This is a genomic window from Kytococcus sedentarius DSM 20547 (assembly GCF_000023925.1).
GTDB lineage: Bacteria > Actinomycetota > Actinomycetes > Actinomycetales > Dermatophilaceae > Kytococcus > Kytococcus sedentarius.
This window is the reverse complement of sequence record NC_013169.1, coordinates 280,435-335,441: the sequence shown is the minus strand read 5'-3', so window position 1 is coordinate 335,441 and position 55,007 is coordinate 280,435. Positions and strand designations below refer to the sequence as shown.

Below are 55,007 nucleotides of genomic sequence, written 5' to 3'. Positions count from 1 at the left end.
CGACCCGTCCTCGAACACCTCGCGGATGGCACGGCTCAGCAACGGCGCGATCGGGAGCACCGTGAGCGTCTCGAACTGGCGGTCCTCCGCGATCGGCAGGGTGTCAGTGAGGATCACCTCGCGCGCCACGGAGTCCCGCAGCCGCTCCGAGGCGGGCCCGGACAGGATGCCGTGGGTGGCCGCGATAATGACGCCCTTCGCGCCCTGGGCCATGATCGCCTCGGCCGCCTTGCAGATGGTCCCGCCGGAGTCGATCATGTCGTCGACCAGGACGCACATGCGCCCCTCGACCTCGCCGATGACGCGGTTGGCCACCGACTCGTTCGGGCGTGTGATGTCCCGGGTCTTGTGGATGAAGGCCAGCGGCCGGTTGCCCAAGCGCTCCGCCCACTGCTCGGCCACCTTGATGCGGCCGGCATCCGGGGAGACCACCACGAGGTCCTCGTCGCCGTACTTGTCCCGCACGTAGTCCGCGAGGATCGGCATCGCCATCAGGTGATCAACCGGGCCGTCGAAGAAGCCCTGGATCTGCGCGGTGTGGAGGTCCACCGCCATCAGACGGTCGGCGCCGGCGGTCTTGAACAGGTCGGCCATCAGCCGGGCCGAGATCGGCTCGCGGCCGCGGTGCTTCTTGTCCTGCCGCGCGTAGCCGTAGAAGGGCAGCACCACGGTGATCCGCTTGGCCGAGGCGCGCTTCAGGGCGTCCACCATGATCAGGTGCTCCATCAACCACGTGTTGATGGGGGCCGTGTGGGCCTGGATCACGAACGCGTCGCACCCGCGGACCGACTCGCTGTAGCGCACGTAGAGCTCGCCGTTGGCGAACTCGTACGCCTCGGTCGGCACCACCTGCGAGCCGAGTCCGTCGGCGATGGCCGTGGCCAGCGACGGGTGCGCCCGGCCGGAGAAAACCATCAGGTTCTTCTCGGTGGTCCGCTGGATGGCCAGCGGCACGTCCTGCTCGTGGTCACTCATGCACGCATCTCCCTCGGCTCGGTCACGCGGATCAGTCTCTCAGCCCTCGGAGGAACGCTCGCTGGCGACCTCGTCGGCAGCCTGCGCGGCGGCGGTGCCGGGACGCTTCTCCTGCACCCACCCCTCGATGTTCTTCTGCGGCGCCACGGTGATGGCCAGGGCACCGGGCGGCACGTCCTTGCGGACCACCGTCCCGGCACCGGTGTAGGCCCCGTCGCCGACGGTGACCGGCGCGATGAACATCGTGTCCGAGCCCGTCCGACAGTGGCTGCCGATGCGGGTGCGGGACTTGGTGACGCCGTCGTAGTTCACGAACACGCTGGAGGCGCCGATGTTGCTGTGGTCGCCGATCTCCGCATCACCCACGTAGGTCAGGTGGGGCACCTTGGTGCCGGTGCCGATGGAGGAGTTCTTCGTCTCCACGAAGGTGCCGATCTTGGCGTCCCGCCCCAGCTCGGTGTTCGGCCGCAGGTAGGCGAAGGGGCCGACGCTCGCGCCCTCGCCGATGACGGACAGCTCGCCGTGGGTGCGCACGACCGAGGCCCCCCGGCCGACCTCCACGTCGGTGAGCGTGGTGTCCGGGCCCAGCACGACGTCGTCGCCGATGGTGCAGGCGCCCAGCAGCTGGGTGTTCGGGCGGATGACGACGTCGCGGCCCAGCGTCACGTCGACGTCGATCCAGGTGGTGGCGGGGTCCACCACGGTGACGCCCTCCATCTGCCAGCGGCGCACCAGGCGGCGGTTGAGCTCGGCCCCCAGCTCGGAGAGCTGCGCCCGGTTGTTCACGCCCTCGATCTGCAGGGTGTCGGTGATCTTGTGCGCCGCCACCGAGCCACCGGCCCCGCGCGAGAGGCCGAGCACGTCGGTGAGGTACTTCTCGCCCTGGGTGTTGTTCGTGCCCAGCTGCGGCAGGAACTCACGCAGCACCGCCGCGTCGAAGGCCCAGATGCCGGAGTTGATCTCGCGGATGTCGACCACGTGGGCGTCCTCGCCGCCGGCCTCCCGGGCCGCCAGCGCGTCCTTGTGCTCCATGACCTTGAGCACCGAGCCGTCCGCGTCGCGCACGATGCGCCCGTACCCCGTCGGGTCGTCGAGCTCGGCGGTGATGACGGTGACCGCTGCCCCCGCGGCCTCGTGGGCGGCGGTGAGGTCGGTCAGGGTCTGCGCGGTGAGCAACGGGACGTCCCCCATCGTGATGATGACGGTGCCCGTGAGGTCGGCCGGCAGGACCGAGAGGCCCGCCTCCGCGGCGCGGCCGGTGCCCTTGACCTCGTCCTGGTCGACGATGAGCGCGCCGGGGTCCACCTCGGCCACGTGAGCGGCCACCCGCTCGCGCTCGTGGCGCACCACGACGGACAGGTGCTGCGGCCCGGCTTGGCGAGCGGCGTGCAGCGCGTGCCCCAGCAGGGTCCGTCCACCGATCGGGTGGAGCACCTTGGGGAGCGTGGACTTCATGCGCGTTCCCTCACCGGCGGCGAGGACGATGACGGCGGCGGGCTGTGCAGTGCTCAACGGGGCTCCAGCGATCGGTGAGGGGGTGCGGGCCACGGCACCGGCAGCGCCGGTGCTGTGCATCGGCTCCGACTCTACTGCGTAGCCGTCGGGTGCCCGACGCGCACGAGGCTCCCCGGGTAGGAATCGAACCTACGTCCCTAGTCCTGATTCAAAGTCAGGCGGCCCCTACCAGCAGAGCAACCGGGGAACGCCCCCATCGGGGCCGGGACAGCCTAGCGGCCGGCCGGGTCAGCGCGGTGAGGGCTGGTCTTCCCCGTGGTCCAGCCCCAGGTCGTGGCGCTCGGCGCGGGCGCGCTCGTTCTCAGCCGCGCGGCGGGAGCTGCGGAACATCAGGCTCACGAGCACGGTCACGGCCACCAGGAGCAGCAGGAAGGAACCGCCGGCCATGATCACAGCGGTGGGGTTGTCGAACAGGCGGTTCATCGTCACTCCCTCAAACGGCCGGGGCGTGGAAGAAGGTGGTGCGGCGGGCGAAGAGCCCCGCCTCGTCCAGGACGTAGAAGTCCGCGAAGCGCACGGCGGCGGCGCTGCCGTCCTTGAGCGTCCCCTCGAAACGACCGTGCACGGCCACCTGCTCGCCCGTGGCGTCGACCACCACGGCGTCGAGGGTGTGCTTGCCGGAGGCGATCACGCGGTCACCGGTGTAGAAGGCGCGCAGGGCCTCGTGCCCCACGAAGGGCTCGTACCCCGGGCGCTCGTAGGTGGCGTCGGCGGCGAAGAGCCCGATGAGGGTCTCGACGTCGTCGGCGTCGACGGCGTCGTAGTAGGCGCGGACAACGGCCTCGGCAGAAGATCGATCGGTCATGGGCCCAGTCTCCCACCCGGGGCCCCTCGAGGCGACGCTCCCCGCATCGAACATGTTGACGTCAAGATGTTTGGCGGCCCTTATTCTTGACGGCATGGACACCTCCGGCAGACCCCAGCAGGACGAGGTCGACCTGGTCATGGCCGCATGGCACCGGGAGCGGCCCGACCTGGACCTGCAACCGCTGGCCGTCCTCAGCCGCATCTCCCGCATGGCCCGGCTGCTCGACCTCGCGCGCCGGGAGGCCTTCGGCGCCGGGTCGCTCGACCCCTGGGAGTTCGACGTGCTCTCGGCCCTGCGCCGCGCCGGCGCTCCCCACGAGCTCTCCCCGGGTGCACTGGTGGCGCAGACGCTGGTCACCAGCGGGACCATGACCAACCGCATCGACCGGCTGGTCGACCGCGGGCACGTAGAGCGGCTCCCCTCTCGCACGGACCGTCGCGGCGTCATCGTGCGCCTCACCGAGTCCGGGCGCGATGCGGTGGACGCCGCCATGGAGCAGCTGCTCACGCACGAGCGCGAGCTGCTCGCCGGGGTGGGCGAGGCCGAGCAGGCGGAGGTCGCCGACGCCCTGCGCCGGGTGCTCAGCCGCCTGGAGCACTGAGCCGGCCGGTGGTGGCCGGCCGGAGCACTGCGGGGCCAGACGCCGACGCGCCCCGCCCGGCACGGACGGGGCGCGTCGAGGCGCCGGTGGCTCACCCCATCGAGGGGGGTGTCCGGTGGGCTCAGCGGACCTTCGGGAAGTCGCGCGAGGGGGAACTCTCCCCATCGTCCACGGCGTCCTTGGCGGACAGGACGATGTTCGGGTCCGGGGTGCCGACGACCGACTCGTCCTTCATGGGGTAGTCCACCTGCGAGAGGACCACGCGCATGGCCTCTAGGCGGGCGCGCTTCTTGTCGTTGCTGCGGATGACCGTCCACGGGGCGTCACCGGTGTTGGTGTAGAAGAACATCGCCTCCTTGGCCTCGGTGTAGGCATCCCACTTGTCCAGCGAGGCGACGTCGGTGGGGCTCAGCTTCCAGTGGCGCACCGGGTCGGTGTGGCGCTTGGTGAAGCGGGCGGCCTGCTCGGCGCGGCCCACGGAGAACCAGAACTTGAACAGCGTGGTGCCGGAGTTGACCAGCATGCGCTCGAACTCCGGGGCGGAGCGCATGAACTCCTGGTACTGGGCGGGGGTGCAGTAGCCCATCACGCGCTCGACACCGGCGCGGTTGTACCAGGACCGGTCGAAGAAGACGATCTCGCCACCGCTGGGCAGGTGCGGGACGTAGCGCTGGAAGTACCACTGGGTGGCCTCGCGCTCGGTGGGCTTCTCCAGTGCCACCACGCGCGCGCCACGGGGGTTGAGGTGCTCGGTGAAGCGATTGATGGAGCCACCCTTGCCGGCGGCGTCGCGGCCCTCGAAGAGAATGGCGATCTTGTCACCGTTGCGCTTGATGTGGTGCTGCATCTTCAGCAGCTCGATCTGGAGGTCGTGCTTGGTGGCCTCGTACTCGCCGCGCTTCATCTTGGTGTCGTACGGGTAGCCGTGCCTCCAGGCGTTGCCGTCCACCGGGGTCCCGCGCTCGGCGAGCCGGGCGTGCAGTGCCTCGAGCTCCTTGGCGATCTCCGGGTCCGGCTGGTACGGGGTCATGCCGGGGGTCTGCTCGGTCGGGTTGCTCGTGGCCATGGGGCTCCTGGTGGGTGGTGCACAGTGCTTGGGGCCGTCCCGTGACGGGTTCACCTGCGCGGGGCGCCATTCTACGATGTGCCGTCGTACTGCGGCCAGATCGGGAAGGCACACCTGACCACGGGTCAGCGGGGCCCTGCGTGCGGGCCCCTCCACCGCGGCACAGCACGGTGGAATGAGTCCCCGGCGAAGGCGGGCGGTGGAGGTGCGGAGGGGCGGGCCAGGTGGGCCTCAGGCCGAGGCGCGGAACTCCTCGGCGGCCTCGCGCCCGGCGGCGATCATGTCCTCACGGCTCACGACCTTGATGCGCTCCCGCTCGCTGGCCGCACCCAGCGCCATCTCGTGGGCGTCCAGGCGCTCCCACTCGTCGAAGAGCGTGAAGTCCACGCCGCGCTCACGCAGCTGGTCCAGCATCGCGTCCGGCGACCCGACCGGGGCCGGCAGGGACTCGAGGTCCGCCAGCAGGGACTCGATGGTCTCCTTGGCGTCGGACTTCGTGTGCCCGATGAGACCCACCGGCCCGCGCTTGATCCACCCGGTGACGTAGGCAGCCTCCTTGGGGGCGCCCCCCTCCAGCACGCGGCCGGCCTCGTGCGGGACCGTGCCGGACCCGTGGTCGAAGGGCAGGCCCTGCAGCGGGGTGCTCCGGTAGCCCACGGCGCGGTACACGGCCTGCACGTCCCAGTCGCGGAACTCGCCGGTGCCGGAGACGGAGCCGTCGCCGTTGTACTGCATCACCTCGGTGCGCAGGCCGGTCACGGAACCGTCACCCAGCACCTCCACCGGCGCCTGCATGAGGTGCAGGTGGATGCGGTGCGGCGCCCCCGTGGGCTCCTTCTCCAGGTACTTCAGCAGGGTGTCCACGACGAGCTTGGTGGACTTGGCGGCCTGGATGGCCTCCTGCCCGGCGTCGTCGATCTCGAAGCCCTCCTCGGTCATCACCACGTCCACGCTCGGGCTGTGGGAGAGCTCGCGGAACTCCATCGGCGAGAACTTCAGGTGCGCCGGGCCGCGGCGGGCGAAGACGTGCACGTCCTTGGCCCGGTTGGCCTTGAGCCCCTGGTAGACGTTGTCCGGGATCTCGGTGGTGAGCTGCTCGTCGGCCGGCTTGGCCAGCATCCGCGCCACGTCCAGCGCCACGTTCCCGGCGCCGATCACGGCCACGGACTCGGCCTCCAGCGGCCACTCGCGCGGCACGTCGGGGTGGCCGTCGTACCAGCTCACGAAGTCGGCGGCGCCGAACGACCCCTCCTTCTCGATGCCGGGGATGTCCAGCGGGCGGTCGCCCATCGCCCCGGTGGCGAAGATGACGGCGTCGTAGTTCTCGCGCAGCTGCTCGAAGGTCACGTCCGTGCCGAAGTCGACGTTCCCGATGAACCGGATCTGGTCGCCCGCCAGGACCCGGCGCAGGGCCTTGACGATCTCCTTGATGCGCGGGTGATCCGGGGCCACCCCGTAACGCACCAGGCCGTACGGCGCGGGCAGGCGGTCGTAGACGTCGACGCTGGCCTGCTCGAGCTCCTTGGTGAGGATGTCCGCGGCGTAGATTCCCGCCGGGCCGGCGCCGATGACAGCAACACGCACAGGACGCATGGTGACCTTTCACTGGGGTGCACGCGGGATCGCGCAAGGGGCGCGAACCCGAGATGGGCAAGGACAACCTTACCAATGTCCGATGGGGTGGAGCCGGCCACCGCGGGTCTGTTCCGCCACACTCCCCCGCCCCCTCCAGTGCGGCCCCGGGAGGGGGCGCACGCGCACCCCGCCCCGGGCCCGCGGGGGCTCACTCCAGCTGCTCGGCCGCCTCCAACCACTCGGCCTCGGCGGCGTCGTGCTGCGCCCGCAGGTCCCGCTCCTGCGCCGTGAGCTCGGCCAGCCGGTCGGGATCCGTGGCGGCCTCGGCCATCTGGGCGTGCACCCGCTCGGCCTGCTGCGTCAGCTTCTCGATCTGCTTCTCGGCGCGGGCCATGGCCTTGGTCAGCTGCCGCTCCTGCGCAGGGCTCAGCCCCGATGCGGGAGCGCCCGTCCCGCCGCCCGCGTCGCCCGAGCCCCCGGCAGCGCCGGCGCCCGCACCGGCCAGGTCCCGACCCCCGCGGCCGGTGCCCACCCCGGCCGCCCGCCGCTCCCGCCGCAGCTCGAGGTACTGCTCCACCCCGCCCGGCAGGTCGCGGATGCGGCCATCGCCCAACAACGCGACCTGTCGGTTGGCCATGCGCTCCAGCAGGTAGCGGTCGTGGCTCACCACCAGCAGCGTGCCGGCCCAGCCGTCGAGCACGTCCTCCATGGAGGTGAGGGTCTCGATGTCGAGGTCGTTGGTGGGCTCGTCCAGCATCAGCACGTTCGGCTCGTCCAGCAGCAGGCGCACGAACTGCAGCCGACGCCGCTCACCGCCGGAAAGGTCGGAGACCCGGCTCTGCTGCCGCGGGCCGGAGAAGCCCAGCCGCTTGGCCAGCGAGCTCGCGGAGACCTCCTTGCCGTCCAACACGGTGAACGACCGCACGTTCGTGATGGCGTCGATGACGGTCATGCCCGCCACCTCGTCGAGCTCCCGCAGGTCCTGGCTCAGGATCGCCGGCTGCACCGTGCGCCCGACCTTCAGCTTGCCGCCGGCCAGCGGCACCTGCTCCAGCAGCACGCGCAGCAGGGTGGACTTGCCCGCGCCGTTCACCCCGACGATGCCGTAGCGGTCGCCCGGGCCGAGGCGCCAGGTCACCCCATCGAGGAGGGTGGTGCGCTCCTCGCCCTCCCCCACGGCGACGGTGGCGTTCACGAGGTCGTAGACGTCCTTGCCCAGCCGGGTGGTCGCGAAGCGCGCCAGCTGCACGTCGTCGCGGGGCTCGGGCTCCCCGGCAATGAGGGCGTCGGCGGCCTCGATGCGGAACTTCGGCTTGCTGGTGCGGGCCGGGGCGCCGCGCCGCAGCCACGCGAGCTCCTTGCGCAGGATGTTCTGGCGGCGCTCCTCGGTGGCCCGCTCCACCCGCGCCCGCTCCGCCCGGGCCTGCACGAACGCGGCGTAACCCCCCTCGTACTGGTGGACCTGCCCCTCGACGACCTCCCAGGTCTGCTCCACCACCGCATCGAGGAACCAACGGTCGTGGGTGACGACGACCAGCGCGGAGCCGGGCCGACGGCGCCCCTGCAGGTGCTCGGCCAGCCACGCCACGCCCTCGACGTCGAGGTGGTTGGTGGGCTCGTCCAGCAGGAGCACGTCCGGGTCGGCCACCAGGAGCGCGGCCAGCGCCATGCGCCGGCGTTCCCCGCCGGACATGCCGGCCACCGGGGCGCCCAGACCGCCCAGGCCCTCGGCATCGAGCCCGCCGAGCAGGCCGTTGAGGATGCCGCGGATGCGGGCGTCGGCCGCCCACTCGTGCTCCTCCAGACCCGGCAGCACGACGTCACGGACCGTGGCCCCCGCGGCGAAGTCGTCCTGCTGGCGGAGGCGGCCGATGGTGGCCCCCCGCGAGCGCACGACCCGGCCGGAGTCGACCGCGAGCTCCCCCGAGAGGGCACGCAGCAGGCTGGACTTGCCCCCGCCGTTGCGGCCGACCACGCCGATGCGGTCGCCGTCGTTCAGGCCGAGCGACACGTCATCGAGGAGCACCTGGGTGCCCACCACCAGGTGGAGGGACTCTGCGTTGACGAGGTTGGCGCGCGGGGAGGGGGGATTCACGGGACGCACCCTACGTGGGGGCGCGCTCAGGAGCGGGTGGAGACCACGCGCGCGCCGGGCGCCGGACCCGAGGCGACGAAGACCTCGACCTCCGGGCGCAGGGCGGCCATGCCCACCGAGATGTCCAGCGCGTGGTCGTGGCTGGAGGCCAACAGCGCGATGGTGGGCCCGGAGCCCGAGACGATGCCGGTCAGGGCCCCCACATCGGCACCGGCCGCCAGGGTCTCGCGCAGGCCGGGCTGCAGCTCGACGGCGGCCTCCTGCAGGTCGTTCTCCAGGTGCTGCCCCACCTCGACGGCGTCCCCGGAGCGCAGGGCCTGGAGCAGGTCCTCCGGCGGCTCGGGCGGGGTCTCCCACGCCTCGATCGTGTCCATCGTCGGTCCCTGGTCCCACCCGGCGAGGCGGTCGAACGCGCGGTAGACCTCCGGCGTGCTCAGGCCCTCGGGGCTCACGCAGAACACCCAGTGGAGCTGGCCCCGCGCGAGCACCGTGGACAGCTCGTCGCCGCGCCCCAGGCCCAGGGCGTTGCCGCCCAGCAGGGCGAAGGGGACGTCGGCGCCCAGCTCGGCAGCGATGTCGCGCAGGTCCTCGATGGTCAGCTCGTTGCCCCACACCTCGTTCGCAGCCAAGAGGGCCCCCGCGGCGTCCGCGGAACCCCCGGCCATGCCCCCGGCCACCGGGATGTTCTTCTCGAGGGTGATCGCCACCGGCAGCGGGGTCCGCACCCCACAGGTCTGGCGGTAGTGGTGGCGCAGGAGCACCACGGCCTGCCAGGCGAGGTTCGTCTCGTCGGCCGGCACCCCCTCGGTGAACCGGCCGGTCACCTCCAGGGAGAAGCGGCGCGCGCGCCGGACGGTCACCTCATCGGTCAGGTCGACGGCGTGGAAGACGGTGGCCAGCGGGTGGTAGCCGCTCCCCGGGTCCGGGGCGCCCACCCGCAGCGCGAGGTTCACCTTCGCGGGAACGCGGACGGTGGCGATGCGGGGGGCCGGCTGAGCGGTCATGACCTCACCCTATGCGGCGCCGCGTCACTCCCTCAGCCGGTTGCGGGCGGCGGCGAGCGCGATGAAGCCGTGCACGTCCAGCACCTCGCCGCGGGTGCGCGGGTCGATCCCGGCGGCCACCAGGGCCTCCTCGGCCTGCTGGGCCGAGCCCGCCCACTCGGCGAGCGCGGCGCGCAGCGTCTTGCGCCGTTGGGCGAATGCGGCGTCGATGCAGGCGAAGACCTCCTGGCGCGAGACACCCGCGTCCTCGCGCGGCTGCACGTCGATGCGGACCAGCCCCGAGTCCACGTTGGGCGCCGGCCAGAACACGTTGCGGCCGATGCGACCGGCCAACCGGGTGGGGCCGTACCAGGCGCACTTGGGGCTCGGGGCCCCGTAGATCTTGGAGCCCGGCGCCGCGGACATGCGCTCGGCCACCTCGAGCTGCACCATCACCAGCACGGTGCGCAGGGAGGGAAAGCGCTCCAGGAAGGTCAGCACCACCGGCACGGCGATGTTGTACGGCAGGTTGGCCACCAGCGCGGTGGGCGCCGGGCCGGGCAGCTCGGTCACACGCAGCGCGTCGGCGTGCACCACGCGCAGGTCGGTGGCGCGCTCCGGGGCGAGGGCCGCGACGGTGTCGGGCAGCGCCTCGGCCAGCCGCGGGTCCACCTCCACGGCGGTGAGCGAGTCCACCACGGGCAGCAGCGCCAGCGTCAGCGAGCCCAGACCCGGGCCCACCTCGACCACGTGGTCGCCGGGCCCGACCCCGGAGGCCCGCACGATGCGGCGCACGGTCCCCTTGTCGATGACGAAGTTCTGCCCCCACTGCTTGGTGGGGCTGACCCCCAGGCGGTCGGCGAGCTCCCGGACTCGGGCGGGGCCGAGCAAGCCCGCATCGGGTGCCTCGGTCGCGCGGGGAGCGGGGTCCTGGTCGGGGGTCACGGGCGCCATTGTGCCCCCATGGGGGACGCTGGTGGCCATGACGTCGACCGACCGCCCTGACCGCCCCACCCGGCCCGCACCCCCGGAGGACCCCGCGGTGGGCTGGACCCTCGCTGCCGAGGACGGCACGGTGCTGGACGACCACCACGGCACCCGGGAGTTCTACGCCGCCTCCACCCTCAAGGTGGGCGTGCTGCTGACCGCCCTGCGCGCCGTCGAGGCCGGGACCGTCGACCTGGCGGACCCGCTGGTGTCCACGCGGACCTTCACGGGGGCCGACGGGGAGCCGTTCACCCTGTCCGGCGACCACGTGGACCCGAGCTCCCCACCCCGGGCAGCCCGCTCACCCTCCACGAGGCCCTGGCCGCGATGATGTCGCGCTCCTCCAACGAGGCCACCAACCTGGTGCTCGGCCACGTGGGGTTGGCCGCCGTGGCGCGCACCTTGGCCGACGCCGGCACCGCCCGCACCCGGGTGGAGCGCCTCATCGGGGACCCCGTGGGCGTGGCCCGCGGGCTGGCCCTGCGCACGAGCCCCGCCGACCTCGTCCGGCTCCTGCACCTCACCACCGCCCCCGGACTGCTCACCGCGCAGCACCGCCTGGCCGCCGAGCTGATGACGCGCCCGACCGTCGCCCCCATCGGGTCGGCCGTGGCGCCGGGCGTGCCGTGGCTGTCGAAGTCCGGCGAGGTGGAGGGCTACCGGCACGACGTCGCCCGCATCGGCGCGCCGGGCACGGACGGACCGGAGGGAGTCCGCTACCTGGCCGTGTGCACCCAGGGGCTCAGCCAGGCAGCGGGTGATGCGGTGATCATCGCCCTCACCCGGGCGCTGGTGCCCCAGCACTGCGCTCGCTGAGGTAGCGCCGGGCCCCGGAGAACTCGCGGTTCGCGTCCCAAGCCCGCCAGTCCACGACGCACACGGCGCTGCGCGGGTTCGGCGCGTGGATCATCCGCCCCTGACCGTGGTACATGCCCACGTGGTGCACGAAACCCACCCCGCCGGGCTCGGCGAAGAAGAGCAGGTCCCCGGGCCGCAGGTCCTCGGCCTCCACGGCCTCGCCCGCCTCGGCCTGCGCATCCGCATCGCGGGGGATCTCGATGCCGTGGATGCGGTGGGCCAGCAGCGCGAAGCCGGAACAGTCCAGCCCCCACGGGGACACCCCGGCCCACAGGTAGCGCAGCCCGAGGAAGCGCTCGGCGGTGGCCACCAGCTGCTCGCCGGTGGGCGCCGGGTCCGCAGCGGGCGCCGGCGCGTGGCTGGGGCGCGGCACCCGGGCGACGTCCCCCGCATCGGCCCAGGCGGCGGAGCCGTCCGGCAGGGCGAGCTCGACCGCGCCCGCCCTCGCGGAGAGCACCGGGAGGGTCGTGGTGACGCCCACGGCGAGGCGCGGACGCCCCCCCGAGGAGGTGGCCGACAGCAGGGTGCTGTCGGCGGTGACCACCGCGAGCTCCCGTTCCGCGAGCTGGCGGTCGAAGGTCGGGTTCGTGCGAACCTGCGCGACCGGCACCCACCCCGGGTAGCCGCGGGGGTCACGCGGGGTCGGCTGGTCGTGCACCACCACGTGGGCCCAGTCGCCCCGCCGCTCGGTGACCGTCACCCGGGCGCCGAGCTGGGCCTGGGTCTCCACCTGGCCCACCATCCACTCGCGGGCGTCGTCGTCGAGCACCCGGTTCCAGGCCTCGGGGTCCACCGGCGCGCCCACGGCCGGGGCGTCCAGCGGCCGGTCGGTGCCCGGCTCCACCCAGAGGGTCGCCACGGTCACGTCCACGAAGGCGACGTCGCCGGCGCGCAGCTCCTCCCGGGGCTCCTTGGCCCACAGGTAGCGCCCGCCGGTCAGCCGGTTCACCCACCGGTGACCCGGGGGCTGACGGCGCCACCCGAGGCGGCAGGTGCGCAGTGCCCGCCGCACCCGTGTCACGAGGTGGCGGGGGCTGTCGAAGATCCGTGCCTCGGCCGTCACGCGCAGGTCGCGCACCCGCCGCACGCGGGCCAGGGGGCCCAGCGCGAAGGAGAGGTCCAGGTCGTCGTGCACCAGCGGGTCGTCCGGGTGCACGGCATCGCGGCAGCGCTGCCAGGCCGTGGCCCGCAGGGCGAGGTTCGAGCCCCACAGGGGTGGGCGGGCCAGGGCCAGGTGCATGCCCAGTCCCATGCCGGTGCGGTAGAAGAGCGTGCCCAGGGTGCCGGACCACCCGGACAGGTCGTGGAAGGCGATGTGGCCAGTCACCGCATCGAGGCCCCGGTCGGCGGCGAAGGCGGCCGCGAGGGCGCCCACCCACCCGTCGTCGGGTCGGCAGTCGGCGTCACAGCGGGCCAGCAGGTCCCCGTGGGCCGCGTCGAAGCCGGCTGCGGTGGCCGATGCGGTGCCCCGCCGGGGCTCGTGGACGACGCGCACCGGGAAGGGCAGGTCGGACCGGCGGACGAGGCCGGCGGTGGGCTGCTCGCCGTTGTCGACCACGACCACCTCGTCGGGGAGCACCCGCTGGCGCATGAGGTGGCCCAGGCAGACGTCGAGGGCCGGGGCGTCGTCGAGCACGGGGATGATCACGCTGACGGTGCTCATCGGGCCTCCTGGGGCGAGGGGGTGGAGGGGGCAGAGGGGAGCGGGGCCGGGTTCGGCGCACGCGATGAGGCGGGGTCCGGCCGCAGCGCCACGATTCCCCCGCCCAGCAGACCGGCGAGCAGGTCGGTGACCGTGTCGTCGTAACCCACGCGGATGGTCTGGTCCACCAGGTGGTGCCCGAGCCACTCCCCGACCTCCCACAGGACGCTGAGCACCGCGGCCAGACCCACCAGCAGCACGGCCTGCACCCACGGGTTCGGCGAGCCGGCCGCCGGGTCGAGCCGGCGCAGCGCCTGCCAGACTGCGGCCGTGGCCACGGCGGTGCCGGCCACGTGAGCCAGCAGGTCCAGACCGGGAACCACCTCGTACAGGCCGGTCACCGCGGCCCAGGCCACGGTGAGCAGCACCAGGCACGCCGCGGCGTCGGCGTCAGTCCGGTAGCCCAGCCACCGGATGCCCATCACGGCGCCGCAGACCAGGAAGAGGCATGCGCCGGAGGCGAACCCGGCGTGCGCCCAGGCGGCCGGCACGCTGAGGAAGGCCACCGCCCGCAGGAGGTCCCCGGGCCTCACCGGGGCAGGTCCTCACCGGCGGCCAGGCGGATCGGCCCCAGGCCCTCGTCGGTGGGGGCCTCCCACCACGGGTCGCCCCGCTCCCCCAGCGCGACCTTCGCGTCGTGCACAGCGGGCCGGGCGGAATCGCCCCGGGAGCGCACCTCGCGGCGCGCCCGCATCAGCTCCTGGACGAGCTCGGCACGGAAGGCCTCCGGGATCGCGGGGTCCGATGCCCGCCAGCGACGTCCGTCCACGACGATCCAGCGGCCATCGGGGGTGCGGTCGGGCATGCACGGACGGTACCCGTCTCCTGCGTCATCCGCTCCCGGTCCCTCACCAGGGCCCGTAGACCCGCTCGGAGTTCTCGGAGATCGCCGCGCACAGCTCCGGCACCGAGACGTTCAGCGTGGTCGCCATCACCCGCACCGTGAGAGGCACCAAGTAGGGCGCGTTCGGTGCCCCGCGGTGCGGGTGGGGAGTCAGGTAGGGGGCGTCGGTCTCCACCAGCACCTGGTCCAGCGGCACCACCGAGAGCGCGTCGCGCAGGTCGCGCGCGTTCTTGAAGGTCACCGTGCCGGCGAAGCTGAGCAGGTATCCGCGCTCCACGCACTCCCGGGCCATGCCGATGTCGCCGCTGAAGCAGTGCATCACCGTCTTCTCCGGTGCCCCCTCCTCGGCGAGGACCCGCAGCACGTCCTCGTGGGCGTCCCGGTCGTGGATCTGCAGCGCCCTGCCCAGCTCCTTGGCCTTCGCGATGTGCCAGCGGAAGGCCTCGACCTGCGCACCCCGCCCCTCCGGCGGGGTGCGGAAGTAGTCGAGCCCCGTCTCCCCCACCACGCGGATGCGCTCACCGCGAGCCAGCCGGTCGATCTCCTCCAACGCCGCGTCGAGCTCACCGGCCGCCGCCAGGACCGGCACCTCGTTCGGGTGCAGGGCCACCCCGCCCAGCACCTCGGGGTGCCGGTCCACGACCGATGCAGTGTGCCGCGCCGACTCGAGATCGCACCCGATCTGCACCAACCGGTCGACCCCCACGACGCGGGCCTGGGCGATGACCCCGTGCACGCCGTCGTCGGCACCCATCGCCACCCCGTCGCGCTCGATGTCGATGTGGGTGTGGTTGTCCACCACGGGCACCGGCAGCGGCTCGGGGGCCGGCGGGCGCTCGGCGCGGCGCGGGCTGGAGTGCGGGCTCACCGGCGGCTCACTCGCCGGAGGCGGTGGTGAGCTCGCGCTCCCGGGCCACCGCCTCGTCATCGAGCTTGCGGAAGATGGGGGTCGGCTTGGCGACCGGCGCGCCCACGGTCACGTCACGGGGCTCCCAGCGCACGCCCACCGTGTAGTCGCCCGTGATCACCGGGTAGGACACCGACGGGTCGTCGAGATCGGTGACCTCCTCCACCCGCGGGAGGGGGGCGATCACCGCATCGCCACCGAGGGCCTTCTCGACCTCGTTGGCGGTGTGCGGCAGGAAGGGCGAGAGCAGCGTGTTGAGCTCGGTGACCGCCTGCGCACAGGTCCACAGCACGGTGGCCAGACGCTCGGCGTTCTCCGCGCCCTTGAGCTTGAACGGCTCGGTGGTGGAGATGTAGGCATTCGCCTCGCTGACCAGGCGCATGGCCTCCGCGAGCGCCTGCCGGTTGCGGAAACGCTCCAGCAGGCCGCCCACCGTGGCGTAGCCGCCGCGGACGGCCTCCAGCAGCGCACGGTCGACCTCCTGCAGCTCGCCCGGCTGCGGGATCTCACCGAAGCTCTTCGCGATCATCGAGGCGGTGCGGTTCACCAGGTTGCCCCAGCCCGCCACGAGCTCGCCGTTGATGCGGCGGGCGAACTCCTCCCACGAGAAGTCGGCGTCCGAGGTCTCCGGGGCGACCGCCGAGAGGTAGTAGCGCACCGCATCGGGCTGCTGACGCTCCATCACGTCCCGCACGTAGATGACGTGCCCGCGGGAGGTGGAGAACTGCTTGCCCTCCAGGGTCATGAACTCCGAGCTCACCACGGTGGTCGGCAGCACGAGCTCGCCGAACGGGCCGGGCTCCCCGCCGCGCGACCCCTGCCCGTTGTGGGCAAGCAGCTCGGCCGGCCAGATCTGGGAGTGGAAGACGATGTTGTCCTTGCCCATGAAGTAGGCGCTGAGGGTCTCGGGGTCGTTCCACCAGGAGCGCCAGGCCTCGGGGTCGCCGCTGCGGCGGGCCCACTCGATCGAGGCCGACAGGTAGCCGATGACGGCGTCGAACCACACGTAGAGGCGCTTGGGGGCGTCCTCCCAGTCCGGCAGCGGCACCTTGATGCCCCAGTCGATGTCGCGGGTCATGGCCCGCGGCCGGATCTCCTCGAGGATGTTGCGGGAGAAGGCGATGACGTTGGGCCGCCACGCACCGGAGGCGTCGCGCTCGGCCAGCCACTCGCCGAGCGCGTCGGCCAGCGCCGGCAGGTCGAGCAGGAAGTGGTTGGTCTCGATGAACTCCGGCGTCTCGCCGTTGATCTTGGAACGGGGGTCGATGAGGTCCGCGGGGTCGAGCTGGTTGCCGCAGTTGTCGCACTGGTCGCCACGTGCCGAGTCGTCGCCGCAGATCGGGCATGTCCCCTCGATGTAGCGGTCCGGCAGCGTGCGCCCGGTGGACGGGCTGATGGCGCCCAGTTGGGTCTGCTCCACGAAGTACCCGTTGCGGTGCACGGCGGTGAACATCTCGCGGACCACCGTGTGGTGGTTCACGGTCGTGGTGCGGGTGAACAAGTCGTAGGACAGGCCCAGGGCCGTGAGATCCTCGCAGATGGCTCGGTTGTTCTCGTCGACGAACTCCCGCGGTGTCTTCCCGGCGGCCTCGGCCTGCACCAGGATGGGCGTGCCGTGCTCGTCGGTGCCGGACACCATGAGCACGTCGTGGCCGGCCATCCGCATGTAGCGGGAGTACACGTCCGAGGGCACCCCGAAACCGGCGACGTGGCCGAGGTGGCGCGGGCCATTGGCGTAGGGCCAGGCGACGGCCGAGAGAACCTTGGTCATGGGGCGAGTCTACGAGGACAGCGGCACGTACTCCGGCTCCGGGCGGCGGCGGCCCGTCAGACGCTTGAAGCGGCGCCACAGGCTCCAGACGATCCAGGCCAGCACCGCCAGCAGCACGAGCACGAACAGGGGCGCGAACACCGCGACCAGGCTCAACGAGATCGCGGCGGCGTCCTCGGCCACCGAGACCACCGGGGCGCCCACCCCGGCCGTGCTGGCGTTCACCACCGGGCGGGCAGCGGCCTTCCCACTGTGCACCAGGCCGGCCACGATGATGCCGGCGATCACGCCCACCCAGGGGTGCTCCGCCATCCACTGCGAGTTGTCGATGCTGTCCGCGGCCGAGGTGGCCGCGAAGATCAGTCCGCCGGTCATCGGCCGCAGGAAGGTGCCCACGGCGTCGTTGACGTGGTCGACCACGGCGATCTTGTCGACCGTCATCTCGACCACGAGCAGGATCGCCGCGCCCCCGATGGCCCACCACGACTCGATCCACGCGAACTCCGAGGGCAGCGTGATGAGGGTGGTGAAGCGCGCCACGCAGGCCACGATGAGGAACGGGATGTAGGCGTTGAACCCGGCCGCGGCGGACAGGCCGAGACCGGTGAGAGCAGCAAGCACGGTGTCTCCTGGGGTCTGCGGCGGGTCCCACCCGGTGTGGTCCGAGGTCGCCGACTCCCATGGAAGCGCACTGCCGGAAGCCCGTTGCACGGTTTTGCCAAACCTTGTCTGGTTTGTTGCCGTGTTGTGACCATCGGGGCGCCGGGGATGATGGGGGGATGACCACCGGAGCGCTCGTCCTGGCAGCCACCCCCATCGGAGACCCCGCGGATGCCGCCCCGCGCCTCTCCGCCGAGCTCACCGGGGCCGACCTGGTGGCGGCCGAGGACACCCGCCGCACGCTGCGGCTGGCCTCCGCGCTCGACATCACGCTCACGGCCCCGATCGTCAGCTACCACGAGCACAACGAGGCCTCCCGCACCGCCGAGCTGACCGCCCGCATCGCCGAGGGGGCGCGGGTGGTGCTGGTGACCGATGCGGGGATGCCCTCGGTGAGCGACCCCGGCTACCGGCTGGTGCAGGCCTGTGTGGAGCAGGAGCTCGTGGTCACCTGCGTGCCCGGTCCCAGCGCGGCCCTGATGGCCCTGGCCGTCTCCGGCCTGCCGGTGGACCGCTTCTGCTTCGAGGGCTTCCCCCCGCGCAAGGCCGGGCCGCGTGCCGCGATGCTGGCCGGGCTCGCCCAGGAGCGGCGAACGATGATCTTCTTCGAGGCCCCGCACCGCCTGGCCGACACCCTGGGCGCCATGGCCACGGCCTTCGGTGCCGACCGTCCGGCCGCGGTGTGCCGGGAACTCACCAAGACCTACGAGGAGGTGCGGCGCGGCCCGCTGGAGGAGCTGGCGCAGTGGGCCGTCGAGGCCTCCCGGGGTGAGATCACGGTGGTCGTGCAGGGGGCGACCCCGCGCGCGGCCGACCCGGCGGCCGCATCGGAGCGGGTGCGGGAGCTGGTGGCGGACGGCGTGCGGCTCAAGGACGCCTGCAAGCAGGTGGCTGCCGAGACCGGCCTGCCGGCCCGCGAGCTCTACGAGTCGGTGCTCAGCAGGCGCTCGTCCTGACCGAGCCGCCGGTGCCGTTGCCGGACGGCGACGGGCCCCGCCCCACCGGAGGTGGAACGGGGCCCGTCGTGCGGTCCGGGGACCGGGGTGTCAGCGCTGCTTGCGGTCCCAGTGACGGAACCCGGCCGCGATGGCCGATGCCTCGTCGGCGAACCAGACCTCGGCGCGGGTGTTCTCGTAGCCGGGGCTCTCCTCGGTGTGGAACAAGCCCGAGTCGGCGTTGCCCTTGATGGCCCAGCCCTCAGGGCCGGAGCCATCGGCGGCGGACCGGGCGGAGCCGGGGCCGTAGGGCGCGTCGTCCTCGACGGCCTCGTCCCCGTCCACGTCCTCGGAGTCCTCGAGGAAGCTGGCGTCGGGGGCGATGGGGTCGACCTCGTCGGCGTACTCCGCGTCGGCGTCCACCGGCTGGAGGTCGTCGGCGCTCGCGGCGTCCACGTCCTCGTCCGTCATGCCCTGGCCGACCATCGGGATTGCCTCGGTGTGCGCGTCCGAGGCGCTGCGGCCGACCGGCTGGCCGTCCACGTCCTCGATCTCCTCGACGACGACCACGTCACCGCCGGTGGTGCCCGGGGCAACGGTGGCGGTGGAGGCCGGGTCCACGACGTCGTCGTCGCCCTCGATGCCGTCACCCAGCTCGGAGGCGTCCTCGTCCTCGAGCTGCGACCCGGCAGCGAAGCCGGCCACACCGGTGGCCGCGCCGGCACCGGCCACGGACGTGGTGTCGAGGTCGGCGTCGTCGTCGGTGACCTCGGCGTCGGTGGACACGAACTCGCCCTCGCTCGCCGCGTCGTCCTCGTCCAGGTCGCCCAGGGCGTGGGCGCCCGCCGCCTCGTCGGCACCGGCGAGGTCGTCCTCGTCGGACGTGAGCTCGCGCTCGTCGGCCGGCTCGAGGTCGTCGGCCAGCACCGCGTCGTCGGTCGCCTCGGCGTCGTCGGCCAGGGCCACGTCGTCGCGCTCGGTGTAGCGCCCGTGGTCCTCGTCGACCTCGAGGTAGTCGTCGTCGCGGTCACGGTCGGACAGGGCGGCAGCGCCCGCGGCGCCGCCTGCCACACCGGCGGCACCCAGTCCGGCGGCACCGTCACGGGTGTCGCCATCACGCTCGAGGGCGTCGTCCTCGTCGTCGTACTGGGCGTCCAGGTGGCGGTCGTACTCGCTCGCCGGGATCACCCGGGTCACGGTGCGCACCGACCACAACCAGGTGGTCAGACCACCCAGCGCGAAGGACAGGATCATCAAGAGCCAGTTCACGCGTCGTCTCCGATCTCACGGGCGCCGGGCAGGTCGGAGAAGGCGGCTTCCTCGGAATCCGCCGGCACCGTCATGCCGATCACCACATACATCGCCAGCGCTCCCACCACGAACGCCACGAGGTACCACAGCCACTCCATCAGGAATTCAGCCATCGGTCCTCTCCTCTCACTTCACCAGGATCTCGACGCGACGGTTCTTGGCCCGCCCGTCCTCGGTCTCGTTAGACGCGATGGGCTGCGAAGCGCTCGCGTTGGACTGCTGGATGCGGTCGAAGTCCACACCGGCGACCACCAGGGCCTGGGCGATCTTCTCGGCACGGAACGCGCTCAGGCGCTCGTTGACCTCGCCACCGACGCTGTCGGTGTGACCCACGACGACCACGTCGAAGTCGCAACCGGCCAGCTTCTCGCCGATGCGGGCGGCGTTCACCGCCGACTCCCCGTACAGCGCGTCGCTGCTGGAGGGGAAGCGCATCGGGTAGGCCGCGGAGATCCCCTTCATGGACGCCGGGGCGTTCTTGCAGGTGAGGTCCTCGATCTTGTTGACCGCGGCCAGGCCCGGGTCGACGCTCGGGTCGGGGCCCGGCTCGTCGGTCCGGCTCGGGTCCGGGGTCTTGGTCGGCTCCGAGGTCACGCTGGGCGCGGGCTCGGAGGTCGCGCTGGGCGAGGGCTCCGAGGTCGTGCTGGGCGACGGAGCCGGGCTCGAGGCCGACGGGCTGGGCGCAGCCGGGCTCGAGGCCGACGGGCTGGGCGCAGCCGGGCTGGACTCGGCCGGGCTGGACTCGGCCGGGCTCGAGGCGGAGGGCTTGGCCGACGGGCTCTTGCCACCGCCACCCGCGGCCGCGGTCAGCTCGTTGGTGATCTCGGCGTCGGGGTAGACCTTCGCCAGCTCGGAAGCCACCTTCTTCTTGGCCGCAGCATCGGCGACCTCGCCACTCAGCGTCAGGGCCTCGGCGTCCCCGGAGATGGACAAGTCGTCCCCACCGGCGGTCAGTGCCGCGGTGAGCGCCCCCAAGGCCGGGCCGGTGACGAGCGGAGCACTCTCGTCCACCGACACCTCAGAAGTCACGGTCTTGCCCTCGTTGGCGTTCTCGACGGCCTTCACCAGGGCGTCACGGTCGGCCTCGCTGGGGGCCGTCGCGGAGAAGCTCACCTTGTCGGCCCCACCGGTGTAGGACACCGCGGCGGCAGAGGGCGCCTCGGCCGAGTTCGTGCTGGAGGACGTGTTGCCCGAGTTCGTGCTGGAGGACGCGTCGCCGTCGCCCTCCCCCTCGTCGTCGCCCCCGAAGAGCATGCCGAGCAGGGCGAGCAGCAGCGGGATGGCCAGCAGCGCGAGCCACCACCACCCGCCGAGCCCACGCCGGTAGCGGCGCGAGACCTCGTACCACTCCTCGTGGTCCTCGTCGCTGATGTCGTAGCGGTCGACGCCGTCACCGTCGCGGGCTTCGAGGCGGTCGTCCTCGCCCCAGTTGTCGCTCATGAATGCTCCTTCGTCCGCCGTGACTGAGGGTGGCCGAACCGTCCCCCCGGCGGCCCGGGGGACGACTCTCCTGAACAGAGGGTATCCGCTGCAGACCGCGCAGAGCCGTTGGCGTACGGGCCACGTCACGCCCTGCTCGCACGGGACCTCACCCGGCCCCGTGAGGACCCTGTGAACTTCGTGGCGCACACTGTCAGGTGGCTTCTTCCCCACCAACCCCCGAGGACGTCGTGCACCACCTCTTCCGCCGCCACAACTGGGTACTCGCCGCCGCCTGCTCCGTGCTGGTGGCTGCCTGCTCGGGAGCCGACGAGGCGCCCCAGACCCACGGGGAGAGCAGTACGAGCGCCCCGTCCTCCGCGGTGGGCACACAGGAGCTCTCGGCCCAAGGGGGCGCCGAGGGCGCGAGCCCGGCCTCCGAGGTCGGTGCCGAGCCCATGATCCTCGATTGCCTCGGCGAGGGGTCGATGGTGCGTCCGGAGACGCTGAGCCTCGACTGCCAGGAGACCAACGCGACGCTGAGCAAGCTGCAGTGGTCCCAGTGGGACACCGAGGGAGCCAAGGGCAGCGGCGAGTTCAGCGTCAACAACTGCGCGCCGAACTGCGCCGAGGGCACCGTGGAGACCTACCAGGTCGACGTGCAGGCCCCGGACGTGAAGACCTCCGAGGCCGGCAGCGTCTACACCTCGATCACCGTGAACTTCCACGACGGGCGGCCCGTGGGCTCGACCTCGCGGGAGACCTACGAGCTGCCGCACTGACCCCGCGCGCCGGTGGTTCAGTCCGCCGGCTCGAAGTGCAGCACCGTGCGAGCGCCCCCGCCGCGGGCGCGGTCGAACTCCACCGTCGCCCCCATCGTGGCGGCCTGCTTGGAGATGATGGTGAGCCCCAGTCCGGTGCCCTTGGTGGCGCCGCTGCCGTGGAAGCGCTGTGGTCCGCGCTCGATGATCTCCTCGGGGTACCCGTCACCGAAGTCGTCGACGACGACGGCGTGACGGACCACCGTGATCACGCAGTGGCCCCCGCCGTGGCGCTGCACGTTGACCAGCAGGTTGGCCATGATCCGCTCGAAGCGCCGGGGGTCGATCATGACCCGCCCCGGCGCGTCCCCCCGCAGCTCCACCCGCTCGCAGGGGGCGGAGACGGCCAGGAAGCGCACCGTGCGGTCCACGATCTCGCCCAGGTCGTGCTCCTCGAGGGTCGCGACCTCCGAGCCGCTCTCGAGCCGGGAGACCTCCAACAGGTCCTCGACCAGGCGCCGCAGCCGCCCCACCTGGGTGCGCACCAAGGTGGCGGGCCGCCCCTCGGGCAGCAGCTCGACCGCGGACACCAGACCGGTCACCGGGGTGCGCAGCTCTTGGGCCACGTCCGCGGTGAAGGCCCGCTCCGCCTCGAGCCGGGTCTGGAGGGTGACCGCCAGGGTGTCCACGGCGCGGGTCAGCGCGGCCACCTCGTCGCTCCCGCCCTGGTCGGTGCGGGCCGAGGTGTCGCCGTGCGCCATGGCATCCGCGGCCACGGCCGCCCGCCGCAACCGGCTGGACAGGGCATTGCCCAGGAGCCACGCGGCGGCCGCCGCGGTCAGGGCGGTCACGGCCAGCGAGGGCAGGAGCGTGCGGTACCGCGCGGTGTCCTGTTGCTCCAACAGGTCGTCCTCCAGCTGCACCGTCAGCAGGACGTCCCGGCCCAGCCGCTCACTGGCCCACATCGTCTCGCCGTCGTAGTAGCTCCGGCGGTCCCCCTCCTGCATGCCCTGGGTGAGCTCCAGCGGCGGGACGTCCGGGTCGGCCGTCGCCCCGAGGCGCACGCGCCCGTCGAGGCGGTAGGAGTCGCTGACGGTGTCGAGCCGGGTGATGGCCTGGTGACGCAGGCTCTCGCGCGCCGCATCGGCCGCCTGGGCGGACAGCAGCGCCCCCAGCCCGGCGCTGGTCATGATCGAGACCAGCATGACGGCCAGCACGATGCGGGTGCGGATCGAGTCCCGCCAGTGCGTGGTCCCCGGGTGCGGGGTCTCCCGCGAGGTGTGGCCCCTGACCCGCATCGGGCCGGTGACGGCTGCGTCCAGACGGTGGGTGGGGATGCCACCACTGTGGGCGGGGGCGGCCCGACGGCCGCCCCGGGGGCGGTCTGGGGTCACGCATCCACCAGTTTGTACCCGGCTCCCCGGACCGTGACGATCCGCTCGGCCCCGATCTTGCGGCGCAGGCGCTGGACGGTCACCTCGACCACGTGCGTGTCGCCCCACGACCCGATGTCCCAGACCATCTCCAGCAGCTGGTGGCGCGACAGCACCCGCCCCCGGTGGTCCAGCAGCACCTCGAGCAGCCGGAACTCCGTGGCGCTGAGGCTGATGGTCTCGCCGGCTCGCTTCACCACCATCCCGTCACGGTTCACGCTGAGGTCCGCGACCCGGATCGTGGCGGTCGCCGGCTCCTCGGGCACCGTGTCGACGCGACGGAGCACCGCTCGCAGACGCGCGGCGAGCACCTCCCCGTCGAAGGGCTTGGTGACGTAGTCGTCCACTCCCACCTGGAAGCCCGCGAGCTGGTCGTGGGGCAGGTCGCGGGCCGTGAGCAGCACGATCGGCAGGTCGGAGCCCTCGCGCACCTTTCGCGCGAAGGTGATGCCGTCCATGCGGGGCATCATCACGTCCACCACGGCGACGTCGAAGGTCTCGCGCCGCAGGGCGTCGAGGCCCTCCACCCCGTCGGAGGCGGTGGAGACGGTGAAGCCCTGCCGCTCCAGCACCAGCGCGGTCGTCTCACGCAGCATCTCGTCGTCCTCGACGAGGAGGACGTGCACGGCGGTCTGGGTCTGGTTCACACGCCCCAGAGTAGGGGAATCCCCCGGCGAGCCAACTTGTGAGGGTCCTGTGAGGGAGGCGTGCGCGCGGTGAGATTTCAGCGGGTTTGAATGAGGACATCGAGAACGAGGGACACGTTCTCGGCCGACGGGCCTTCTGGAGGGAGCCCCGTATGGCGCACAAGGGACAGGGAGCCACCGTACTGAGGGGTCCGGTGGCTCCCTCCTTCTGCGTCTGAGCACATCCCACACCACACCGCCCCCGGCGTCAAGACTTGCCCCCCGCGCCATGCCGCGTATGGTCGGGGCGTGAACTTCGAGAAGGTCGTCTTCGGATTCTTCGTGCTCCTCGCGGCCACCGTAAACTTCGGGTACGTGCTGGGGGACATCGGGGACCCCGCGCTGCACAACCCCTACGAGCTGTACATCGCCGTGGCGGTGAACATCGTGGCCACCATCCTGAAGGTCGGGGACCGCACCCACGTCGGTGCCATCCACCTGGCCGCGAGCCTCGTGGCCTGCCTCCAGCTGGTCGCCGCGGCGGGCCTGTGGGTCGTGGCCGACCAGACCGGTGACGGCATCCCGGACGCCCACGAGATGGCCTCGGTGGTCTCCATCGCCGCGGGCGCACTGCTCGCCAACCTGGTGTCGCTCGTGATCCTGGTGGTCGAGACGGTCAACTACCGCGGGCGCTGAGGGGCGGGGCACCTCGTGGTCAACCCCCTGACCCGCATGACCGCGCAGCACCGCGCGATCCGCACCGACTCCCAACGCCGCGAGAAGGTCGACGTCCCCCGCGACGACAGCGCCCTGGACGTCCTCCAACTGGCACTGCGCCGCATGCGCATGCCGGTCCTGCTGGTGGTGCTGGTCTTCAGCATCTCCGTGATCGGGCTGTCGCTCATGCCGGGCGTGGACGCAGAGGGCAACCCCCACCGGTTGACGCTGTTCGACTCGCTGTACTTCATGTCCTACACGGCCACCACCATCGGCTTCGGCGAGATCCCCTACTCCTTCACCATCTACCAGCGCATGTGGGTGATGGGGTCGATCTTCGCCTCCGTGGCCAGCTGGACCTTCGCCATCACCTCGATGTTCTCGCTGCTCTCGGCGCCCGGCTTCCGTGCGGCCATGACCTCGCTGCGCATCCAGCGGGTCCTGCGCCGCACGCGGGACCCCTTCTACATCGTGGTGGGCAACGGCCAGACCGGGGCGGCCGTGGTGGAAGGCCTGCTGGCCATCCACCGTGACGTGGTGGTCGTGGACCAGGACCCCGAGCGCCTGGAGCGCCTCACGATGGGGCAGACCACCGGCTCCGTCCTGGGTCTGCACGGGGACGCGCGCAAGGTGGAGACCCTCGGTTCGGCCGGGTTGGGCAACTCCTACTGCCACGGGGTGCTGGCCATGACCGACGACGACGAGACCAACCTCGCCGTCGTCATGAGCGTGAACCTGCTGCGCCCGGACGTGCCCGTCATCGCCCGGTCGAACACCGCGGCCATGGCCGACCGGATGCGGGACTTCTTCCCCGAGCACGTCGTGAACCCGTTGGACGAGTACGGCAAGTACCTCACCATGCAGCTCAAGCGCCCGCACACCCACCGCCTGAGTCAGTGGCTCATGAACACCCCGGGCACCCTCATCGGCCCCTACCGCCCCGGGCTCGCCGACGGCCGGTGGGTGGTCGTGAGCGACGGGGAGTTCGGCCAGGAGGTCGCCCGCGACCTGGCCAGCGCGGGCCTGGACGTCACCCGGGTGGACCCGGTGGGCGAGTTGGTGGACCTCACCGACGTCGTGGGCGTGGTCGTCGGCGCCGAGAGCGACATCGTGAACATGTCGGTGGCCGCGCGGGTGCGTGCAGCGAACCCGGACTGCTACCTGGCGCTGCGGCAGAAGTCCCTGGCCCGCCGCGCCACGACGGAGGCGTTCGCCCCCGACTCGGTCTTCGTGCCCGCCGAGCTCGTCGCCCACGAGGCGATGGCCTACCTCATCAGCCCGAACTACTGGCACTTCGTCCGGAAGGTGATGGAGCGCGAAGACGAGTGGGCCAAGGAGGTGCTCTCGGCTCTGCAGCGACGGGTGGGGCGCCGCACCCCCGAGGCCGCCCGGCTGGACGTGAGCCGGGAACACGCCCCGGCGCTGCACGCCTGGTTGCAGGGCAACCGGATCACGCTCGGGCAGCTGCTGACCCACCCGGAGACCGATCGCACGCTGCCGGTCTACACCGCGGTCCTCTCCCGCGAGGGAGAGCGCATCGAGGCACCACAGGCCGATCTGCCGCTCCAGGTGGGCGACATCGTGATGGTGCTGGGCACCCCCAGCGGACTGGCCGACCTCACCTCCACGGTGCACAACTCCGCGGACGTGGAGTACCTGGCCACCGGCGTCCGTGTGCCCCGGACGCTGGTGTTCCGGGCGCTGCGCCGACTGCGCCGGGGCGGGCCGGGTGCCTCCGGTCCCGACTCCCCCGGGCCGGGTGGTGCACCCGCGGGTCAGGCAGATGGCGAGCAGCCTCGCCCCCGCCACATCACACCCCGCCCGGGGCACCGGCCGCCCTCGACGTGGTCCGGGACGCACCGTCGCCGGAGCACCGTGCCACGGCGGGGTGGGCCCGGCGGCGCGGACAGGACCGGCGGGACCGGCGCGTCCAGCAACCGGGGCTGACTCAGGGGCGCAGGAGGCACCACTCCGCCACACCGGTGGGCCCCGTGCGGTGGATGAGTTCCTTGCGCCGCCCGGTGTCGGTGAAACCCCGCTTGCCGTAGTACGCGATCGCCCGCTCGTTGCCCTCGAGCACCCACAGGTAGGCGGGTCCCGTCGGGAGGGCTGCGGTCAGCAGGCGGTCGGCCAGACCCGTGCCGTGCCAGCGGGGGTCCAGGTTGAGCGCCCACAGCTCCCTCGGCGCCGGGGGGTCGTCGTCTCGGGGCGGGCCCACGGAGATGAAACCCAGCACGTGCCCGTCCTGCTGGCGTGCCACTCGGGTGTCCGCGACCGGGGGTGGGCCGTTGCTGCCCAGCGGGTGGGCGGCACCGGTGGGGCCCTCGTCCGCGAGGCGCTGCGCGACCTCCCGCCAGCGGGCGGCCCCGGCGACGGGGTCGAGGGAGTCCAGCACCGCATCGGGGAGGAGGCCGGTATAGGTGGCGCGCCAGATCAGCCCGTGCACCCGGGCGAGGGACTCCACATCGGCCAGCCGCAACCGATCAACCTCCACCTCGTCCACCGGCGGACTGCCGCGCTCCTGGTCCATGGCCCGATGGTGCCATCCCCCTGCCGCGGCGTCAGGCCGGCGTGGCCAGGGGCGCGGGCACCGAGCGGAGCAGGTCGGCGAGCTCCGGCATCAGGTCGTCCTGCACCGAGGAGGTGCGCCAGGCCAGCACGATGTCCCGATGGGGTGCCGGCGCGGTGAACTCGACCGTCGCCACTCCCCCGGGGCCGCCGGGGCGGTCGACCGCCATGCGGGGCATGAGGGTCACCCCGACCCCGGAGGCCACCATGTGCCGCAGGGTCTCCAGGGAGGTGGCGCGGAAGCCGTCCATCTCCACCGCGCCGGAGGAGCGGCAGACGTCGAGCGCCTGGTCCCGCAGACAGTGGCCGTCCTCCAGCAGGAGCACGGACTCGTCGCCCAGCACGGAGGGATCCACCGTCTCCTGCCCGGCCAGCGGGTGGTCCAGCGGCACGGCCAGCAGGAAGTCCTCACGGAAGAGGGGCTCGACCGCCAGTCCGGGGTCGGTCAGCGGGCCGGCGAGCACCACCGCATCGAGGGTGCCCTCCCGGAGCTGCTGCATGAGGTCCGGTGTGCGCTCCTCCACCAGCAGCAGGTTGAGCTCCGGGAGGGCCTGGTGCACCGCGGGCACCACGTGGGGCAGCAGGTAGGGCGCCAAGGTGGGGAAGATGCCCAGCCGGAGCGATCCCGACCGCGGGTCGCGGGCCTGCTCGGCCACCCGGTGGATCGCCTCGGCGTGGCCCAGCATGCGCCGCGCCCGGCCGGCGATCTGCTCGCCGGCCGGGGTCAGCAGGGTCTGGCGGCCCGCACGCTCCACGAGCGCGCAGCCCAGGACCGCCTCCAACTTCTTGACCTGGGTGCTCAGCGTGGGCTGGCTGACACCGCAGGCGGCGGCCGCGCGACCGAAGTTCCGGTGGTCGCCCAGCGCCACCAGGTACTCGAGGTCGCGCAGGTTCACGAGTTCGCGTCCGCCAGGTCGGCCACGTCCGTCGGCTCGTTCTCGCTGTCCACGACCTTGGTGGCCGCAGCGGTCTCAGAGGCCGGCTCGTCCGCCGGGGCGGAGGTGCGAATGAGGTGGTCGAAGGCGCTCAGTGAAGCCGTGGAACCGGACCCGAAGGCCACCACGATCTGCTTGTACGGCACGGTCGAGACGTCGCCGGCGGCGAAGATGCCCGGGACGTTCGTGGCACCCCGGCCGTCGATGACGACCTCGCCGCGGTCGGTGAGCTCGACGCCGGACTCCTTCAGGAAGGCGGAGTTGGGCACCAGACCGATCTGCACGAACACGCCCTCGAGCTCCAGCTGGTGGCTCTCGCCCGTGGCGCGCTCCTCATACTTCAGCCCGGTCACGCGGGAGCCGTCGCCGACGACCTCCTTCGTCGCGGCGCCCAGCACGATGTCCACGTTCGGCAGGCTGCGCAGCTTGTCCTGGAGCACCTGGTCGGCGCGCATGGAGTCCATGAACTCCAGCACCGTCACGTGGCCGACGATCCCGGCCAGGTCGATGGCGGCCTCCACACCGGAGTTGCCACCGCCGATGACGGCGACGCGCTTGCCCTTGAACAGCGGGCCGTCGCAGTGCGGGCAGAAGGTGACGCCCTTGTTGCGGTACTCGTCCTCGCCGGGGACGCCCATGGTGCGCCAGGAGGCACCGGTGGCGATCACCAGCGAGCGGGAGCGCAGCGTGGCACCGGAGGCGAGCTCGACGGAGTGGTAGCCACCCTCGGCCTCGGCCGGGGTCACGCCCACGGCCTCCTGGGACTTCACCAGCTCGACCTCGTAGTCATTCACGTGGCGCTCGAGGTCGGCGGCCAGCTTCGGGCCCTCGGTGTGCGAGGTGCCGGAGACGTTCTCGATGCTCATGGTGTCGTTGACCTGGCCACCCATGCGCTCGGCCACCAAGCCGGTGCGGATGCCCTTGCGCGCGGCGTAGATCGCGGCGGTGGAGCCGGCGGGGCCACCACCCAGGACCAGCACCTCGTAGGGGTCGGCGTCGGCCAGCCGGTCCGCGGCGGCCTCGGCGGCGCCGGTGTCGATGCGCTCGACGATCTCCTCCAGGGTCATGCGCCCGGAGCCGAAGTCCTCGCCGTCCAGGAAGACGGTGGGCACGGCCATCACGCCGCGCTCGTCCGCCTCCTCGGGGAAGGCCGAGCCGTCGATGGCGACGTGCGTGATGTTCGGGTTCAGCGTCGCCATGAGGTCCAGCGCCTGCACCACGTCGGGGCAGTTCTGGCAGGACTGGCTGAAGAAGGTCTCGAAGCGGTGGGTGCCCTCGATGCCGCGGATCTGCTCGATCGTCTCGGCGGCGGCCTTGCTGGGGTGGCCACCGATGTTCAGCAGCGCCAGCACCAGGGAGGTGAACTCGTGCCCCATCGGCAGACCGGCGAAGGTCACCGCGGAGGAGGTGTCGGCCGCGGCCTGGATGCGGAAGGAAGGCGCCCGGTCGGCGCGCTCCTCACCCTCGGCCTCGCGGGTGGTGACGAGCTCGGACATCTCGGCGATCTCGGCGCACAGCTCCAGCGTCTCGCGCGAGGTGGCGTCGGTGGCATCGGCCTCGACGGTGGTGAGCAGCTCGATGGGGCGCTTCAGGTTGCCCAGGAGCTGACGGAGTTGGGTGGCGAGGTTCTGGTCGAGCACGGGTGCCTCCTGGCATGACGAACGGCGGTGACGAGAAGTCGGGAGAAGAAGACGCGGGATGACCGACCGGACGAGCGGTCATCCGCTGGCGCGCTCACGGCATCGAGGACGATGGGGCGCTGCCGGTGGGGCGACGCCGGGCGCGGGGCCGGGGAAAGGGGGGGCCCGGCCCCACGCACGGCGGTCAGGGGTGGTCGGCGCGGGGCCGACCGGGCTGAGCCGGGGCTCAGATCTTGCCGACGAGGTCCAGCGAGGGCTCGAGCGTCTCGGCGCCCTCCTCCCACTTGGCCGGGCAGACCTGGCCGGGGTTCTTGCGGATGTACTGGGCGGCCTTGACCTTGCGCACCAGCTCGGCGGCGTTGCGGCCGATGCCCTCGGAGGTCACCTCGATGAACTGGATGACGCCGTCCGGGTCCACCAGGAAGGTGCCACGGTTGGCCAGGCCCTCGTCCTCGCGCAGGATCTCGAAGTTGCGGGAGATCTGCTGCGTGGGGTCGCCCAGCATCGGGTAGGTCACCTTGCCGACGGTGTCGGAGGAACCGTGCCACGCCTTGTGGGTGAAGTGGGTGTCGGTGGAGACGGAGAACACCTCGACACCGAGGCCCTGCAGCTCCTCGTAGTAGTCGGCGAGGTCACCGAGCTCGGTGGGGCACACGAAGGTGAAGTCGGCCGGGTAGAAGAAGAAGATGGCCCACTTGCCCTGGATGTCGGCGTCGGAGAAGTCCTTGAACTCGCCGTTGACGAAACCGGTGGTCTGGAACGGCTTGATGGTCGTGTTGATCAGCGACATGCGTGTATCCCTCACTACGTGTTGGCGTCTGGGGTGCAGCCCGGTTCCCCGCGCTGCAATAGCCACTGTATATGAGTCTCGGCGAAAGTCATAGTCGGGGCCTATGGCGCGGTCCTGGAGGCAAACTGTCTGGTCCTCGTCCAACCTGCCGTGCGGGCGCGCGTCAGGTTGGACGAGGACCAGACAGAACCGGGGGCGGGAGTCACGCCCCGGGCAGGGCGTGGACGATGTCCGCCACCAGGCGCGCCGCGGCCTTGGCGGTGCGGGAGTCGACGTCGTACCGCGGGTTGTACTCGGCCACGTCCACGATGCGGAGCTTGCCGCTGGCGGCCAGGTGACGCACGACGGCGCTGGTCGTCCGCATCGGCACACCCACGGCCGCCGGGGCGCTGACCCCGGGCGCGATGTCGGCGGGCAGCACGTCGAGGTCGATCTCCAAGTGCACGTGGTCGGCCACGGCGAGCACCTCGTCCAGGAAGGCCAGGGCGCGCTCCTCGGTGGAGTCCACATCGGTCAGCCACCGCACTCCCAGCTGGCGGGCGGTGTCGAACAGGACGGTGGTGTTGCTGGGCTCGGCGATGCCCACCACCGCGTAATCCAGGTGCCGGCCCGCCTCCTGCTCGGCGCGGGCCATCTGCAGGAAGGGTGTGCCGCTGCTGGGACGCCCGGCCTGCCGCAGGTCGAAGTGCGCGTCCAGGTTCACCACGACCGTCCGCCCCATCGCCTCGTCGGCGCCGAAGCGCTGCGAACGCGCCCGGCCGAGGTAGCAGCCCCAGGCGGTCTCGTGCCCGCCGCCGAGGACGACGGTGAGGTCGTCCGCATCGAGGGAGGTGGCGATGACGTCGCCCACCGCATCGTGCCCGGCCTCGAGGTCCTGCCCGTCGTAGCCGGTGTCGCCGTGGTCGGTGAGGGTGAACGGGCGGTGCGCGGCCAGGCCGGCGAGGGCGGCGCGCAGCAGAGGTGGGGCCTCGGCGGCGCCCTGGCGTCCGGAGTTGCGGCGCACCCCCTCGTCGCTGGCGAAGCCGACGATGCCGACGTGGGGGCCGCGCCCCTCGCCGGGGCCCGCCGAGCCCGTGGCGATGTGGTGCCAGCGTCGGTGCTCGGGGCCGGGGCCGTCATCGCGGCCGGTCCAGGAGGTGCTGCGCTGCTCGCTCATGAGACCAGTGTCCTCCCTCGGGGCCGGGTGCGGCGAGGGTCCACGCGGGAGGGGCGGGCACGGGGCGGGTGACGGGGGGGCGGGAGGACGGCCACGGGCGGGTGGCGTGCCCCAGCCGCGGCGGGTCAGGCCTCCGGGAGGTCGGCCGCGTCCTCGGCCCAGGCGGCGGCCAGCCAGTCCAGGTCCACCCGGTACTCCTCGATGCGGCAGCCCAGGCCGTTCGGCTTCACTGCGATGCCCTCCTCCTGCCAGTGCGGCAGCGCGCGGGCCAACAGGTCCGGGCGCAGGTCACCGGCGTGGTTGGTCACCCGCCACCAGTGCACCAGGTGCCCGTGGCTGGCCATGACCGCCCCGACCACCCGCGCCGCCGTCCCCACGATGCGGCCGACCTCGCCATAGGCCACCACGCGTCCGCGGGGCACCAGTTCCACGCAGCGCAGCACCTTCTCGACCAGCAGCTCGTTCACACCGTCAGCGTGCCACGGGCGTGTCCACTGTCGCGCGCGCCGGCCCCTGCCGGGCCCGACTCAGCCCGCCGCAGCCAGCGCCGACGCCCCCCGACGCTCCCGCACCATGATGACGGCCCACACCGCGAGCCCGCCGAGGGCCAGCAGCACCCCGACCCACCCGGTGGAGCGCCACCCCCATCCGGCCGCGAGCGCCGCGCTGGCGACCGCCGGGCCCAGGGCGTTGGCCGCGTTGAAGGCGGCGTGGTTGAGCGCCGCGGCCATGGTCTGGGCCTCCCCGGCCACGTGCATCAGCCGGGTCTGCAGCGGCACCACCATGCCGCCACCGAAACCCACCAGGGCCACGGACACCAGCATCAGCCACCAGTGGTCCACCGTGAACGAGTAGACCAGCGTGGCCACGCCGATGAAGGCCTGGAACGCGCCGGCGGTGATCAACAGCCGGTGCTCGGGGGACCGACCCGCCACCAGGTTGCCCAGGGTGCCGCCCACGCCGTAGGCCATGAGCACGATGGGGACCGCCCACCCCGGCGCGTGCGTGTGCTGCAGGAGCGTGGCCGAGAGGAACGAGTACACCGCGAACATGCCGCCGAAGCCGATCGCGCCCATCGCCAGCGGCAGCAGGACGTCCGGGTTGCGCAGGGCGCCGAGCTCCGCGAGGGCTGAGCCCTTGCGGCTGCCCCCACCGGGCGGCACGAGGCGGGCGAGCACCGCGGCCACCACCACGCCACCGACGGCCACCAGCACGAACGGCACCCGCCAGCTGGTCGCCTGCCCCAGCGCACTGAGGGTCGGGACACCGACCACCGTGGCCACCGTCAGACCGGTCAGCACCCACGCCACCGCCTGCGCGGCGCGCTCGCGCCCCATCGCGGTGGCCGCCACCAGCTGGGCGATGCCGAACAGCGCCCCGTGCGGCAGCCCGGCCACGAACCGCGCGGCGACCAGGGTGGGCAGGGAGTTCGCCGCCGCCCCCAGCAGGTTGCCCACCACGAACAGCGCCAGAAGTGCGACCAGGGCCTTGCGCCGCTCCCAGCGGGCCACCGCCATCGACAGCAGCGGGGCACCGATCACCACGCCGAGGGCGTAGGCGCTCACCGCCATCGATGCGGTGTGCTCCGGCACTCCGAACTCCGCCGCGTAGAAGGGCAGCAGGGTCATGGCCGCGAACTCGGTGATGCCGATGCCGAAGGTCGCGGCGGCCAGCCAGAAGACCAGCGGCGCGGCGGGGCGACGCCCGGCAGGGCCCTGTCCGGGACGATGGGGGGCAGCAGTCACGCCCGGACCAACCGGGGGCCCGGGCGGGGCATTCCTGCGTCAGCAGTGGTGTGGCGCGTGCCTCAGACGTCCTGGCCGAGCACGCGGGCGCGCTCCAGGTAGGGGGCGGCCTCCGCATCGCGCCCCTGCCGCTCCAGCGAACGGGCCAGGAGCACGGCCACGTACCCGTCCTCCGGGCGTTCGGCGAGCATCTCCCGGGCCAAGCCCTCGGCGCGGGAGAGCTGCGCCGAGTGGAAGTAGGCCCGGGCCAGCGTGAGGCGCACCTCTGACAGGCCGTGCCCCGGGTCCGAGGTCCCCAGCAGGGTCTCCAGCTCCACGGCGGCCTCGCGGTAGAGCTTCTGGGCGAACAGGAACTGGGCCCGGCGAAAGCGCTCGAAGTCGCTCAGCGAGGGCTCCGGCATCGGCCCGGGCGGGGGCACGGCCCCCTCGGCGGGCGAGGACTGGTCCGTCATGCGCGCTCCAACAGGTCGGCCATCTTCTTGGTGATGTAGTTCGCGGCCCACTGGGGCGCCACGCGGGAGGCCCAGTCCACGAACTTGGCGTCCTTGCCGATCACCAGGCGGTACGCGCCGGACTCGATGGCGCCGATCGTCGCCTCGGCGGCGTCGACCGCGGAGGTCGTGGGGTGGGTGCTCGCCTCCGCGGCCGCGGTGTCGTCGGCCGGGGCGTTGACCGTCACACCCGAGTTGCCGGCGATGTCGGTGGCGATGGCCCCGGGGAACACGATCGTCACGTCCACCGGGCCGTCCTTCAGCTCGCAGTACAGACCCTCCGTGAAAAGCTTCACCGCGGCCTTGCTCGCGCCGTAGGCGGCCTGCCCCGGGACCGGGGTCAGTGCGCCCATGCTCGCGAAGTTGACGATCGCGGCCTCGGGGCGGGCCTGCAGGTGCGGCAGGAAGGCCTGGCAGGTGTTGACCACGCCCCAGAAGTTCACGTTCATGACCCTCTCGATCTGCTCCGGGGTCAGCGCGTCGACGGTCACGAAGGGCTGGATGATGCCGGCCACGTTGACCAGACCGTCCACGGCCCCGTGCGCGGTGACCACCTGCTCGGGCAGCGTGCTCACCGCATCGCGCTGCGTGACGTCGACGGGGTGGGTGGTCAGCATGGCCGCCGACCCCTCCGCCTCCGCCTCGGCGACGGTGGCCGCCAGGCCCTCGGCGCTGAGGTCCAGCGCGGCCACGCGCGAACCCGCCCGCAGCAGCCCGAGCACGACCTCCCGTCCGATGCCGTTCCCGCCGCCGGTGACGGCGAAGACCTTGCCCTCGAGCTGCATCTCAGTCCTCCATCTGGTTGTCGGTGCGCCACCACGTGTCGTGGATCGTGACCGGGGTAGTGCGCTTGTGTCGCGAGGTGCGCCACCTCTGCTCGATGCGGTCGGCCACCTCGTCGGGGACCTCACCGCCCTCGAGGTAGGTGTCGATGTCCGCGTAGGTGAGGCCGAGCTCGTCCTCGTCGGGACGGCCGGGCTGGTCGTCGAGCAGGTCGGCGGTGGGCACCTTCGCCCAGAGCCGCTCCGGCGCTCCCAAGTGACGCGCGAGCTCGCGGTTCTGGCCCTTGTGCAGGCCGAACAGCGGCAGGATGTCCGCGCCGCCGTCGCCGAACTTGGTGAAGAAGCCGGTGACCGACTCCGCCCCGTGGTCGGTGCCGACGACCAGCAGCGAGCGCTCGCCGGCGATGGCGTACTGGGCCACCATCCGCAGCCGGGCCTTGATGTTCCCCTTGTTGAAGTCGCTGACCTCCTGCCCCAGCGCGACGGCGAACTGCTCCTCGAAGGCGTCCACCGCCGGCCCGACGTCGTAGATGACCTCCTCGTCGGCGGCGACGAACTGCATCGCGGCCCGGGCGTCGTCCTCGTCGTGCTGCACGTGGTGCGGCAGGCGGACGGCGACGAACACCGCATCGCCCCCCTGCTCACGGTGCCGCTCGGCGGCCAGCTGGGCCAGCCGCCCGGCCAGGGTGGAGTCCACGCCGCCGGAGATACCCAGGACGAAGCCCTTCGTGCCCGTGGCGCGCAGATAGTTCACGAGGAAGTCGACGCGGCGCTCGACCTCCTGCGCCGGGTCGACCTGCGCCCGCACGCCCATCTCGTCGACGATGACCCTCTGGAGTTCACGCATGCCACCAGCCTACGGAGTGCGCTCCCGCGGCGCGATGCGCCATGATCGGGCCATGGCCCAAAACTTCATCGTGTCGCGCTCCCGTGAGATCGCCGCCGCCCCCGAGACGGTCTTCCCCTACCTCGACGACCTGCACCGCTGGCAGCTGTGGTCCCCCTGGGAGGGTCTGGACGCCGACCTGCACCGCACCTACTCCGAGCCCGCCAACGGGGTGGGCGCCCGGTACGCGTGGGAGGGCAACCGCAAGGCCGGCAAGGGCCGCCTGGAGATCACCCACGCCGAGCCGTCGCGGGTGGCCCTGGACCTCCACTTCGAGAAGCCCTTCCGTGCGGACAGCCAAGTGGCCTTCACGCTGGAGCCCACGGCGCTCGGCACGCTGGTCACCTGGGCCATGAGTGGCCGGAAGAACCTCATGATGCGGGCGCTCTCGCCGGTCGTAAACATGGACAAGATGCTTGGCCAGGACGTCGAGAAGGGGCTGGCCCAGCTGCAGGTCGCCGTCGAGCGCGGCGCCTGAGACCCGCCACACGCGAGAGGGACCACTCCGTCGGGGTGGTCCCTCTCGCGTGTGGCTGCTCTCAGCTCACTGGGCCATGAACTTCGGAAGGAACACCGCGAGCACCGATGCGGTGACGGCCACGTAGACCACGATCACCGTCACCCAGGTCCACTCGCGGGCGAAGCGGCGCACCCCATCGGACAGGCCGAAGGTGCCCCGGCTCACCAGGGCGCCGGTGAGGCCGAGGAACATCGGGATGGTGGCGGCCCACGCGACCATGCAGTAGATGCAGAGCTTCACGATCTCGAACAGCGCCTGCGACCACAGCCAGATGAGGAACACCCCGGCCAGGGCGACGCCCACCCAGATGCACGCCCACAGCCAGCGGGAGAAGTGGGCGCCGGCCAGCAGGGCGACGCCGAAGGCCACCACCAGCGCGTAGCCGACGATGCCGATCAGCGGGTTGGGGAAGCCGAACAGCTCGGCCTGCGGGGTCTGCATCACGGTGCCGCAGCTAACCAGCGGGTTCACGTCGCAGGAGGTGCGGTGCAGCGGGTTCTCATACAGGTTCAGCCGTTCCCAGACCAGGGTGGCGCTGGCGGCCCAGCCGACCAGGCCGGTGAGGGTCAATAGCCAGCCCAGGGCTTTGTCCGTGGCCCACCCGGGCCCGGACGTGCCGGTCTCCTCGATGCGTTCGCTCACGCTGCGGTCCTTCCTGGTGAACCTGCTCCGACCCCGTGCCGGGCCGGGCCATTGTGCCGCTCCGGGCTGGGAGTCCGGTCACGGGCTCCCCACCGGGCCAGGGGCGTTCAGCCCGGCTCGCCGGCCAGAGCCCTGACCACCTGCGCGAGCCCGTCCTCACCCACCGGGTCGGTGTCGTGCAAGGGGATCTCCAGGGCGGGCAGGTCCGGCAACGCGGTCCGCACCCGGTCCAGGTGCACCTGCTCCTGGACGTGCCGGCGGGCGAGGAACTCCCCCTGGTCGCGTGGGGACCGCCGGTTCACCACCAGCCCGTCGATGCCCACCCCCAGGCCGGCCAGGGTGTCGTGGAGCTCCAGCGTCTCGTCGGCGGGCAGCCGCTCGGCGGTCATCACCAGCAGGAAGCCCGTCTCCGGGGCGGTGAAGGTGGTGCGCAGCAGCTCGAAGCGGGCCCGCCGGCGCTCGAGCACCCCGCGGATCTCCGCATCGCGCCGGGCCCGCCGGGAGCTCGCATCGGCGTCCCCCAGGCCCCGCAGCGCCTGCCCGAAGCGGGCCGAGGAGTCCTGCCGCGCCAGCAGCGCGTCGGTCCAGGCGCGGAGGTGCTCGGGCAGGGAGAGCAGGCGCGAGGTGTGCCCCGAGGGCGCGGTGTCGAACACCACCAGGTCCCGCTCCGGGGCGCCGGCCACCACGTCCGCCACGGCCTCCAGCAGCGCGGCCTCCTGCGTGCCGGGGGCCTCCCGTGCGGCGTCCAGATGGCGGGCCACCTCGCCGTGCAGGTGCTCCGGCATCATCCGCCGCATCGTGCGCCCCACGGCGGCCAGGTGCTCCTCCACCTCGCGGGTGGGGTCGATCTCCAGCACCTCCAGGCCCTCGCGCACCGCCGTGACCCGGCCCCCTAGGCGGCGGCCCCACAGGTGCCCGAGGTTGTGCGCCGGGTCGGTGGAGACCAGCAGCGTGCGCCGGCCCCGCCGCGCGGCCTCCAGGGCCACGGCCGAGGCCATGGTGGTCTTGCCCACCCCACCCTTGCCCCCGACAAACAGGGTGGAGCGGGTCAGCAGGGTCTCCAGCAGTGAGCTCATGGGCCCTTCCCCGTCAGCAGCAGGACATGTGGTCCAGCGGAGAGCGGTCCATGCCCATCCGCTGGTGCCACACGTGGAAGCGCTCGTAGACGGCCGGCAGGAGCTCCAGGGAGTGGTAGCCCATCGGGTTGGGCAGACCGAGCGACTCCCCCAGCACCATCAGCATGAACAGGTCGTCCTCGTCGGCCTGCGCCCGGGCCAGCGTCGACCGGTAGGGCAGGTGGTAGCTCTCCTCGGCCCACGCACCGACGGCCCGCAGGCCGGCCCGGACGCGCGCGCCCAGGCCGGCCAGGCCGTCGGGGGACTCAGCGGGAGACGGCATCTCGGGCCGTCGCCCCCTCATCCGCGTCGAGGGGGTCGTGCTCGTCGTCGTCGACCTCTCCGCGGGAGGCACGCACCATCGCGCCCACGGCCTCGACGATGACCCACACGGCGGCCACCAGGATGATCACGTCCAGCACCAGCAGCAGCCAGTTGCGGTCCTGCCAGAAGGTGCCCATCTGCACCAGCAGGGCCAGCACGCTCATGATCAGCACGAAGGTCAGCGGGATGATCGCCGGCAGCGCGGGGCGCCCACGGCGCAGCAGCATCACCGCGACGATGGCGAGGGTCAGCCCGGCCATGATCTGGTTGGTGGTGCCGAACAGCGGCCAGATGAGCATGCCACCGGAGCCGTCCGCACCGGCGGCGAAGGTCAGGCCCACGGCCACCACCAGCACGATGGCGGTGGAGACCCACTTGTTGAGCGTCACGCCCATGACCTCGCCGATCTCCGAGACCACGAAGCGCTGCAGACGCACACCGGTGTCCATGGTGGTCGCGGCGAAGAGCACGGCCGTGGTGGCCAGGATGGTGGCACTCAGCGACTGCGGCAGGCCCAGGCCGTTCTGGACGATGGAACCACCGCCCTCGACGAACGCGGCGACACCGCCCTGCCCGAACGCGCTGTAGACCTCCTCCCAGTCCGCGAGGGTCTGGAAGCCGGCGGTGGTGGCGACGATCGCACCCAGGGCCAGCAGCCCCTCGCCCACGGCGCCGAAGTACCCGACGAAGCGGGCGTCGGTCTCGTTGTCGAGCTGCTTGGAGCTGGTGCCCGAGGCGACCATGCCGTGGAAGCCGGAGATGGCGCCGCAGGCGATGGTGACGAACAGCAGCGGCGCGATGCCCGGCGTGCCCTCCGGCACCGCGTCGTTGATGGCCGGGGCCACCACGGTGGGGGTGGAGATGAGCACCGCGGCGAACAGGATGCCCAGCGCCAGGAAGAGTTGCAGGCCGTTGATGTAGTCGCGCGGCTGCAGCAGGAGCCACACCGGCAGCACCGAGGCGATGCCCGCGTAGGCGAACAAGATGACGATCCACACGCCGCTGGCCGGCATGCCCAGGACCGTGTCCGGCAGCGAGACCGGGTACTGGTCACCCAGCCAGATCAGGGCGTACAGGGCGACGACGCCCACCACGCTGACGATCGGCAGGTTCCAGCGGAAGCGGTAGATGGCCTGGCCGATCAGCAGGGCCACGGCGATCGCGCCCCAGGTGGGGATAACCGCGCTCGGGGTGCTGACCAGCAGGCCGGAGATGACCACCGCGAAGGCCGCGTTCACCATCAGCAGCAGCAGGAAGATGACGACCAGGAACAGGTTGGCCCCGCGACGCCCGATGTACCGGGCCGACAGCGAGCCGATGGACTGCCCCCGGTTGCGCACCGAGGCCCACAGTGCACCCAGGTCGTGCATGCCGGCGAAGAAGATGGTGCCGAGCGTGACCCACAGGAAGGCCGGTAGCCAGCCCCAGATCACCGCCACCGCCGGGCCCACGATGGGAGCCGCACCGGCCACAGAGGTGAAATGGTGGCCCCACAGCACGTACTTGTTCGTGGGCACGAAGTCCACGTCGTCGCGCAGGGCGTGGGAGGGGGTGCGGAACCCCGCATCGAGCGTGTACACCCGGGTGGCCAGCCACCGGGAGTAGAGGAGGTACCCGGCCAGGATCATGGCGATCCCGACCAGGACGAGGACGAGCGAGTTCATGGGCTCTCCAATGGTCGGCGTGACGGGGGGCTGTGGTGCAGGTCACGCCATTGTGCCGGAGGGGGGTGGCGTGCCCCACCCGCCGCCCCGATGGCGCACGTCACTGGCAGAGTGGGGCCATGCGCATCGGAGTCCCCACTGAGGTCAAGAACAACGAGTACCGGGTCGGCATGACCCCCGTCGGCGTCCGGGAGCTCACCGGCCGCGGCCACGAGGTGCTCGTGCAAGCCGGAGCCGGCGTGGGCTCCTCGATCACCGACGAGGAGTACGCCGCCCAGGGCGCCCGCATCGTGGAGTCCGCGGACGAGGTCTGGGGCGAGGCCGAGATGGTCGTCAAGGTCAAGGAGCCGATCGCCGAGGAGTACGGCCGCCTGCGCGCCGACCAGGTGCTGTTCACCTATCTGCACCTGGCCGCCGAGCCGGAGCTGACGAAGGCACTGATCGATGCGGGGACGACCTCCATCGCGTACGAGACGGTGCAGCGCCCCGACCGCTCCCTGCCGCTGCTGTACCCCATGAGCGAGGTCGCCGGCTGTCTCGCCCCCCAAGTGGGCGCGGCCTCCCTGCTCAAGGCCCGCGGTGGCCGTGGGGTGCTGATGGGCGGCGTCGGTGGCGTTGCGGGCGCAAAGGTGGCTGTGCTGGGCGCCGGGACCGCCGGCCAGAACGCCGCGAACATCGCGATGGGGATGGGCGCCGACGTCACGCTGCTCGACATCGACCTGGAGAAGCTCCGTATGAGCTTCTGGCGCTACGGCAACCGGGTGCACGGCATCGCGTCCTCGGAGCTGGCGATCGAGCGCGCGGTCACCGAGGCCGACCTGGTGATCGGCTCGGTGCTGATCCCCGGCGCCGCGGCCCCCAAGCTGGTGACGAACGACCTCGTGGCTCAGATGAAGCCGGGCAGCGTGCTGGTGGACATCGCCATCGACCAGGGCGGCTGCTTCGAGGACTCCCACCCCACCACGCACGACGACCCCACCTTCGAGGTGCACGACTCGATCTTCTACTGCGTGGCGAACATGCCCGGCGCCGTGCCAGCCACCTCCACGCAGGCCCTGACCAACGCGACCCTGCCGTACACGCTGCGGATCGCTGATGCGGGGTGGAAGGCCGCGCTGGGCGCTGATGAGGCACTCGCCAAGGGCCTGGCCACGCACGCCGGATCGCTGTACTCGGCGCCCGTCGGTGAGGCGCTCGGCATCGAGAGCAAGGACCCGGCCGGCCTGCTCGGCTGAGCCCGGGGGTCGCTCTGCCCACAGGCAAGCCCTCCACGCCAGACAAGTACTTGCCACGCCGGAAAGTAGTTGCTCCCTTGGGTGCCCGACGAGGGACCCGCACACCGAGCACCAGGAGTGGCCATGGAGAACACGACGCACACCCCCAACGCCCGCGAGGCACAGGCCGCCCCGGACGGCGCCTCCGGCGCCCGGGTCACCTCGGGCAAGGACCTGTCCACACTGCGCTTCACCGCGGCCGCCGTCAGCCTGGCCATGGCCGCCGTCCTGGTGCTGTTCCACGTCACGCAGAGCAGCGCCATCGGTCTGATCATCGGCATGTCGGTCTACATAGCCATGATCAGGCCGATGACGATGGTGGCGCAGCAGGCCAAGTCCCTGCCCCGCGGGTACACCAAGCAGTACACCGGCGCCGTGGTCGCCAGCTCGCTGCTGTACGGCGTGGGCATCCTGGTCAGCGTCCTCACCGAGGCACCCCTGTGGCTGATGATCGGCCTGGCCGTGCTGGTCGCGCTGCCCGGCGTCATCGTCGCGACGCGCCTCGGGAAGAGCGCCCGATGAGCACCACCCACGCCCGCCACCAGCTCGACGAGATCATCCACGCACCGACGCGCTTCAGCATCGTCGCCGCGCTGGCCTCCACCGACAAGGCCGAGTTCGCCGCCGTGCGCGGTGCGGTGGAGATCTCCGACTCGACCCTCTCCAAGCAGGCCTCGGCGCTGGAGCAGGCGCACGAAGCCCGTCTTGCCGGGGACGAGTTCCGCCTCGTCCATGAGGGCCATGCGGCCAGCGTGGGCGGCCGAATCGCTGGCACGCGCCCGCGCCGGAGGACCGGCATCGTCGCTGGTGGGTCTTGACCCTGACACCGTGCGAGGCACCAGAGTGGCGACATGACCGACACCCCGAACCCGATGTCGATCGGGCAGTTCTCCTCCCTGACGCGGTTGAGCGTGCGCATGCTCCGTCACTATGACAAGCACGACGTCCTCACCCCCGCCGAGGTGGATGCTGCGAGCGGCTACCGCCTCTACACCAGCGACCAGCTGGCCGATGCGGCGGACGTGCGCAGGCTGCGTGACGTCGGGTTCGGCGTGTCCGCCATCGCCGCCCTGCTCACCAGCCGTGGCACACCGGCCTGGGAACACGCCCTGCGGATGCAGCGGCAGTCCCTCACCGCCGATCTCCTGGCGGCGCAGCAGCGGATGGCGCTCCTCGACCGGATGCTCCAGACAAAGGAGAAGACCATGAGCATCGAGATCAGCGAGACCACCCTGCCGTCCACCACGATGGTGCTGCTGCGGGGCGCCATCCCCAGCTACTCCGAAGAGGGGGTGCTGTGGGAGCAGTTCATCCCCGAGCTCGGGCGCCAGGGGCTCACCCCCATCGGCCCCGGGGGTGTGGTGGAGAACGACCCGACGTACGTGGAGGCCGGCCCCGACGTGTCCGTCTGGCTGCCGGTGGCCCCGGGGACCACGGCCAGGGGCCCGTTGGAGGTGCACGAGCTGCCGGAGCAGCGGGCGGTGAAGGCCACCATCACCGGCCCGTACTCCCAGATCAGCGAGGCGCACGCCCAGATGGCGCAGTACATGGGTCAGGAGGGGCTCACCGAGGCGAGCCCCGGTGACGGGCCGGTCGGCAAGGTGGTCAACCGCTACCTGAGCGACCCGTCGAACACGCCGGAGGCCGACCTGCTGACGGAGGTGTACCGCCCCCTGGCGTGAGTCCGGCCCCACCGCACAGCGCACCGGCCGCCCGCTCGACCAGAGGGGCGGCCGGTGCGCGCCCGGCTCCGGCGTCTACCGTGGGCACCCCGACCGGAGGTGACACCGTGCGACGCCAACTTCCCAACCCTCGTGAACTCGCGCCGCTGATGCGGTTCAGCAAGCCCACCCTGAACCGCACCACCGCGCGGCTCGCCAAGGCGGCCGACATCGCCGACGTCCGACGCATCGCCCGCCGGGTCACGCCCACCGGACCGTTCGACTACGTCGACGGCGCAGCCAACTCCGAGGAGTCCATGCGCCGCAACACCGAGGCGTACCGCAACCTCGAGCTGCGCCCCACCGTTCTGCGCGACGTGGGCGAGGTGGACCTCTCCACCGAGGTCTTCGGCCAGCGCAGCGAGCTGCCCGTGGGCCTGGCCCCCACCGGATTCACCCGCATGATGCACGCCGCGGGTGAGCCCGCCGTGGCCCGCGCCGCACAGTCCGCCGGGGTGCCTTACACCCTGTCCACCATGGGGACCACGGCCATCGAGGACCTGGCGGCCCAGGTGCCAGACGCCCGCCGCTGGTTCCAGCTCTACTCGTGGCGCGAGGACCGCGATCGCGCTCGCGGCCTGGTGGAGCGGGCCCAAGAGAACGGGTACGACACGCTGATGGTCACCGTGGACACCGCCACCGGCGGCCTGCGCTATCGCGACCACCGCAACGGCATGACCATCCCGCCGCAGCTCACGGCCCGCACGCTGGTGGACGCCTCCTACCGGCCGCGCTGGTGGTTCGACTTCCTCACCACCGAGCCGCTGCGCTTCGCGACCCTCTCGAGCTCCGCCGGGGACTCGATGGACGTGATCATGAAGACCTTTGATCCCACCCTGTCGTGGGCGGACATCGAGTGGATCCGCGAGGTGTGGGCCGGTCCGCTGCTGGTCAAGGGCATCCAGACCCCCTCGGACGCCCAGCGGGCCCTCGATGCGGGGTGCGACGGCGTGTACCTGTCGAACCACGGTGGGCGGCAGCTCGACCGGGCACCCGTGCCACTGGCCGAGCTGCCCGGCATCCGCGAGGTGCTGGGGCCGGACGTGCCGATCATCGTGGACTCCGGCATCACCAGCGGCGTCGATGTGCTGGGAGCCCTGGCCTTGGGCGCCGACTTCACGATGATCGGCCGCGCCTACCTGTACGGGCTCATGGCCGGCGGGCAGCGGGGCGTGGAGCGGGTGCTCGACATCCTGCGGGCCGAGCTGCAGGTGGGCATGCAGCTGCTGGGCGTGCGCTCTGTGGACGAGCTGGGCCCGCAGCACGTGCGGCTGGACCACCGCGCCCCGCGGGACTGACCCCACCCCCGGTTCTGTCGTGCGGAGGGGGTGGGGCAGTGCCCGGTCCTCACCTCATCGCCCGCTCGCGCCACCGCCGCATCGCACCTAGCGTGGAAGGCAGGTGCCGCCCGCCCGGGCGGCCACGACAGCAGGAGGAACCCTGGTTGACAGGGACCCCCGCGAGATCGTCCACAAGATCATGCGCGACACCCGCATCGCCGTGCTCACCTACACCGACGAGCAGGGACGCCTGGTGTCGATGCCGATGGGCACCCAGACGTTCGACGACCCGTCGACCGTCTGGTTCATCACCGGGCTGGACACCGACAAGGTCAACGCGATCCGCGCCAACCCGCAGGTGAGCGTCTCCTACTCCTCGGACGACGGCTGGGTCTCCTACTCCGGCACCGCGACCCCGAGCCAAGACAAGGCCAAGCTCGACGAGCTGTGGGACGCCTCCGCCTCGGCGTTCATGGACACCGAGAAGGACGACCCCCGCAGCGGCCTGCTGGAGATCCACCGCCAGACCGCCGAGTTCTGGGCGTCCGACGGCGCGGTGAGGACGGCGTTCGAGTTCGCCAAGGGCCTGGTCTCCAAGGACCGTCCAGACATGGGCACGAACGACACCGTCCAGCTCTGAGACCACCCCGCCCCGGCCCGGTTCACCACCACTCATGGAAGTGGTGGACCGGGCCTGCGCCGTGCCCGATGCCCAGCTCGTCGCTCCGCCGGAGCGCGTCCGTCAGGTAGTCCTTCGCCCCCTCGATCGCGTCGCCCCAGTCCCCCCGTTGCGGCAGCAGCGCCGCGATCGCCGAGGAGAGCGTGCACCCCGTCCCGTGCGTGTTGTCCGTGACCACCCTCAATGCGGTGAGCGTCGCCGTCCCGTCGTGGTCCGCCAGCACGTCCGTGGCGCGCGGCCCCGGCAGGTGACCGCCCTTGAGCAGCACGCGGGTGCCCAGCCGTCGGTACAGCTCCTGTGCCTGCTCGGTCTGCTGGGTGACCGTCCGCGCCTCCTCGCAGCCCAGCATCACCGCGGCCTCCGGGCCGTTGGGGGTCACGAGGTCGACCAGCGGGGCCAGGCGCAGCACGGCCTCGACGGCGTCGCGGTCCAGCAACCGCGCCCCGGCGGTCGACACCATCACCGGGTCGAGCACCACGGGGCAGTCCAGGACCTCCCCCACCAGGTCGGCCACCGCCTCTGCCACGGCCGCGCTGCCGAGCATGCCGATCTTCACCGCATCGACCTGCACGTCGTCCACCAGAGTGAGCACCTGGTCGCGCACGAACTCCGGCGGCACCGGGTGGATCCCGGTGACGCCCCGCGTGTTCTGTGCGGTGAGGGCCGTCAGCGCTGCGCAGCCGTAGGCACCGAGGGCGCTGAAGGTCTTGAGGTCGGCCTGGATGCCGGCGCCGCCCGAAGGGTCGGAGCCGGCGATGGACAGGACGGTCGGGGTGCTCACAGCTCCCCCTGCAGGGGCGACGCGGCCAGGGCCTCTCGCAGCTCCCGGGTGGCCGCCGGGACGTCCGCTGCGGCGCAGATCGCGCTGACCACCGCCACCCCCTCGACGCCCGACCCCGCGAGTTCGGCCAGTGTGTGGGCCTTCACGCCCCCGATCGCCACGGCCGGGTGGTGGCTGCGCCGGCGCAGGTCGGCCAGCCCCTCGGGCCCGATGGGGGGTGCGTGCCCATCCTTGGTGCCCGTCGCCCAGACCGGTCCCAGACCGATGTAGTCGAGTGTCGCCGGTGGCAGGGCGTTGGCGGCATCGACCTGCGCTGCGTCGTGGACGGAGAGGCCGATGATGGCCTCGGGGCCCAGCGCCGCGCGGGCCGCGGTCGGTGGGGTGTCCTCCTGACCGATGTGCACCCCATCGGCCCCGATGGGGTGCACCAGGTGCACCCGATCGTCGATGAGGAGGGGCACCCCGGTGCCCGCGAGCATCTCGACGAGCTGGCGCCCCAGGGCAACCACCTCCTCATCGGAGGCTGCCTTCTCCCGCAGCTGCACGCAGGTGACCCCGGCCGCGACGGCCCGCGCGACGACGTCGGCCAGGCCCCGTGACCCGGCCATGGCGCTGTCGGTGACCAGGTAGAGGGAGAGGTCCACTCGTGGTGGGCCCCCGGTTGCCGGGGTGGCGTGGGGGGAAGGGGTCCAGGTGGCGTGCTGCATGGCGACGTCCCTCCGCTCGCGTGAACGAGATCAGGTTCGACGGGTCTGTTCTCAGCCCCCTGGTGGGGCACCCCGCGTCGTCCTCCACCGTAACCTCTGGCCAGGGCGGGCACGACAGGGTGGAGACGGCGCTCCTACGCTGGCCGACATGCGTACACGAAACCTCGGGAACGACACGGTCGGGCGCCACCAGGTCGGCGCCATCGGCATGGGTCTGATGACGATGAGCCAGGACGGTGAGCCGCCGCGCCAGCAGCTGCTGGACACGGTGACCGCGGCCCTGGAGGCGGGCGTCACCCTGTTCGACACCGCCGACGCCTACGGGCAGGGCACCGCCGGCGAGCAGGCCATGGGGCAGAACGAGCGCCTCATCGCCGGCCTGCTGGACGAGCTGGGGGTGCGCTCCGAGGTCGTCCTGGCCACGAAGGCCGGCCACACCCGTGGCGAGGACGGCTCTTGGGGCCTGGACTCGCGTCCCGAGTACCTGCGCGAGGCGGCGGAGGCCAGCCTGGCGCGGCTCGGGGTGAAGCAGATCCAGCTGTGGCAGCACCACCGCCCGGACCCGGAGTGCGACTACCGCGCCACCATGGAGGCCCTGCGCGAGGTCGCGGACTCCGGGATCGTCGCGATGGTCGGCATCTCCAACGCGGACCCGGAGCAGATCCGCACCGCCCACGACGTGCTGGGCGACCGGCTCGTAAGCGTGCAGAACCAGTTCAGCCCGAAGTTCCGCAGCAGTGCGCGGGAGATCGAGGTCTGTACCGAGCTCGGCCTGGCCTTCCTGCCGTGGTCCCCACTGGGCGGCCTGAACGAGGCCAAGGAGCTGGCCGAGAAGCACCCGGCGTTCGCCGAGGTCGCCGACGAGCGGGGTGTGAGCCCCCAGCAGGTCGCCCTGGCCTGGGAGCTGGCGCAGTCCGAGGTGGTCATCCCCATCCCGGGCGCCAAGCGTCCGCAGTCGATCACCAACTCCGCCGCCGCAGCCGAGATCGACCTCACGGACCGCGAGCTGGAGCGCCTCGACGCGAGCTGAGCGGCCCACCGGTGGGCCACATGGAGCTGACACGCCCAAGGGCACCTGACACACCGTGTTCGGTAGGTCAGGTACCCCTTTGCTGTGTCAGTTCCCGCGGACCGATCCCCCCGGGCGTCAGAGCTGGACGGCCGCGGCCAGGGACTCGGGCGTGAGTTGCGCGAGCTCGTCGAGCAGCGCGGGCATCAGGCTCCCCGGCCCCCGGGAGAGCTCCGCAGCCCGCTCGGCCGCCACCGTGTAGGCGGCGGTGGCGGTCGCCGCGGCCAGCAAGGGGTCCTCGGTGCACGCGACGCACGCTGCCATCAGCGCCCCCAGGGCACATCCGGCGCCGGTCACCTGGGTGAGCCACGGGTGGCCGTGCCCCAGGAGGGCCAGTCGTCGCCCGTCCACGAGGTGGTCGACCGCCCCGCTGATGGCGACCGCTCCCCCGCTGCGCTCGACGAGACGGCAGGCGGCACGCACCGCGGACTCCGGGTGGTCGATGCTGTCCGCGCCCCGCCCGCCGCGACCCCCGGCCAGACCGATCACCTCCGAGGCGTTGCCCCGCACGATGGTGGGGCGCTTGGCCAGCAGCCCGGTCGCGATCCCGCTGCGCCACGGCAGTCCCCCGGCCCCGATGGGGTCGAGCACCCACGGCGTCCCGGACTCCCGCGCGCCGGTCACCGCCTCAGCGATCCCCTGCATCGACTCCTCGGTGGGCGTCCCCAGGTTCACCAGCACCGCTGAGGCGACCCCGGCGAAAGCTCGTGCCTCCCGGGGCGTGTCCACCATCGCGGGGGAGGCGCCGGCTGCCAGCAGGACGTTGGCGCTGAGAGTGGTGGCCACCCGGTTGGTCAGGCACTGCACCAGGGGCGAGCGCGTGCGCAGGGCGTCCCAGGTGGTGGCCAGCTGGGCGCGGGTGAGGTCGTGGCCCCGCAGGGCATGGGCGTGGGTCATGGTGCGACGTCCCTCCGCTCGCGTGAACGAGATCAGGTTCGACGGGTCTGCTCTCAGCCCCCGGTGGGGCACCCCGCGTCATCAGCCACCGTAGCGGCCGCCGCACCCTTCGCCAAGGAACGGCGGCCGACCCGAGGCCCATCCAACCGCTGGTTCAGACCGCGGGCATCCGCCGCACGATCAGCCAGTGCGCCACGGCCAGCAGGGCGGCCTGCGTCAGTTCGGTCCACAGGTTCGCGGCATCCCCGACCGCCCGGGCCTCGGTCCCCCCGACGGCCACGGGCGGCCACAGCACCGCCGCCACCACCTGGGGCACGTCCACCAACGACAGCCCCACGGGCAGCACGATCCACCACAGCGCCAGCACCACCAGGGCGAGGAACGCCCCGAAACGGACGAACAGCAGCGTGACCACCAGGGCCGTGAGGAGCAGGGTCACGCCGTTGGCCAGGTAGCCCCAGTCCAGCGAGCCGATGGAGGACCACGAGGGGCCGCCCGACCCACTGCCCGTCCGGGCGAAGCGCGCGGCGAGCAGCACCGCTGCCAGACCGGCCGCCCACGTGGCGAGCACGGTCACCACCGCGGCCCAGTGGCCGGCCCACACCGACCGCCGCGTGGCACCGGCGGCCAGCCACACCCGGGTGTACCCGGTGACCGTGGTGACGACCACCACGATGCCAGCGATGACCAGGACGAGCGCCAGGATCATGGCGCCCAGGCCCAGGGTGAACGACCCCGCATCGGACCACATGCCGCCGGCCTGGTCAGAGGTCTCCTGGCGGACGACGAAGAACCACAGCAACAGCAGTGCCACGGCGGCGAGGCCGACGGTCACCCCCAGGCCGATGGCCAGGTCCACGACCACGTGGCGCACGATCGATCGCGCCACGGCGAGCCACTGGGGCCGTCCGGTGGCGGGTCCGCCGGCCCGGCGGTCAACGGGTGCAGCACTCGTGCTCATGACGCTCCTCCTGACAGGTTCTCCAACACGTCGGTCAGCGAGGCCAGGCGGCCCCCGCCCCGGGTGTGCTCCTCGCGCAGCTCCCCCGCTGGGCCCGCAGCGACGACGCGACCCTCGTGCAGCACCACGACGTCCTCCATGACCTCCTCCACCTCGTCGAGCAGGTGGCTGGAGAGCACGATGGTGCGGGGCCGCTCGGCGTACTCCTCGAGGATCGCCTCGGTCAGGCGGCGGCGGGCCACGGCATCGAGGCCGATGTGGACCTCGTCCAGCAAGGTGACCTCCGCCAGGGAGGCCAGGGCGAGCGCCGCGGCGAACGCGGAGCGCTGGCCCGTCGACAGGCGGCTGGGGCGTCCGTCCAGGGGCACCTCCAACCGGTCGGCCACCCGCCTGAAGGCCGCCTCGTCCCAGTCCGGACGCAGCATCCGGTACAGGTCGAGCGTGGCAGCGATCCTCACGTCCTCGAGCACTCCCCCGGTGTGGCCCAGCAGGCAGACCCGGGAGGTGCGTGCGGCGTCCTCCCATACGGGTGCGCCGTCGACGAGGACCTGGCCCTCGGTGACGGGGCGCAGCGCGGCCACCGCCTGCAGCAGCGTGGTCTTGCCGGCGCCGTTGCGGCCGATGAGGCCGGTGATCACCCCGGGACGGAACGCGACGTCCACCCCATCGAGGGCGGTGGTCCGCCCGAATCGTTGGATGACGCCCTGGAGCGTCACCTCCCACCCGCCGGTCATGACGTCCTCCTGACGTGGTCGATGATGGCCGCGGCCTCGATGCCGAGAGCCCGCGCCTCCGCGAGGGCCGGGTCGAGCACCTCGGTCCAGTAGGTGGAACGGCGGGCCGCGACGACGCGCTCCCGCGCGCCCTGGCTGACGTACATGCCCACCCCGCGTCGCTTGTGCACGACTCCCTCGTCGACCAGCAGGGCCATGGCCCGGTTGGCCGTGGCCGGGTTGATGCGGTAGGTCGTGGCGTACTGCGTCGTGGACATGACCTGGTCCCCCTCCCCGAGCTCGCCCGTGGCGACGTCCCGTCGGATCTGTTCGGCGATCTGGAGGTAGATCGGCGAGCGGTCGTCGAACTCGTGCACACCGACCTCCTCGTTAGTTAGTTACTTGACTAACTAACCATTGAGGATGGGTGGCTGTCAACACGTGGTGGTCGCCCGAAAACGGGGTGCCCCTGCCCAGACCGGCGGGATACGGTCCCGCCATGCCCCACCTGGAACTGCACGACATCGAGTACTGGCTGCCCGACGGCCGGCCCCTGCTGGGCGGCGTGGGCTTCCGCGTGGGCGACAGGCACCGCACCGCCCTGGTGGGGCCGAACGGCACCGGCAAGACCACCCTGATGCGGATCCTCTCCGGCGAGATCACCGACTTCGAGGGGCAGGTCACCGCATCGGGCAGTGTCGCGCTGATGCCGCAGTTCATCGGGCGGGTGCGCGACGACTCCACCGTGCGCGACCTGTTGCTGGGCGTCGCCCCGACCCCGCTGCGCGATGCGGGCCGGGCCGTGGACGCCGCCGAGCTGCGCATCATGGAGGTCGACGACGAGGCCGCCCAGATGGACTACGCGCAGGCGCTGGTCGACTGGGGCGATGTCGGTGGCTACGACTACGAGACCCAGGTGTGGGACGAGGTCACCCTCGCCGCGCTGGGAGTCCCCTTCGAGAAGGCTCAGTTCCGGGCGGTGAACACCCTCTCCGGCGGTGAGCAGAAGCGTGTGGTGCTCGAGGCGCTGCTGCGCGGGCCGGCGCAGATCCTGCTGCTGGACGAGCCGGACAACTACCTGGACGTCCCCGGCAAGCGGTGGCTGGAGCAACGGCTGCGCGACTGCGGCAAGTCGGTGCTGTTCATCAGCCACGACCGCGAGCTGCTCAGCGAGGTGGCCACCCACGTGGTGACCCTGGAGCCGCACGCCGCGGGGGCCACCGCCTGGACGCACGCCGGCTCGTTCGCCACTTGGCACGACGCCCGCGAGGCCCGCAACGCCGCCCTGGAGGAGCACCTACGCCGGTGGGAGGAGGAGCACGCCAAGCTCAAGGCCTTGGTGCTGCGGCTGAAGGTCAAGGCCGAGTACAACGACGGCATGGCCCCGCGCTACCGGGCGGCGCAGACGCGTCTGGCGAAGTTCGAGGAGGCCGGCCCGCCGGAGAAGGTCGCCACCACGCAGAACGTGCGCATGCGGCTGCGCGGCGGTCGCACGGCCAAACGCGCCGTGGTCACCGAGCAGCTCGAACTGCGGGTCCCCGCCCTCGATGGGGGTGGGCAGGCCACGCTGATGCAGCCCTTCGACCTGGAGGTCTGGTTCGGCGAGCGCGTGGCGGTGCTGGGCTCCAACGGGTCCGGCAAGAGCCACTTCCTGCGCCTGCTGGCCGGCGGTGGGTCCGACCCGGAGCCGGAGCACCGCCCTGTCGGCGACGTGACCCCTCCCCCGGTGGACCACCGCGGCGTCGCCCGGTTGGGCTCCCGGGTGCGCCCCGGCTGGTTCGCCCAGACGCAGGACCATCCGGGCCTGGTGGGCCGGACGCTGCTGGAGATCCTGCACCGCGGCGACGAGCACCGGGACGGGATGGGGCGCGAGCAGGCGGCGAAGACGCTGGACCGCTACGGCCTGGCCGGTGCCTCGGAGCGGGGCTACGACCAGCTCTCCGGTGGCCAGCAGGCGCGCTTCGGCATCCTGCTGCTGGAGCTCTCCGGAGCCACCCTGCTGCTGCTCGACGAGCCGACGGACAACCTGGACCTGCACTCCGCCGAGGCGCTGCAGGACGCGCTGGAGCCGTTCGAGGGCACCGTGCTGGCCGTGACCCACGACCGGTGGTTCGCCCGCACCTTCGACCGCTTCCTGGTCTTCACCTCCGACGGCGTGGTGGTGGAGACCCCCGAGGCCGTCTGGGACGAGGAGCGGGTGCGCCGCCGGCGCTGAGCGCCCTCAGGCGCGCTGCACGCCCGCGGCGAGCAGCGCCTCATCGACCATCGGGGCGATGCGGGGCTGCATCTTGGTCTCGCCCTTGGCCATCGAGGAGAGCGAGCCCGTCCACGAGCCGTCGGCAGTGGTGGGCTGGCCGACCCAGACGGTCCGGGCGAGCTCGAGCTGCGCCAGGGCGGGGTCCTGCTGGGCGGCCTTCTGCGCCTCGATGACCTCCGTGGCCTGGGCGTCGGTGAAGTCCTCGCTCTTGGCGGCCCCGACCGCGCCGAGCATCCATTTGCCCCACGGCCCGTGCAACTCGTTCACCTTCAGGACCCGGGAGACCTTCGTGCGCACCTGGTCGGCGGGGACGTCGGCCACGACGCGGTCCGCGGAGGCCAGCACGATGCGCCCCGGGCTGATGGTGAGGATCACCGGGGTGCTGCGCTGGGTCATGACCTTCTCGAACAGGAACATGCCGATCTTCAGGGGCGTCCCCGACTGCGGTGCGTTCACGTGGTCCTCCGGGGCTGCGTGTGCTGGGCGACGTCCGCCCCGTTCACTGTCCCTCGCAAGGTAGCAACCCGGCAAGGCCGCCACCTCCGCCGCGGGAATGACGGCGGACGCCGGGCGCCAGCACCGAGGACGCACCCGGTCGCGGAACACGGCATCATGGGGGCAGCACCGCGCCCACCCGACGCACTGGAGGACCCATGAGCCTGGAATCAGGCCTGCACGCCCGCTTCGCGCAAGCCTTCGGCGAGGTGGCCGACCAGGTGACCGACTGGGACGCCCCCACCCCCGTCAAGGAGTGGCGCGCGCGCGACATCGTGGAGCACCTCATCGACTGGTACGAGTCCGTCCTGGAGGGCTGGGTCGACATGGACCTGCCCGACCGCGACCCGCAGGACGGCCCGGCCACGGCGTGGCACAAGCGCACGGCCGACGTCCAGGAGCTGCTCGACGACAGCGAGCGCAGCACCATCGAGCTGGCCAACGGCCCGTTCTCCGGGCAGACCATCGCGGAGATGACCGGCGAGCTCTACGTCTCGGACGTCTTCATGCACACCTGGGACCTCGCCCGCTCCGCCGGCGTGGAGGCAGACCTCGACCCCGAGTACGCCGAGCAGATGCTCGAGGGGATGCTCCCCATCGAGACGATGCTGCGACAGTCCGGTCAGTACGGCCCCGCGGTCGAGACCGACAGCGAAGACCCGGTGGAGCGCCTCATGGCCTTCATCGGCCGTGACGTGCACGCCTGGACCGCACGCGCCTGATCACCGCCCGACCCCGGCTCAGGCCACCAGCGCCAGGTCCGCGTACACGCCGTCGCGCGCCAGCAGCTCGGCGTGGGTGCCCCGCTCGGCCACCCGCCCCTCGGCGAGCACCACGATCTGGTCGGCGGCCTCCACGGTGGACAGCCGGTGGGCGATGGTGATCGTGGTCCGCCCCCGGGAGACCGTGTCCAGGGCCTGCTGCAGCGCCCGCTCGGTCGCGTTGTCCAAGGCGCTGGTCGCCTCGTCGAGCACCAGCACCGGCGGGTCGCGCAGGATCGTCCGCGCGATGGCCAGGCGCTGCTGCTCGCCCCCGGAGAAGCGGTAGCCACGAGAGCCCACCAGCGTGTCCAGCCCGTCCGGCAGCCCCGCGACCAGGTCGGCCACCTGGGCCGCGCCGAGCGCCCGCCACAGGTCCACCTCGGTCGCCTCGGGTGCCGCCCGCAGCAGGTTCTCCCGGATGCTGGCGTGCACGAGGTAGGTCTCCTGGCTCACCACCCCGACGATGCGGGCGAGCACCTCCGGGTCGAGCTCGCGGACGTCCACCCCGTCGATCGTGATGCGGCCGGCGGCGGGGTCGTACAGGCGCGAGACGAGGGCCGCGAGGGTCGACTTGCCCGACCCGGTGTGCCCCACCAGCGCCAGCGAGCTGCCGGCAGGGACCTCGACCGAGACCTCACGCAAGGCGTCGCGGCCGCTGCCCGCGTAGCGGAAGCTCACCGCATCGAGCCGGACGTCACCGCGCACGGCGGTGGGGTCGAGCGGCACGGGGTCGGCCGGCGGGACCACGTCGGGCTCCAGGTCGAGGTACTCGAAGACGCGGCTGAACAGCGCCATCGAGCTCACCCACTGCGCGCCGACGTTCAGCAGCCCCATGAGCGGACGGAAGATCCCCGCCTGGAGCGTGGTGAACGCGATGAGCGTGCCGATCGTCATGCCCCCGGAGGTCGCGGGGAGACCCGCCGCCAGGTAGATGGCCGCGGGGATGGCGGCGAAGACGATCTGCATGGTCGCCATCCGCCAGCGGCCCGCCAGCTGGGCGCGCATCTCGAGGTCGATGAGGCCGTGGCTCACCTCGTCGAAGCGCGCGGCGTCCTGCCGGGTGGTGCCCAGGGTCTTGGCCAGCCGCACCCCGCTGACGCTCAACCCCTCCTCGATGCGGACGTGCAGGTCCGCCAGCGCCGCCTGCTGCTGGGAGGTGATCTCCCGCCGCAGCAGGGCGACCTTGCGCGTGAGCCAGATGGCCGGCGGCACGACCACCAGCGAGATGAGGGAGAGCCGCCAGGAGAGCGCGAGCATGGCCACCATCGTCGCCACGGCCGTGGTGACGTTGCTGGCGGTGGAGGTGGCCGTGGTGGTCACGACGCCCTGCATGCCGCCGACGTCGTTGATGAGGCGCGACTGCACCTCGCCGGCGCGGGCGCGGGTGAAGAACGAGAACGACTGGCCCTGCAGGTGGGCGAACAGCCGCGAGCGCAGGGTGTGCATGACCTCCTGGCCCACCTGCGCGGCCATCCAGGTCTGCACCACCCCGAGCATGGCCGTGACGGCGGCGACGCCCACCATGCCGCCGACCACGAGGAGAAGCAGGCGCACGTCCTGCTGCGGGATCGCGACGTCCACGGCCTCACGCACCAGGAAGGGCTG

At 72.2% G+C, this 55,007-nt stretch carries 59 protein-coding genes, 1 tRNA gene and 2 riboswitches (2 of these 62 only partly in view); of the genes, 17 read left to right on the top strand and 43 right to left on the bottom strand.

The genetic code is table 11. The features are described 5' to 3' along the window. The 5 genes from KSED_RS01680 to KSED_RS01660 all read right to left on the bottom strand — a co-directional run. Nucleotides 1-975, bottom strand: the 5' portion of a protein-coding gene (locus KSED_RS01680; RefSeq protein WP_012801843.1) for a ribose-phosphate diphosphokinase. It extends 30 nt beyond the left edge of the window; only the first 975 of its 1,005 coding nucleotides appear in the window; its start codon is at nucleotides 973-975; its stop codon lies beyond the left edge, outside the window. Between the two features lie 39 nt (nucleotides 976-1,014). After that, nucleotides 1,015-2,487, bottom strand: a complete 1,473-nt coding sequence (gene glmU, locus KSED_RS01675) for a bifunctional UDP-N-acetylglucosamine diphosphorylase/glucosamine-1-phosphate N-acetyltransferase GlmU (protein WP_012801842.1) — start codon at nucleotides 2,485-2,487, stop codon at nucleotides 1,015-1,017. Nucleotides 2,488-2,598: 111 nt separating this feature from the next. Next, nucleotides 2,599-2,677 (bottom strand) — tRNA-Gln (locus KSED_RS01670). A gap of 41 nt (nucleotides 2,678-2,718) precedes the next feature. After that, a complete protein-coding gene (locus KSED_RS01665) occupies nucleotides 2,719-2,913 on the bottom strand; it encodes a hypothetical protein (protein WP_012801841.1) in 195 nt (64 codons plus the stop codon). Between the two features lie 10 nt (nucleotides 2,914-2,923). After that, a complete protein-coding gene (locus KSED_RS01660) occupies nucleotides 2,924-3,295 on the bottom strand; it encodes a nuclear transport factor 2 family protein (protein WP_012801840.1) in 372 nt (123 codons plus the stop codon). Nucleotides 3,296-3,389: 94 nt separating this feature from the next. Between KSED_RS01660 and KSED_RS01655 the strand changes: the two genes are divergently transcribed. Then, the gene (locus KSED_RS01655) at nucleotides 3,390-3,899 is read left to right on the top strand and encodes a MarR family winged helix-turn-helix transcriptional regulator (RefSeq protein WP_012801839.1); all 510 of its coding nucleotides are present in this window, start codon (nucleotides 3,390-3,392) and stop codon (nucleotides 3,897-3,899) included. Nucleotides 3,900-4,020: 121 nt separating this feature from the next. Here KSED_RS01655 and ppk2 read toward each other — a convergent pair whose 3' ends face one another. The 5 genes from ppk2 to rsmA form a co-directional block, all read right to left on the bottom strand. Next, complete coding sequence (ppk2, locus tag KSED_RS01650) at nucleotides 4,021-4,965, bottom strand: polyphosphate kinase 2 (protein WP_012801838.1); 945 nt, start codon at nucleotides 4,963-4,965, stop codon at nucleotides 4,021-4,023. Nucleotides 4,966-5,196: 231 nt separating this feature from the next. Continuing rightward, the gene (locus KSED_RS01645) at nucleotides 5,197-6,558 is read right to left on the bottom strand and encodes an FAD-dependent oxidoreductase (protein ID WP_041290828.1); all 1,362 of its coding nucleotides are present in this window, start codon (nucleotides 6,556-6,558) and stop codon (nucleotides 5,197-5,199) included. A gap of 190 nt (nucleotides 6,559-6,748) precedes the next feature. Continuing rightward, nucleotides 6,749-8,635: an ABC-F family ATP-binding cassette domain-containing protein gene (locus KSED_RS01640; protein WP_012801836.1), complete on the bottom strand. Its 1,887-nt coding sequence runs from the start codon at nucleotides 8,633-8,635 to the stop codon at nucleotides 6,749-6,751. Between the two features lie 26 nt (nucleotides 8,636-8,661). Next, the gene (locus KSED_RS01635) at nucleotides 8,662-9,639 is read right to left on the bottom strand and encodes a 4-(cytidine 5'-diphospho)-2-C-methyl-D-erythritol kinase (RefSeq protein WP_012801835.1); all 978 of its coding nucleotides are present in this window, start codon (nucleotides 9,637-9,639) and stop codon (nucleotides 8,662-8,664) included. Between the two features lie 24 nt (nucleotides 9,640-9,663). After that, a complete protein-coding gene (rsmA, locus tag KSED_RS01630) occupies nucleotides 9,664-10,572 on the bottom strand; it encodes a 16S rRNA (adenine(1518)-N(6)/adenine(1519)-N(6))-dimethyltransferase RsmA (RefSeq protein WP_012801834.1) in 909 nt (302 codons plus the stop codon). A gap of 28 nt (nucleotides 10,573-10,600) precedes the next feature. Here rsmA and KSED_RS15530 point away from each other — a divergent pair, with 28 nt between their 5' ends. Both KSED_RS15530 and KSED_RS15525 read left to right on the top strand, forming a co-directional pair. Next, nucleotides 10,601-10,936 (top strand): serine hydrolase, encoded by a 336-nt coding sequence (locus KSED_RS15530; protein WP_049758281.1) that lies wholly within the window; start codon nucleotides 10,601-10,603, stop codon nucleotides 10,934-10,936. Next, nucleotides 10,933-11,421, top strand: coding sequence for a serine hydrolase (locus KSED_RS15525; RefSeq protein ID WP_012801832.1), 489 nt, complete (start codon nucleotides 10,933-10,935; stop codon nucleotides 11,419-11,421). The genes KSED_RS15530 and KSED_RS15525 overlap by 4 nt, the downstream gene beginning before the upstream one ends. On the opposite strand, the gene KSED_RS13330 is transcribed toward KSED_RS15525, so the two are convergent. From KSED_RS13330 to KSED_RS01590, 6 genes are read right to left on the bottom strand one after another with little or no spacing between them, the layout of a single operon-like run. Then, nucleotides 11,384-13,126, bottom strand: a complete 1,743-nt coding sequence (locus KSED_RS13330) for an NlpC/P60 family protein (protein ID WP_012801831.1) — start codon at nucleotides 13,124-13,126, stop codon at nucleotides 11,384-11,386. The genes KSED_RS15525 and KSED_RS13330 overlap by 38 nt on opposite strands. Further along, the gene (locus KSED_RS01610) at nucleotides 13,123-13,698 is read right to left on the bottom strand and encodes a DUF2238 domain-containing protein (protein WP_012801830.1); all 576 of its coding nucleotides are present in this window, start codon (nucleotides 13,696-13,698) and stop codon (nucleotides 13,123-13,125) included. The genes KSED_RS13330 and KSED_RS01610 overlap by 4 nt, the downstream gene beginning before the upstream one ends. After that, a complete protein-coding gene (locus tag KSED_RS01605) occupies nucleotides 13,695-13,970 on the bottom strand; it encodes a hypothetical protein (protein ID WP_012801829.1) in 276 nt (91 codons plus the stop codon). The genes KSED_RS01610 and KSED_RS01605 overlap by 4 nt, the downstream gene beginning before the upstream one ends. Nucleotides 13,971-14,013: 43 nt before the next feature. Continuing rightward, nucleotides 14,014-14,877: a TatD family hydrolase gene (locus tag KSED_RS01600; RefSeq protein WP_012801828.1), complete on the bottom strand. Its 864-nt coding sequence runs from the start codon at nucleotides 14,875-14,877 to the stop codon at nucleotides 14,014-14,016. Nucleotides 14,878-14,884: 7 nt separating this feature from the next. Next, nucleotides 14,885-16,687, bottom strand: a complete 1,803-nt coding sequence (metG, locus tag KSED_RS01595) for a methionine--tRNA ligase (RefSeq protein ID WP_012801827.1) — start codon at nucleotides 16,685-16,687, stop codon at nucleotides 14,885-14,887. A gap of 9 nt (nucleotides 16,688-16,696) precedes the next feature. After that, nucleotides 16,697-17,308 (bottom strand): DUF4126 domain-containing protein, encoded by a 612-nt coding sequence (locus KSED_RS01590; RefSeq protein WP_012801826.1) that lies wholly within the window; start codon nucleotides 17,306-17,308, stop codon nucleotides 16,697-16,699. A gap of 158 nt (nucleotides 17,309-17,466) precedes the next feature. Between KSED_RS01590 and rsmI the strand changes: the two genes are divergently transcribed. After that, entirely contained in the window at nucleotides 17,467-18,303 is an 837-nt protein-coding gene (gene rsmI / locus KSED_RS01585; RefSeq protein ID WP_012801825.1) for a 16S rRNA (cytidine(1402)-2'-O)-methyltransferase, read from the top strand. 90 nt (nucleotides 18,304-18,393) lie between these two features. On the opposite strand, the gene arfC is transcribed toward rsmI, so the two are convergent. From arfC to KSED_RS01570, 3 genes are read right to left on the bottom strand one after another with little or no spacing between them, the layout of a single operon-like run. Continuing rightward, nucleotides 18,394-19,551, bottom strand: a complete 1,158-nt coding sequence (gene arfC, locus KSED_RS13325) for a channel accessory protein ArfC, sunset domain variant (RefSeq protein WP_012801824.1) — start codon at nucleotides 19,549-19,551, stop codon at nucleotides 18,394-18,396. Beyond that, nucleotides 19,548-19,706, bottom strand: a complete 159-nt coding sequence (arfB, locus tag KSED_RS14815; protein ID WP_012801823.1) for a channel accessory protein ArfB — start codon at nucleotides 19,704-19,706, stop codon at nucleotides 19,548-19,550. The genes arfC and arfB overlap by 4 nt, the downstream gene beginning before the upstream one ends. A gap of 13 nt (nucleotides 19,707-19,719) precedes the next feature. Next, nucleotides 19,720-21,033: an OmpA family protein gene (locus tag KSED_RS01570; RefSeq protein ID WP_012801822.1), complete on the bottom strand. Its 1,314-nt coding sequence runs from the start codon at nucleotides 21,031-21,033 to the stop codon at nucleotides 19,720-19,722. Nucleotides 21,034-21,263: 230 nt separating this feature from the next. On the opposite strand from KSED_RS01570, the gene KSED_RS13320 reads away from it, so the two are divergent. Beyond that, entirely contained in the window at nucleotides 21,264-21,794 is a 531-nt protein-coding gene (locus KSED_RS13320; RefSeq protein WP_012801821.1) for a hypothetical protein, read from the top strand. A gap of 17 nt (nucleotides 21,795-21,811) precedes the next feature. Here KSED_RS13320 and KSED_RS13315 read toward each other — a convergent pair whose 3' ends face one another. After that, nucleotides 21,812-23,167 (bottom strand): sensor histidine kinase, encoded by a 1,356-nt coding sequence (locus KSED_RS13315; protein WP_012801820.1) that lies wholly within the window; start codon nucleotides 23,165-23,167, stop codon nucleotides 21,812-21,814. Then, nucleotides 23,164-23,853: a response regulator transcription factor gene (locus KSED_RS01555; RefSeq protein WP_012801819.1), complete on the bottom strand. Its 690-nt coding sequence runs from the start codon at nucleotides 23,851-23,853 to the stop codon at nucleotides 23,164-23,166. Before KSED_RS01555 ends, KSED_RS13315 begins: the two co-directional genes overlap by 4 nt. Nucleotides 23,854-24,141: 288 nt before the next feature. Between KSED_RS01555 and KSED_RS01550 the strand changes: the two genes are divergently transcribed. Then, a complete protein-coding gene (locus KSED_RS01550; RefSeq protein ID WP_012801818.1) occupies nucleotides 24,142-24,528 on the top strand; it encodes a DUF6394 family protein in 387 nt (128 codons plus the stop codon). Between the two features lie 36 nt (nucleotides 24,529-24,564). Further along, on the top strand, nucleotides 24,565-26,496 hold the full coding sequence (locus KSED_RS01545) for an NAD-binding protein (RefSeq protein ID WP_115306801.1): 1,932 nt from the start codon (nucleotides 24,565-24,567) through the stop codon (nucleotides 26,494-26,496). A 1-nt stretch (nucleotide 26,497) separates the two neighbouring features. On the opposite strand, the gene KSED_RS13310 is transcribed toward KSED_RS01545, so the two are convergent. The 10 genes from KSED_RS13310 to nadE form a co-directional block, all read right to left on the bottom strand. Continuing rightward, nucleotides 26,498-27,079: a GNAT family N-acetyltransferase gene (locus KSED_RS13310; RefSeq protein ID WP_012801816.1), complete on the bottom strand. Its 582-nt coding sequence runs from the start codon at nucleotides 27,077-27,079 to the stop codon at nucleotides 26,498-26,500. A 31-nt stretch (nucleotides 27,080-27,110) separates the two neighbouring features. Further along, complete coding sequence (locus KSED_RS01535) at nucleotides 27,111-28,013, bottom strand: LysR substrate-binding domain-containing protein (protein WP_012801815.1); 903 nt, start codon at nucleotides 28,011-28,013, stop codon at nucleotides 27,111-27,113. Further along, the gene (ahpF, locus tag KSED_RS01530; protein ID WP_012801814.1) at nucleotides 28,010-29,692 is read right to left on the bottom strand and encodes an alkyl hydroperoxide reductase subunit F; all 1,683 of its coding nucleotides are present in this window, start codon (nucleotides 29,690-29,692) and stop codon (nucleotides 28,010-28,012) included. The genes KSED_RS01535 and ahpF overlap by 4 nt, the downstream gene beginning before the upstream one ends. 226 nt (nucleotides 29,693-29,918) lie before the next feature. Next, nucleotides 29,919-30,482, bottom strand: a complete 564-nt coding sequence (gene ahpC, locus KSED_RS01525) for an alkyl hydroperoxide reductase subunit C (protein WP_012801813.1) — start codon at nucleotides 30,480-30,482, stop codon at nucleotides 29,919-29,921. Nucleotides 30,483-30,684: 202 nt separating this feature from the next. Further along, on the bottom strand, nucleotides 30,685-31,638 hold the full coding sequence (gene hutG / locus KSED_RS01520; protein ID WP_012801812.1) for a formimidoylglutamase: 954 nt from the start codon (nucleotides 31,636-31,638) through the stop codon (nucleotides 30,685-30,687). Nucleotides 31,639-31,763: 125 nt separating this feature from the next. Then, nucleotides 31,764-32,105 (bottom strand): MGMT family protein, encoded by a 342-nt coding sequence (locus KSED_RS01515; protein WP_012801811.1) that lies wholly within the window; start codon nucleotides 32,103-32,105, stop codon nucleotides 31,764-31,766. A gap of 60 nt (nucleotides 32,106-32,165) precedes the next feature. After that, on the bottom strand, nucleotides 32,166-33,383 hold the full coding sequence (locus tag KSED_RS01510; protein ID WP_012801810.1) for an MFS transporter: 1,218 nt from the start codon (nucleotides 33,381-33,383) through the stop codon (nucleotides 32,166-32,168). A gap of 62 nt (nucleotides 33,384-33,445) precedes the next feature. Then, a complete protein-coding gene (locus KSED_RS01505) occupies nucleotides 33,446-33,835 on the bottom strand; it encodes a tetratricopeptide repeat protein (RefSeq protein ID WP_012801809.1) in 390 nt (129 codons plus the stop codon). After that, nucleotides 33,832-34,659 carry an SDR family NAD(P)-dependent oxidoreductase gene (locus tag KSED_RS01500; RefSeq protein ID WP_012801808.1) on the bottom strand — a complete coding sequence of 276 codons (828 nt, stop codon included), beginning with the start codon at nucleotides 34,657-34,659 and terminating at the stop codon, nucleotides 33,832-33,834. Before KSED_RS01500 ends, KSED_RS01505 begins: the two co-directional genes overlap by 4 nt. 1 nt (nucleotide 34,660) lies before the next feature. Beyond that, complete coding sequence (gene nadE / locus KSED_RS01495; RefSeq protein WP_012801807.1) at nucleotides 34,661-35,503, bottom strand: NAD(+) synthase; 843 nt, start codon at nucleotides 35,501-35,503, stop codon at nucleotides 34,661-34,663. Between the two features lie 52 nt (nucleotides 35,504-35,555). Here nadE and KSED_RS01490 point away from each other — a divergent pair, with 52 nt between their 5' ends. Beyond that, entirely contained in the window at nucleotides 35,556-36,020 is a 465-nt protein-coding gene (locus KSED_RS01490; RefSeq protein ID WP_012801806.1) for an SRPBCC family protein, read from the top strand. 66 nt (nucleotides 36,021-36,086) lie between these two features. On the opposite strand, the gene KSED_RS01485 is transcribed toward KSED_RS01490, so the two are convergent. The 4 genes from KSED_RS01485 to KSED_RS01470 form a co-directional block, all read right to left on the bottom strand. After that, nucleotides 36,087-36,704 carry a vitamin K epoxide reductase family protein gene (locus tag KSED_RS01485; RefSeq protein ID WP_012801805.1) on the bottom strand — a complete coding sequence of 206 codons (618 nt, stop codon included), beginning with the start codon at nucleotides 36,702-36,704 and terminating at the stop codon, nucleotides 36,087-36,089. A gap of 107 nt (nucleotides 36,705-36,811) precedes the next feature. Continuing rightward, nucleotides 36,812-37,780 (bottom strand): ArsA family ATPase, encoded by a 969-nt coding sequence (locus KSED_RS01480; RefSeq protein WP_012801804.1) that lies wholly within the window; start codon nucleotides 37,778-37,780, stop codon nucleotides 36,812-36,814. Between the two features lie 13 nt (nucleotides 37,781-37,793). After that, nucleotides 37,794-38,102: a cory-CC-star protein gene (locus KSED_RS01475; protein ID WP_012801803.1), complete on the bottom strand. Its 309-nt coding sequence runs from the start codon at nucleotides 38,100-38,102 to the stop codon at nucleotides 37,794-37,796. Continuing rightward, entirely contained in the window at nucleotides 38,086-39,807 is a 1,722-nt protein-coding gene (locus tag KSED_RS01470) for a carbon starvation CstA family protein (RefSeq protein ID WP_012801802.1), read from the bottom strand. The genes KSED_RS01475 and KSED_RS01470 overlap by 17 nt, the downstream gene beginning before the upstream one ends. Nucleotides 39,808-39,926: 119 nt before the next feature. Between KSED_RS01470 and ald the strand changes: the two genes are divergently transcribed. From ald to KSED_RS01440, 6 genes are all read left to right on the top strand, one after another. Continuing rightward, on the top strand, nucleotides 39,927-41,042 hold the full coding sequence (gene ald / locus KSED_RS01465; protein ID WP_012801801.1) for an alanine dehydrogenase: 1,116 nt from the start codon (nucleotides 39,927-39,929) through the stop codon (nucleotides 41,040-41,042). 123 nt (nucleotides 41,043-41,165) lie between these two features. Continuing rightward, nucleotides 41,166-41,603: a hypothetical protein gene (locus KSED_RS01460; RefSeq protein WP_012801800.1), complete on the top strand. Its 438-nt coding sequence runs from the start codon at nucleotides 41,166-41,168 to the stop codon at nucleotides 41,601-41,603. Further along, complete coding sequence (locus KSED_RS13995; RefSeq protein ID WP_012801799.1) at nucleotides 41,600-41,899, top strand: transcriptional regulator; 300 nt, start codon at nucleotides 41,600-41,602, stop codon at nucleotides 41,897-41,899. Before KSED_RS01460 ends, KSED_RS13995 begins: the two co-directional genes overlap by 4 nt. Before the next feature lie 33 nt (nucleotides 41,900-41,932). Next, on the top strand, nucleotides 41,933-42,763 hold the full coding sequence (locus KSED_RS01450) for a MerR family transcriptional regulator (protein ID WP_012801798.1): 831 nt from the start codon (nucleotides 41,933-41,935) through the stop codon (nucleotides 42,761-42,763). 107 nt (nucleotides 42,764-42,870) lie between these two features. Then, on the top strand, nucleotides 42,871-44,100 hold the full coding sequence (locus tag KSED_RS01445; RefSeq protein WP_012801797.1) for an alpha-hydroxy acid oxidase: 1,230 nt from the start codon (nucleotides 42,871-42,873) through the stop codon (nucleotides 44,098-44,100). 103 nt (nucleotides 44,101-44,203) lie between these two features. Further along, nucleotides 44,204-44,722 (top strand): pyridoxamine 5'-phosphate oxidase family protein, encoded by a 519-nt coding sequence (locus KSED_RS01440; RefSeq protein ID WP_237699550.1) that lies wholly within the window; start codon nucleotides 44,204-44,206, stop codon nucleotides 44,720-44,722. A 22-nt stretch (nucleotides 44,723-44,744) separates the two neighbouring features. Here the strand turns inward: KSED_RS01440 and thiD are convergent, their stop codons facing one another. After that, nucleotides 44,745-45,542 carry a bifunctional hydroxymethylpyrimidine kinase/phosphomethylpyrimidine kinase gene (gene thiD / locus KSED_RS01435; protein ID WP_012801795.1) on the bottom strand — a complete coding sequence of 266 codons (798 nt, stop codon included), beginning with the start codon at nucleotides 45,540-45,542 and terminating at the stop codon, nucleotides 44,745-44,747. Then, nucleotides 45,539-46,249, bottom strand: a complete 711-nt coding sequence (thiE, locus tag KSED_RS01430; protein WP_081439729.1) for a thiamine phosphate synthase — start codon at nucleotides 46,247-46,249, stop codon at nucleotides 45,539-45,541. Before thiE ends, thiD begins: the two co-directional genes overlap by 4 nt. Continuing rightward, nucleotides 46,240-46,334, bottom strand: a riboswitch (TPP riboswitch). (Overlaps the previous gene by 10 nt.) Nucleotides 46,335-46,397: 63 nt before the next feature. Here thiE and KSED_RS01425 point away from each other — a divergent pair. Further along, a complete protein-coding gene (locus tag KSED_RS01425) occupies nucleotides 46,398-47,279 on the top strand; it encodes an aldo/keto reductase (RefSeq protein ID WP_012801793.1) in 882 nt (293 codons plus the stop codon). Between the two features lie 117 nt (nucleotides 47,280-47,396). Here KSED_RS01425 and thiM read toward each other — a convergent pair whose 3' ends face one another. The 4 genes from thiM to KSED_RS01405 form a co-directional block, all read right to left on the bottom strand. After that, complete coding sequence (gene thiM / locus KSED_RS01420) at nucleotides 47,397-48,215, bottom strand: hydroxyethylthiazole kinase (protein ID WP_012801792.1); 819 nt, start codon at nucleotides 48,213-48,215, stop codon at nucleotides 47,397-47,399. Continuing rightward, a riboswitch (TPP riboswitch) is annotated at nucleotides 48,208-48,301 on the bottom strand. It overlaps the preceding gene by 8 nt. Nucleotides 48,302-48,369: 68 nt before the next feature. Further along, on the bottom strand, nucleotides 48,370-49,176 hold the full coding sequence (locus KSED_RS01415; protein WP_012801791.1) for a hypothetical protein: 807 nt from the start codon (nucleotides 49,174-49,176) through the stop codon (nucleotides 48,370-48,372). After that, complete coding sequence (locus tag KSED_RS01410; protein ID WP_012801790.1) at nucleotides 49,173-49,910, bottom strand: ATP-binding cassette domain-containing protein; 738 nt, start codon at nucleotides 49,908-49,910, stop codon at nucleotides 49,173-49,175. The genes KSED_RS01415 and KSED_RS01410 overlap by 4 nt, the downstream gene beginning before the upstream one ends. Next, the gene (locus KSED_RS01405; RefSeq protein ID WP_012801789.1) at nucleotides 49,907-50,266 is read right to left on the bottom strand and encodes a GntR family transcriptional regulator; all 360 of its coding nucleotides are present in this window, start codon (nucleotides 50,264-50,266) and stop codon (nucleotides 49,907-49,909) included. Before KSED_RS01405 ends, KSED_RS01410 begins: the two co-directional genes overlap by 4 nt. 122 nt (nucleotides 50,267-50,388) lie before the next feature. Here KSED_RS01405 and KSED_RS01400 point away from each other — a divergent pair, with 122 nt between their 5' ends. Next, nucleotides 50,389-52,104 carry an ABC-F family ATP-binding cassette domain-containing protein gene (locus tag KSED_RS01400; RefSeq protein WP_012801788.1) on the top strand — a complete coding sequence of 572 codons (1,716 nt, stop codon included), beginning with the start codon at nucleotides 50,389-50,391 and terminating at the stop codon, nucleotides 52,102-52,104. A gap of 6 nt (nucleotides 52,105-52,110) precedes the next feature. On the opposite strand, the gene KSED_RS01395 is transcribed toward KSED_RS01400, so the two are convergent. Further along, on the bottom strand, nucleotides 52,111-52,602 hold the full coding sequence (locus tag KSED_RS01395) for a hypothetical protein (protein ID WP_012801787.1): 492 nt from the start codon (nucleotides 52,600-52,602) through the stop codon (nucleotides 52,111-52,113). A gap of 197 nt (nucleotides 52,603-52,799) precedes the next feature. On the opposite strand from KSED_RS01395, the gene KSED_RS01390 reads away from it, so the two are divergent. Next, nucleotides 52,800-53,363: a maleylpyruvate isomerase family mycothiol-dependent enzyme gene (locus KSED_RS01390; protein WP_012801786.1), complete on the top strand. Its 564-nt coding sequence runs from the start codon at nucleotides 52,800-52,802 to the stop codon at nucleotides 53,361-53,363. 18 nt (nucleotides 53,364-53,381) lie between these two features. Here KSED_RS01390 and KSED_RS01385 read toward each other — a convergent pair whose 3' ends face one another. Continuing rightward, nucleotides 53,382-55,007 carry the 3' portion of an ABC transporter ATP-binding protein gene (locus KSED_RS01385; protein ID WP_012801785.1) on the bottom strand. It continues 216 nt past the right edge of the window, so only the last 1,626 of its 1,842 coding nucleotides appear in the window; its start codon lies beyond the right edge, outside the window; its stop codon occupies nucleotides 53,382-53,384.

Coding starts and splice junctions, on each gene's coding strand:
- KSED_RS01570 (WP_012801822.1), bottom strand. CDS start 21,033: ATGAGCGACAACTGGGGCGAGGACGACCGCCTCGAAGCCCGCGACGGT.
- KSED_RS01505 (WP_012801809.1), bottom strand. CDS start 33,835: ATGACGGACCAGTCCTCGCCCGCCGAGGGGGCCGTGCCCCCGCCCGGG.
- KSED_RS01400 (WP_012801788.1), top strand. CDS start 50,389: ATGCCCCACCTGGAACTGCACGACATCGAGTACTGGCTGCCCGACGGC.
- ald (WP_012801801.1), top strand. CDS start 39,927: ATGCGCATCGGAGTCCCCACTGAGGTCAAGAACAACGAGTACCGGGTC.
- KSED_RS15525 (WP_012801832.1), top strand. CDS start 10,933: ATGATGTCGCGCTCCTCCAACGAGGCCACCAACCTGGTGCTCGGCCAC.
- KSED_RS01605 (WP_012801829.1), bottom strand. CDS start 13,970: ATGCCCGACCGCACCCCCGATGGCCGCTGGATCGTCGTGGACGGACGT.
- thiM (WP_012801792.1), bottom strand. CDS start 48,215: ATGACCCACGCCCATGCCCTGCGGGGCCACGACCTCACCCGCGCCCAG.
- rsmI (WP_012801825.1), top strand. CDS start 17,467: ATGACCACCGGAGCGCTCGTCCTGGCAGCCACCCCCATCGGAGACCCC.
- arfB (WP_012801823.1), bottom strand. CDS start 19,706: ATGGCTGAATTCCTGATGGAGTGGCTGTGGTACCTCGTGGCGTTCGTG.
- KSED_RS01475 (WP_012801803.1), bottom strand. CDS start 38,102: ATGCCGTCTCCCGCTGAGTCCCCCGACGGCCTGGCCGGCCTGGGCGCG.
- thiE (WP_081439729.1), bottom strand. CDS start 46,249: ATGCAGCACGCCACCTGGACCCCTTCCCCCCACGCCACCCCGGCAACC.
- rsmA (WP_012801834.1), bottom strand. CDS start 10,572: ATGGCGCCCGTGACCCCCGACCAGGACCCCGCTCCCCGCGCGACCGAG.
- KSED_RS01500 (WP_012801808.1), bottom strand. CDS start 34,659: ATGCAGCTCGAGGGCAAGGTCTTCGCCGTCACCGGCGGCGGGAACGGC.
- hutG (WP_012801812.1), bottom strand. CDS start 31,638: ATGAGCGAGCAGCGCAGCACCTCCTGGACCGGCCGCGATGACGGCCCC.
- KSED_RS01655 (WP_012801839.1), top strand. CDS start 3,390: ATGGACACCTCCGGCAGACCCCAGCAGGACGAGGTCGACCTGGTCATG.
- KSED_RS01390 (WP_012801786.1), top strand. CDS start 52,800: ATGAGCCTGGAATCAGGCCTGCACGCCCGCTTCGCGCAAGCCTTCGGC.
- KSED_RS01460 (WP_012801800.1), top strand. CDS start 41,166: ATGGAGAACACGACGCACACCCCCAACGCCCGCGAGGCACAGGCCGCC.
- KSED_RS15530 (WP_049758281.1), top strand. CDS start 10,601: ATGACGTCGACCGACCGCCCTGACCGCCCCACCCGGCCCGCACCCCCG.
- KSED_RS01410 (WP_012801790.1), bottom strand. CDS start 49,910: ATGACCGGCGGGTGGGAGGTGACGCTCCAGGGCGTCATCCAACGATTC.
- ppk2 (WP_012801838.1), bottom strand. CDS start 4,965: ATGGCCACGAGCAACCCGACCGAGCAGACCCCCGGCATGACCCCGTAC.
- metG (WP_012801827.1), bottom strand. CDS start 16,687: ATGACCAAGGTTCTCTCGGCCGTCGCCTGGCCCTACGCCAATGGCCCG.
- KSED_RS13330 (WP_012801831.1), bottom strand. CDS start 13,126: ATGAGCACCGTCAGCGTGATCATCCCCGTGCTCGACGACGCCCCGGCC.
- KSED_RS01635 (WP_012801835.1), bottom strand. CDS start 9,639: ATGACCGCTCAGCCGGCCCCCCGCATCGCCACCGTCCGCGTTCCCGCG.
- KSED_RS01545 (WP_115306801.1), top strand. CDS start 24,565: ATGACCGCGCAGCACCGCGCGATCCGCACCGACTCCCAACGCCGCGAG.
- KSED_RS01665 (WP_012801841.1), bottom strand. CDS start 2,913: ATGAACCGCCTGTTCGACAACCCCACCGCTGTGATCATGGCCGGCGGT.
- nadE (WP_012801807.1), bottom strand. CDS start 35,503: ATGCGTGAACTCCAGAGGGTCATCGTCGACGAGATGGGCGTGCGGGCG.
- KSED_RS01470 (WP_012801802.1), bottom strand. CDS start 39,807: ATGAACTCGCTCGTCCTCGTCCTGGTCGGGATCGCCATGATCCTGGCC.
- KSED_RS13995 (WP_012801799.1), top strand. CDS start 41,600: ATGAGCACCACCCACGCCCGCCACCAGCTCGACGAGATCATCCACGCA.
- ahpC (WP_012801813.1), bottom strand. CDS start 30,482: ATGTCGCTGATCAACACGACCATCAAGCCGTTCCAGACCACCGGTTTC.
- KSED_RS01490 (WP_012801806.1), top strand. CDS start 35,556: ATGGCCCAAAACTTCATCGTGTCGCGCTCCCGTGAGATCGCCGCCGCC.
- KSED_RS01450 (WP_012801798.1), top strand. CDS start 41,933: ATGACCGACACCCCGAACCCGATGTCGATCGGGCAGTTCTCCTCCCTG.
- KSED_RS01415 (WP_012801791.1), bottom strand. CDS start 49,176: ATGAGCACGAGTGCTGCACCCGTTGACCGCCGGGCCGGCGGACCCGCC.
- KSED_RS13310 (WP_012801816.1), bottom strand. CDS start 27,079: ATGGACCAGGAGCGCGGCAGTCCGCCGGTGGACGAGGTGGAGGTTGAT.
- KSED_RS01480 (WP_012801804.1), bottom strand. CDS start 37,780: ATGAGCTCACTGCTGGAGACCCTGCTGACCCGCTCCACCCTGTTTGTC.
- KSED_RS01645 (WP_041290828.1), bottom strand. CDS start 6,558: ATGCGTCCTGTGCGTGTTGCTGTCATCGGCGCCGGCCCGGCGGGAATC.
- KSED_RS01425 (WP_012801793.1), top strand. CDS start 46,398: ATGCGTACACGAAACCTCGGGAACGACACGGTCGGGCGCCACCAGGTC.
- KSED_RS01660 (WP_012801840.1), bottom strand. CDS start 3,295: ATGACCGATCGATCTTCTGCCGAGGCCGTTGTCCGCGCCTACTACGAC.